This is a genomic window from Acinetobacter tandoii, assembly GCF_008867985.1.
GTDB lineage: Bacteria > Pseudomonadota > Gammaproteobacteria > Pseudomonadales > Moraxellaceae > Acinetobacter > Acinetobacter tandoii.
On sequence record NZ_VXLD01000008.1, the window covers coordinates 1 to 57,671 of the forward strand.

Below are 57,671 nucleotides of genomic sequence, written 5' to 3' on the forward strand. Positions count from 1 at the left end.
CATAAGTAAAAAAGCCCAAATCCTTAAAATTTGGGCTTTTATTCAGTGCTATTAGCGTGCGGTAATATGACCTGTCACATGTGGTTTTTTATTTTTACTATTTTGAATCATAAAATCGATATCCTTACCTACCTGTGCAGTGAGGAACTCAACTTTGGAAGGCAAATACATCGGTAATTTAAACCAAACATCAGCCTCATAGCTGTCGGGTAAAGTTAAATTGGCTAAGGCTTTTGCTTTGCTCCACATACCATGTGCAATCGCTTGTTTAAAACCGAATGCTTTTGCCGTGATGGCATGAATGTGAATTAAATTAAAATCACCAGAAGTTAAGGCATAACGACGACCCGTATTTTCTGAAACTGTCCACTCTGCCTGAAGCGTATAATTTGGGCGAGTTTCTTCTTTTGCTTTAGTAGCCGCTTTTGTTTCAGTTTTTTGACGTGCAAGATAAGTCGTCACCCCTTGCATCACGACTTCATTGCCCACTTTTGCGGTGGTAATAAAATCAAACTGCACGCCTTTATCATGCGGCTTTAATTCACCAAACTGGCAAGATAGACTTAAGCTTTCATTTACACCAATTTTACGGCTTTGAGAAACTTGGTTACGAATATGTACCAAACCTAAAATTGCAAAAGGAAATGCCTCTTGCGTCATCATATGCATTTGTAAACTTTGCGACAAAACAGCCAAATAAATCGCTGGAATATAGCCATTATTTTTAAATCCGCACACGGCGTTATAGGCTTTCAAATGCTTTGGATCAACCTTAAAAGAATCCACCACATATTCAACTTGCGGAAGGACTTTTTCGCCTTTAGGCTTTTTGAAGATGAGTCCCTGCACGACTTTCGGATAAGCCAAATAAGGTTTCGGAAGTTGAGAAAAATGGCGAGTATTCATGTTGAACCTATGTGAAGTTTTTATTTCAATATTTTTTGAAAGCTTCTTCTCTTTCAGGGAGAAGGTTGGGATGGAGGAAGAATTCCATTCCCTTTATTGGTTTTCCCTCTCCCTAAAGAAGAGGGAAAATTCTAAACTTTTATGATTAAGCACCTAATAAACTTTGTCCGCAAACACGAACAACGTTACCGTTTAAGCCCGTCGAAGCCGTTGAAGCAAATAAGGCAATGGTTTCTGCAACATCAACAGGTAAACCGCCTTGACTCATCGAGTTCATACGACGGCCTGCTTCACGGATAGCAAAAGGAATTGCTGCGGTCATTTGTGTTTCAATAAAGCCTGGTGCAACAGCATTAATGGTTATACCATTTTTTAAGATCGGTGCAGTAAATTTCACCACCCCAATAACACCTGCTTTAGATGCAGCGTAGTTCGTTTGACCTAAATTCCCAGCAATCCCTGAAATTGAAGATACACAGATAATACGACCATTGGCATTTAAACTATCATGTTCTAGTAAATAATCATTGACACGTTCAATCGCAGACAAATTGATGTTGATAACCAAATCCCAAAGTTCTGGCTTCATATTGGCCAAAGTCTTGTCACGGGTAATACCTGCATTGTGCACAATAATATCAACACCGCCCTGTGCTACAGCAGCTTCTTTAATTTTCTGACCTGCATCTGCTGCGGTAATATCAATCGCTAAAGTCGAACCACCAATTTCACTCGCAACACGATCCAAGTCAGCTTGCTGTTGTGGTACGTCTAAACAAATGACATGTGCGCCATCACGTGATAACACATGTGCAATTGCTTCACCAATACCACGGCTCGCACCTGTGACTACAGCAGTTTTACCTGCAAGTGGTTTCACCCAATCTACATCAATTACATCTGCTTTAGATACACGAATGACTTGTCCTGAAACATAAGCTGAACGTGGAGATAAAGCAAAACGTAACGTAGACTCTAAATTAGCTTCTGCACCTTCATCTACATAGACCAATTGTGCTGCAATACCTTTTTTGAATTCTTTGCCTACTGATTTAACAAAACCTTCTAAAGCGCGTTGAGCAATGGCTTGCTTTACTGTTTTAGCCGTTTCAGGTGTTGTACCAACGACAATGACACGACCCGAAGCCAAAATCTGGCGTGCGACAGGGTTGAAGAAATTATAAAGCTCTTTGAGCTGTTCAGAATTTTGAATACCAGACGCATCAAAAACGACGGCTTTGAACTTCGATTCACGATCACCATCGTTAAACGCATTTAGCTTTAAACCTTGAGTTGCAGCAACTTGTTGTAATTCTGCATTGTTGCCTGCATAGCTGTTTGCGTGAATATTCGCCAAAACCTGAGAAATTGCACCAGATAATGTGCCTGCTGGTGCTGCACCAACCAAAACTGCACCTTTAATTACAGGCGTCGCAGAGTCAAAACGATCTAAAAAAGTGGGTGCTGGCAAACCTAAATTTTTAATGACAAATTTACCAATTGGAGATTTTGCGAATGCTTGGTATTGGTCAGTCATGTTTATTATCTCTCAAAACGAATTAAATTTATTTGATGGCTTTTAAACTACTGTTTAACTTCAATATCATGTCAAAGACGTAGATTTCAATAGACCCATCAGTTTCCGTTGAATCATACTTGAGTTAATCTAGTGATGACTTGACCTGAATGTATTCTGCAATGTCATTGTAGTCAATTCGAGCTATGCTGTATTGTGTTAATGTACACCTCAAGAATACTGTAACATGCTTGGAAAAGCCTTATGAGCAAAACAACTCAAGATAATCCAGCAGTCGATCATTCTGTGGCAGAAACTGTGTCAAATACATCAAAAGCACGTACTCGTACACGCAAAACAACTGACACAGCTTCTACGTCTGCAACCCCAACGACTAAAACAACACGTACACGTGCAACTTCTTCGCCTCGCAAAAAAGCAGCACCTAGTACATCTAAAACTGAATCTACAACTCAAACTTCTGTCCAACAGGAAAAAATTATGAGTCAAAACACTCCTCGCCGCGTTGCAATTATTGGTGGTAACCGTATTCCATTCGCTCGTTCGAATGGTGCTTATTTCACAGCATCAAACATGGATATGTTTACCGCAGCATTAAATGGTCTTGTTGAGCGTTATAATCTTCAAGGTCAGCGCCTAGGTGAAGTTGTCGCGGGCGCAGTGTTAAAACATAGCCGTGACTTTAATATGACTCGTGAGTGTGTGCTAGATACTGCTTTAGCACCTGAAACTCCTGCTTATGATTTGCAACAAGCATGTGGAACAGGCTTGCAAGCAGCTTTCCAAGTTGCGAATAAAATCGCTTTGGGACAAATTGAAGTGGGTATCGCTGGTGGCGTAGATACCACTTCAGATGCGCCAATTGCTTTTGGTGATGGTTTACGTAAAGCCCTCCTTGAGCTCAATATCGCAAAAACAGGTAAAGACCGTTTAAAAGCATTAACCAAAATTAACCTGAAAGATTTGATGGATGCCCCTAAAAATGGTGAACCACGTACTGGTCTATCAATGGGTGATCATCAAGCGATTACTGCATTAGAATGGGGTATTGCGCGTGAAGCACAAGACGAACTTGCTGCCTCTTCACATCAAAAAATGGCGAAAGCTTATGAAGAAGGTTTCTTTGATGATCTCATCACGCCATTCTTAGGTTTAGAACGTGACAACAACTTACGTGCTGATTCTACAGTTGAGAAACTGGCTAAACTTAAGCCTGCTTTTGGTAAAGGTGATGCACGCACCATGACTGCGGGTAACTCTACCCCATTAACCGATGGCGCATCTTGTGTGTTACTTGCCTCTGAAGAATGGGCAAAAGCAAATGGTCATGAAGTACTGGCTTATTTAACCTTTACTGAAACTGCTGCGGTAGACTTTATTGGCAAGAATGGACCAAAAGAAGGCTTATTAATGGCCCCTGCTTACGCAGTTCCTCGCATGCTTGAACGTGCTGGTATTACGCTGCAAGATTTTGACTATTACGAAATTCATGAAGCCTTTGCTTCACAAGTTCTTTCAACTTTAAAAGCTTGGGAAGATCCACAATTCTGTAAAGATCGCTTAGGCTTAGCTGCACCATTAGGTTCAATTGACCGTAGCAAACTTAATGTTAAAGGTTCTTCTTTGGCAGCAGGTCATCCGTTTGCTGCAACAGGTGGACGCATTTTAGCAACGGCTGCAAAACTTCTTAACCAAAAAGGCTCTGGTCGCGTACTCATCTCGATTTGTGCGGCGGGTGGTCAAGGTGTAACGGCAATTGTTGAAAAATAATTGACTTACCCCCTCTAAAAAAGCACTTCTACGGAGGTGCTTTTTTTCCCTCTGAGACTTCAATTAACTCTCAACTTCAGGATCTATTTGTAGCAAACTCAATGATCTTTAGATTGTCTAAGGTATGAAACCATCCAAAAGACAAAACGTACTAATAATATACAGGTGATCACTGCGACAATGATCAAGGCTGAATATTCGTCATGTTGGACTACCGCTTGCCAGAACAGATGCAACCAATGCGAAACTTGCAAACCAACACTTACAATAACAAATGCCCAAATAAAACAAGCCAATAGATTGATTGCCATATAACGTAAAACTGGGTATTGCTTAATCCCAATGATCATAGGAATAACTGTTCTTAAGCCCCAAGCAAAACGCATCAATAAAATACTTAAGGTTGGATAGTTTTCAATTAATACACTGGCTTTTTGAAATCTCAGTTTTAATTTTGGGTGCTGATCAATAAAGTCATATCCATAGCGTTTCCCAATTTGGTAATACAACTGATCACCAATAACCCCCCCAATCATTGCAGAAACAATCAACAGCCAAAAATTGAGAACATGCTGATGTACGGCATAAGCACCGAGCATGAGTATCGTTTCACCTTCGAAAAAAGAACCAATGACGACGGCAAAATAACCGTAATGTTGTAATAAGTAAGTCCAATCCATCTGCATACTCTTTTTATCGTTATTAGGATCTCTTTATTTAAAAATTAAAGCCGAGATACGACTCGAACTTTTAAAGATTATAGGATAGATCATTTAAACAACTAAAACCGCATTTGAGATATGATTACCAAGCTATTTAATCTAGCTAAGATCTGACTTCAAATGCATCAACTATTATCCATCGTCAAACAATTGAAATAATACAATTTTTTTATTTTTGCAATGAGTTTACTGTTAAGCGATTCAGCATCCATACATAAAAAAGCCACTTATTTGTGGCTTTTTTACTTCTTATGACTGCTGAACAGGAGAATACCCTAATCGCATTTCAATATGGTCATAACACCATTGGAAAATAAAGGTATATACCAAAATACACATGGTCAAACTCAGATCCAATAATATGGCTTGCCAGATGGTCATGTCCATTGCATACGCCACCATTGGAATAGTGGCTAACATCAAACCACCTTCAAATCCAATCGCATGCATAATACGAACACCAACAGTACGTTGCAATTTACGACGTTGCTCAAATTTTTCAAAAAAATGATTAAAAATCATGTTCCAAAATACGGAAGTGATTGCCATAGCTATTCCTAGGCTTCCCGTCACTTCCATGGGCATGTTAAAAATAAAACTTAATGCGATGGCAATGATGACCAACAGGATGATCTCATAGCTTAACGCATGAACAATCCTTCTCTTGGAAATCAACATTTAAAAATACTCTTTGTCTTAGATGTTTGCTATTTTATGTTTATGATATTGATTAATCGAGTTAGATTCTTTCATTTTTATTGAAAGGTTCACCATGAAGCTTTTTTTAGTAACTTAAGCAAAATACACGCCAATGAATATAAACCAAGATCAGCTGATTATTTTTCAAACCGTCATTGAAACTGGTTCTTTTTCAGCAGCCGCAAGAAAGCTAGGAAAAGTCCCTTCTGCTATTAGTATGTCTATTGCAAATCTTGAAATTGATCTAGATCTTACGCTTTTCAGCCGTCAAGGCCGTGAGCCGATTGCAACCGCTCAAGCCATGACTTTATATGAGAAAACTCAACAGCTTCTCATTGAAATGAATCAATGGAAACAACATGCCTTTGCCTTAGCTGGAGGCCTAGAGTCGAATTTAAATATTGTGGTGGTTTCTGAATTACTCCATACGCATTGGACGGACTACATTCTGCTACTCGAGCAACGTTTTCCTGAACTTCAAATCAACATTTTTTCGGCACCTCAAGAAGATGCATTGCAAATGCTGCTCGATCAATCTGCACAATTAGCATTAATGTTTGAGCGTGAACAATTACAAAGTGGTGAACAATTTGTAGAGCTCAAACGAGAAACGCTTATTGCAGTCGCATCGAAACAACATCCTCTCGCTCAACATGAAAAAATAAGCTATGAACAATTATTACAAAGTCGGCAAATTGTTGTGGCCAGTCGTGACCGAAGTTTAAAGCCTGAATTACTTTTTTCTAAAAATTATTGGCGTACAGATAATCATCACTCCTCATGTGCCATGATTTTGCAAAATTTAGGCTGGGGTGTACTCCCGTATGAAATGCTCAATGAAAATCCAGCATTACAACAACAATTAAAAATCCTGAATTTCCAAGATTTCTCACCCAAATTTGAATATTCGGTTGATTTAGTCTGGAGCCGTGAAAGTCAGCTTGGTGCGGCAGCTCGGTTTTTGATTGAACATATTCGAAACAACAAAAAAAATACGAATTAAATGTGCTCGAAGCCCTGATTTTGCTTGGGCTAAGCAAAGTTTGTGGTATAACTAAATGACGGATATAACTTTTAAGAAATAGATTTCAATGACACAAAATGCGTTAAACCAATTAAAAAAGATGACAACCATCGTTGCTGATAGTAGTGACTTAGCGGCAATTGAAAAATTTCGTCCGCTCGATGCAACGACCAATCCTTCTTTAATCACAGCAGCAGCCAATCAACCAGAAAATAAAGTTTTAATTGAAGCTGCGTATGATCAAGCAAAGCAAGAAGGCTATACTTCTGATGAATTGATTGAACGTACCATTGATATTCTGACTGTAAAATTTGGGGTAGAAATTCTTAAACTGATTGAAGGCCGTGTTTCAACCGAAGTGGATGCTTCATTATCTTATGACACCGAAGCAACCATCGCCAAAGCCAAATCGCTTTTAGCACTTTATAAAGCTTATGGTATCGATCAAAACAGAATTCTGATTAAAATTGCTTCAACTTGGGAGGGCATTCAAGCTGCTCGAGCACTTGAAGCTGAAGGTATTCACTGTAACCTCACCCTTCTGTTTGGTTTACATCAAGCTCAAGCTTGCGCTGATGCTAAAGTGACTTTAATTTCTCCATTTGTAGGTCGTATTCTGGACTGGTACAAAAAAGCTGAAAATGTAGAAAGCTATCCTATTGATAAAGATCCGGGTGTGGTCTCTGTGAAACAAATTTATCAATACTACAAGCAGCACCAGATTAAGACTGAAATTATGGGAGCAAGCTTCCGTAGCATCGATCAAGTCCTTGGTTTAGCAGGTTGTGATTTGTTAACAATATCTCCTAATTTATTGGCTGAATTAGAACTTGATACCCGTGAAGTACAACTTCAGCTCGACCCAAACCAAATTACAAGCAGTTCCGAACAAGCAGTCATTCTTGATAAAGCGACGTTTAAAGACCATTTAGAACATGATCTAATGGCCTTCCAATTGCTACAAGGCGGTATTGATGGCTTTATTAAAGCACGTGAACAACTTAATACCTTATTACGACAATCATTCGGTTTGGATGCTGAAATTCAAGCTTAAAAATTCTGCACCATAAGTGCGCAAACTTTAAGCTCATTTTGTTACAATAGCAAAATGAGCTTTTTATAATGAGTATATTGTGTTTGGCATTACGGATCTCAGTACCTATATTATTGGAACAATTTTAATTGTTATTCTTCCAGGTCCAAATTCGTTATATGTCATGTCCATTGCATCACGTTTTGGAACACGTATAGGCTATCTTGCAGCTTTAGGCGTTTTTACTGGCGATCTCATTCTGATACTTTGTACCATCTTTGGTGCTGCTTCTTTATTACATAGTTTCCCATGGCTGTTTATTATTCTAAAAGTAGTTGGTGCAGCTTATTTATCCTATTTGGGTAGCCGACTTATCATTGCAAGTATACGAACTTGGAAAGGAACTACTGCTCAGGCTTTAGAGGGTTCCAATACTCAGCTCACCTATAAAGAGGCTCAGCCCTATCGTACCGCTTTGACCATTAGTATTCTGAATCCTAAAGCGATTTTGTTTTATCTGTCTTTCTTCGTTCAATTTGTCGATCCGAACTATGCATACCCAGCGATTAGCTTTACCCTGATGTCTGTTATTTTACAGATCATTAGTATGCTTTATTTAAGTATTCTGATTTTCTCTGGCGTACGTTTTGCAGCATTTTTCAACCAGCGTTATCGCCTCACTTCAGTTGCTGTAGCAATCGTTGGATTTGCTTTTTTAGGCTTTGGCATGAAATTGGCATTTTCAACACTGTAGTTGAAGAAATTTCAATAATGATCTTTAAAACGTGAAATATCGTTTAATTTTAAGATATTTACTTTTCCCCAATATAGCTTAAGCGTATGATGCAAGACCTATATTTAAACTTTTGGTCAAAATAGAATAAGTACGGATACATGCAAAAACTCATTCAAGATTTTTCTATTCCCGCAGTCTTCGCTGGTTTCATTACGTTTTTAATTGGGATCAGTGTATCTGCGGTGTTGGTCATTCAAGCAGCTCAAATTTTAGGTGCAAGTACCGAACAAATTACCTCATGGTTTTGGGCTTTAGGGCTTGGTATTGGCCTAGTAGGCATGTTTCTATCATGGAAACTAAAATACCCAGTGTCTACCGCTTGGTCTACCGCAGGCCTAGCCCTCATCATTGCTACAGGCAGTGGTTATAGTTTAAATGAAGCCATCGGTGCTTTTCTGGTTTGTGGTTTAATTACTGCGGTTTTAGGTTATTTAGGCATTTTTGAAAAAATTCTAACGCTTATTCCACAAAGTCTAACCAGCGCAATGTTAGCTGGTGTCTTATTAAAATTTGGCATCGAACTTTTTGCTAGCCTTAAAACTGATTGGGAATTTATTCTATCCTTATTAGCAGTTTATATCGTTGCAAAAAAACTGACTCCACGCTACAGCATTGTATTAACCGTGATTGCAGCTATAGCCTTATGCCCTGTATTTTTGGACTTTCATACCCCTACTGTTACATGGAGTATGGCTCAACCTGTCTGGATGACACCTGACTTTACTTGGTCTGCGATTTTAGGTCTTGCACTTCCACTATTTGTCATTAACATGGCTTCGCAATATTTACCCGGCATTGCCATGATTAAAAGTTATGGCTATCAACCTCATGTCAATCAATTAATTGGTGGCACAGGACTCATTCAAACGCTACTGGCACCTTTTGGTTGTTATAGTGTCAATATTGCAGCCATTAGTGCCGCAGTTAGCTTAGACGATCAAGTACATCCAGACCCAAGCAAACGCTATATTGCGGGTATTAGTTGTGGATTTTTTTATGTTTTGATGGGGCTATTTGCTGCAACCCTCACTAGCCTTTTAATGTCTTTTCCACATATTTTTATTGTGGCCTTAGCTGGAATTGCACTATTTGGAACCATTAGCCACAACATAGCACTGGCTTTTCATGATGTTTCTGATCGTGAAGCTGCATTGATGACTTTTTTATTTAGTGCTTCAGGCGTTCAGTTTTTTGGCATTGGTTCTGCATTTTGGGGGCTACTATTTGGTTTTGCCGTTGCATTTATTATGAAATTGAACATCAAAAAATAAGCTCTGTCTAATAAAAAAAGCATACATATTTTGTATGCTTTTTTTATATTATTTCGTATCAATGCCCAATTGAGTTTGAGAAAACATTCATAACAATTACTCCACCCACAATCATGCCGATTCCAATTAAAGCAGGTAAATCCAAAGTTTGTTTAAATACAAAAAAACCGACTAAAGCCGTCAATACAATACCAACACCACCCCAAATTGCGTAAGCAATTCCCAAAGGAATAGTTTTGATTACTTGCGATAACAAATAAAAAGAAACGACATAAAACACGACGACCAATAAACTAGGTCCTAATTTTGTAAAACCCTCAGATTTCACTAAAAATGCCGAACCCGTGACTTCAGAAACAATTGCCAAAGCCAACATGGCATAAGCTAACAGTAGGACATTCATGCTTGTGTTACTTCACCAAATTTTCTGGATGCAGATTAACAGTTCATAGATACGGATTATAGAGTTTTTCTACGATGAGGCATCCAAATTACTGAATTGTTCTATAAAAGAAATGGTTTGATCAAAAGTTTGCTGACTGGCTTTTAACCCCATAAAAAATTGATACTCATGAACTAATGGCTCTTTACTTTCAGGATAAAACACAGCAGTTACAGGTATTTCATGCTGCTTTAATGCAGCAACGAAAGGAACAGATTGAGTCTCTGTTAAAAAGTCCTTATGACCTCCACTAATAAATACTGGAGGATAATTTGCAGTTAGATGCTTTATTGGCGATATTTCATTTAAGAAAGCGCCATCGTCCTTACGCTCCCCTGTGTATGCCTTAACGAGGCTATAAATACCCCATTCTATAATTTTATGCTCATCAGGTGCTGTCGTCACAAAAGATGCTATATCGTAAATACCGCAATGCAGAATTAATCCTTTCAACTGTTGCGGTTGGATTGCAGGTACAAAATTTGATTCTCGGGCAAATTGAGGATTTGTAAGCAACGCTGCGTAGTGACTTGCTAAATTAGCACCTGCTGAATCACCTGCCATATAAAGTTGATTGGCATCAATATGATAGCCCTCAGCATGCTTACTAATAAACTTAAGTGCCCGATTTATTTGCAATAACTGATTAGGATAAATCACTTGAGGGGCAAATTGGTACTCGACTGATACAATATTAAAACCTTGTGCAGCAAGCAACTTAAAGTATCCACGAGCATTTTCTTTTGAACCAGAAATCCATCCCCCACCATGAATCCAGATAATTGTCGGTCTTAAACCCAGTTCTTCAATATTTTCAGGTTGATATAGATCGAGTCCTAATTTTGGATCTTTTAGATACTCAATATTTGAATAGATCAACACATTTTTAGGTGCATGTTTATCCAACATTCTTTTCTGTATTTCTGTGGCCGTATTAAAACTTCGTGCAATAACTTTGCTACTTTTTTGAGTATTTTGGCATGCCGTTAACAACACCAAAATACAGCTTAAAATTATAAAAATTGTCTTTTTATACATGAGCAATTCCACAGTTTTTAAATATTTTCATAATGATGTGTTTTAAAGAATCTTTTTCAGCAAGCGTATTTTAGCGAAAAAATAATACTCGATCATAAAAAATGAAAAAAACCATTCCATTTTGATTAAGCCTTTCCTGATAAATCTGATAAAAACACTCAACTTACTAGCTTTTAGAAAGCCTTGAGAAAGATTAAAAATCTCTAATTAATTGAATGAATTTACGCTGTTTTTTCATTTTATAAATTGATCACAATCCGACTATGTGCTATCTATAAATAAGTAGCAATAATGATAAACAACAGGAGTAAATCCGATGTCTTACCAACATATTTTAGTTCCAGTAGACGGCTCTGCAATTTCATTTTCCGCAGTTAAACAAGCCGCGATTATTGCGAAAGCATTTGGCAGCGAATTGACTTTGATTAGCCTTGTTGCAGAAGATCCTTTTACAGAAGTCGACTTTTATTATTCTTCTGCCATTATGAAAGAATACTTTGTACAAGCTTATGCCAATGCTGAAAAAGCCCTAAAAGAAGCCATTGTTTTTGCTCAAGCAGAAGGTGTTGAGCCAACAACACAAATCATTAAAGGACAAGTTTCTGCTGAAGGTGTAGTGCAAGCTGCTGAAGAGAAAAAATCTGATTTAATTGTGATGGGTTCACATGGTCGTAAAGGCTTCCAAAAGTTTTTACTTGGTAGTTTTGCACAAGATGTACTTCGTGGTACGCATCTGCCTGTTTTAATTGTAAAAGAATAAGCCAATAAATCGAGCACCTACTTTTAGGTGGGTGCTTATAGAAGTATCTTTTAAGGATACTTTTAAATTTTACAAATGCAGAAAGCTAAGTTTTTTATAATCATAATCGAAGGTGTGCCCCATGACTTATCAACATATTTTAGTACCTGTCGATGAATCTCCAATCTCATATACGGCTGTTGAGCAAGCACTTTCTTTAGCAAAACTCCTGAATTGTCGCGTAACGGTCATGTGTGTCGTGGCTGTCGACCCCTTTGTCGGCGTCGACTTTTACAAAGTTGCTCCAGCAATTACCGATTATTTCATGCAAGCAGAAGAAAATGCCCAAAAGCGTTTGGCAGACATTAAACAATCCTTCATTCGAGATGAGATAGAAGTTGACACTAAAGTAATTCGTGGCGTTTCCGCCGCAGAAGGCATTATTCAAATTGCAGATGAAGTTAGTGCTGACTTAATTATTATGGGCTCACATGGTCGTACTGGTTTCAAAAAGATGATGCTAGGTAGTGTTGCACAGGCTGTACTTACCCAATCCCCTATTCCAGTTCTTGTTGTAAAAGTCTAAAGTACAAAAAATCCCTCTGCATCGAGGGATTTTTTAAATGATTTAAATAAATGCAATAAAAAGGCTATTTTCCATTGCTGAAAAATAGCCTGAACCAGCTTAAACACTAGAATTTTTTATCAGATGCTCAGCATACTGTTTAAAGTTTCCACCACATTTTTAGATTTCACTTGTGGCTTTAAGGCTTCTAAAGATGCCAGTACATCTGAACGTTGGGGTTCGGCTAAAGTATACCAACGAGATAAAACCTGTAATAAACGTGAACCTAAAATTGGATTTTTTTCGTCTAAATACTTAGCTAAATCTACAAAATGGTCAACACCAAAGCTCCAAGTATTTACAGGGTTGCTATTTAACCCACCACTCACAGCACGAATTCGGTTTGGTACTCCCAAATCATAATCTGGATGATTAATCAAAGTTTGAATACTTTCCGCAGTTGCATTCGGATTTGATGCTTGCACTGTAAACCACTGATCAAGAGAAAGTGCTTCATCTTTGAAGCGCGTATAAAAGTCTTGGAGCGCAGTTGAAGCTTGTGGTGCATCATTCCAGACTAAAACACGTAAAGCCCCTAAACGCTCAGACATATTGGTCGTACTGGTATATTGACGGTAAGCCAAATCAAATACTTCCGTATCACCTTGTCGTGCCAACATCATCAACATGATGTTTTTCAATGCACGCACACCCATTGCTTGTGAAAAATCTTTTTGCAAGTCAGGGTCTAAAGCCAAATATGTTTCTTTACAAAATTGACCTAATTCACGTGCCAAGGTATTTAACAATGCATTACGCTTTTCTTGAATTACCTCAGGATTATAGTTTTCATCAATACGACTGCCCAAGTAACCTTCGCTTGGTACATCAAACAAACGAGAAGCCAGTAAAGGATCTTTTTCGACAAGTGCTGGCAACGTATTTTTAATGGCTTGAACATAAATTGCTGCATCGTGATCATTCAATAAAACACGCTCTAACAAAGTTTGTGTTGCCTGCCATTGGTTAAAGCCATTGGTTTCATACTGAATCAGGAACGCCAATTCTTCATCTGAATAGTTAAATTCAAGATTGACAGGTGCAGAGAAATTACGAAGCAAAGACACGACAGGTTCAGCTGTTACATCTGTAAAGACAATGCTCGCTTGTTCTTGATCGAACAAATACACACCATCTTTCACGCTATTTTCAAATAATGCATCAGATTGCAGGGTATATTGTTCACCTGTTTCCGCATTGAATAATGCCAGTGCCACAGGAATTGGAACTGCTTTTAAGTTCGGGTATTTCGCATGGGCTTTAAGGCTTTGCTTAAAACTCAAACGATAGGTTTGTGCCACAGTATCATACTCACCTGTCGCTTCAAGTTTTGGCGTGCCTGGTTGATTGTACCAAGTCAGGAAATTTGACAAATCAACACCTGAACCCGCAGTTAAAGCAGCAACCCAATCTTCAACTGTTACAGCTTGACCATCGTGACGGCGGAAATATTCATCTGTGCCTTTACGGAATTTTTCTTTTCCTAATAAGGTCGCCATCATGCGGTTAATTTCAGCCCCTTTCTCATATACAGTAGCTGTGTAAAAGTTATTAATTTCTACAAAATGGTCAGGACGCGGTGGATGAGACAATGGGCCCGAATCTTCTGGAAATTGATGTGCTTTGAGTACCGCCACATCATCAATCCGTTGCACAGCTGCCGATTGCAAATCTTCCGAAAAAGATTGATCACGAAAAACTGTTAAGCCTTCTTTTAGACATAATTGGAACCAGTCACGGCAAGTAATACGGTTACCTGTCCAGTTATGGAAATATTCATGTGCAATCACCGATTGCACACGCATAATTGCAGCGTCTGTTGTGTATTCTTCATCAGCCAGTACACATGAAGTATTAAAGATGTTTAAACCTTTATTTTCCATTGCGCCCATGTTGAAAGCACTGGTGGCAACAATCATGTAATTGTCTAGATCATATGGACGACCATAGTGTTCTTCATCCCAACGCATGGAATGTTTTAAAGCTTCCATCGCAATATGACATTTTGGAATATCTTTTTCTTCAGCATAAATTTCCAAAGCGACATCACGTCCTTCAGAGGTGGTGTATCGATCTTTTAAAACAGCCAAATCACCAATCACACAAGCAAAAAGATAGCTTGGTTTTTTGGTTGGATCTTGCCAAATCGCAAAATGGCGGTCTTCGCCAACCGAACCTGTTTCAAGCAAATTACCATTGGCCAGAAGCACTGGATATTTTATATCGGCCTCTACACGCGTCGTAAATACACCTAAAACATCAGGACGGTCTGGATAGAATGTAATTTTACGGAAACCTTCTGGCTCATTTTGCGTTACATACAAATCTGATGCTGCTTGGTATAAACCTTCAAGCTGCGTATTAGATTCGGGATGAATGATCACAGATGTTTCTAAAATGACTTCATTTGGTGCATTATGGATAACAAGCTGCTCACTATCTAAAGTGTAATCGCTCGCATTTAAAACCTGACCATTTAAGCTTATAGACTTCAACTCTAAATCACGCCCCAATAAGACCAAATCACCGTCAGTCAGGCGTTTCATGACCAAATTGGCATCCACTTGAGTATGTTCTGCATACACCTGAATATCTAAATTGATCGAATCAACCAGAAATACAGGTTTTTGATAGTCTTTTAAATATACAGTTTGATCTGCTTCTACCACTGGGTTTGCCGCAATGTTCATATCATTTCCTATTTGTCTTTTTAGCATTGACTTTTGCATTGCGTAAAATCATTCATCACAGTACAAGTATCTTTGCCCTTGTTTATCATTCAATATGGGTGTTTATTTTCTGCATTTCAATCATGATTGCGCATAATTTTAAGGAGATGTATTTTATTTATACGCTTTATTCCTCCTCTATGAGTATGTCGGCTAAAAATGAAAATACAACACCTGATTTATGGCATCATCTTGTCAAGTTTTGCATCCATTGCAATTGCCGCGCCAACTATTGAATACATGGAATGTTTAAGCTCAGATCAACAACATCATTTTGTTCTCGTTGCTCCAGCCCAAAATGCGCAAACAATAAAACTGATGTATTTTCCTTATTTAAAGCCCATTTCTTTGCATTATATAAAAACTGAAAATATTGAAATGGCAGAAGATCGTCCTTATGAACAACACCTTTTTTTCAACGAACGTAATTTCCAACGTAATACAGGGCAATATGAAATTATTCTGCAAGGTGCACGCATTTATGCAGTGATTTATAGTGCGAAGCAGTCTGGTGCTATAACAACTTATCAAAATTATCTAGCCGATGAACAAAAACAGAAAGTGAATCAGACACTCATAGCCCATAAATTACAGTGTATTTAGCGCATACCTCTCTATTTCAGTTACACACCGTTTCGTATCACTTGTGCGAGTGACATTTTTATGAATTATCTTTCAAACTGACTACAATTTGTGCACGTTTTTTGCTTGTAAATAGATGTGCAAAGCGCACTATAAAATGAGCAAAATAAAAACGAGGTGCAAAATGTATATCAAAGAACTTTTGATTCGTACGGAAAATATCAAAATCATGCAAACCTTGCACGCGGCAGGGATTGATCACAAAGTGATTGCTACATTTATGTGTTGTGAAGGTATTGCAATACAAGCACAAGAGGTTAGCACCGTTTTAAATCAATATGATGCTTTAGGAAGCAAAAAAATTCCTTCCAAAAAAGTGAAAGCTTTAATTTATGCTAAACAACTCGGAGAAGATGACGAAACACTGCCTTGCCCTGCAGCCTATTAAATTCTTTCTAACTGCTACCGAATAAAGAGCTACTCGAAGCAGTAGCTCTTTTTATTTGCAAAACATCAGCAAAGCTTTGCACAAATGCTTAACAGTTCAACTCTGAACAACACCTAAACGGTGTATAATCTTAAGCACTGATTCAATTATTCGATGACTAACCATGCTGCTCCAAATTCTGCAAAAACAACTGGATGAAAGCACAACTTGTCCGCTTTGTCAGGCAGCAATGTATTGGATAGAAGCCGAACAATATGATCAAGATGTGCAATTCCATGAATGTAGTCACTGTGCGCATCGGGTATTTCAGTCGGATAAATTCACTTGTCACTGTGACAGTTGTGCTTCAAAACGTAAAAAATTACTTCAAGAAACGCGACTGCAAGAACAACGTAAACTCAAGAAAAAAGAGATTGTAGAGCTAGAACTGCGTCAACTTAGCTTTCTACACAAACTGTTTTTACTCAGTATTCTGGATAATCAGATTCAGGAATATTCAGCACATGATGAATTTATTCACTGGGAAAAAATTAAATATCAACCCATTACCCCCAATTATTATTTTCAAAGTACATTGCTCAAGCAACTGTTAAAAGACCAAATTTTAATTGCAAAAGATTTTGCAGAAGAAGCGCATGAATATTATGTCAATGTTCGTCTAGAAGGTTATACAGAACCAAGCTTATTCAGTATTACCCAACAACTCAGACATTGGTTTTACGAAAATTTAAAACTCGGCATCCCATTTAAAGATGCTGAAGAAGTTAAAAACACCCTGTATTTGATCTTATATCAAGAAATCGTTCAGTTCATGCAATATTACTGTAAATCTTGGGGAGTTCAGATTGCAGGAAATCAGAGCTTTCAAACCTTTTGTTATCGTTTAATGGATACCCTCGCGGTGGGTCAGATTTATTATCTCATCCAAACTGCTTTGGAATATCTATATGAACAAAAAGCACTAAAGCCACGCAATGAGAACTTCATCAATACCAATTTACTCAAAAAAACTGTTCAGCAGTATCGGGAACGATCTCTCACAGAAAAATGGGAAACATCTACACTTCCTCGTTTACCCACCATGCCACTCAGTAAAATGAGTGAAATCCTTTTTTTTAAATTTCTCGGTTATGATGAACGGATTTTCTTTCAACCTGTCTGGCGTTCGTGGAAGAAAATTGAACCGCGTTTAAATTTCTATTCAGTCAAACGCTGTATGTATTGTGGTTCAAACGACTTAGCCGTTGACTACGATGCCGAAGAATACGTATCTTTATTTTGTCGACATTGTAAGCATCAGGACCACTATTTCACACGGTGAATGGTGAACATCATGTCTACACTTTCAAACCAGCCAATATTTGACCTTCAGGATAATCTAGTGGATCAAACTGCACCATTACTACAGAAAATTGTTGAAGCGCATACCCAACTCCGTGCAACTCAACCTCTAGTGCAATGTATTACCAATAGTGTCGCTGCCAATTATGTAGCCAACGTACTACTTGCCTGTGGTGGTTCGCCCGCTATGATTGATAACCCATTCGAAGCAGAAAGCTTCACACATATTAGTAGTGCGCTCAGCATTAATCTGGGGACACCCACAACAGAACAAATGCAAGCAATGCAAATTTCTGCCAATACAGCACAGCAAGCTTCCGTTCCTTGGGTACTTGACCCTGTGGGTTATGGCAACATTTTATCTTGGCGCTCAGAAATGACCAATGAGCTGTTGCAATATCAACCCTCTGTAATCCGAGGAAATGCTTCGGAAATGAGTGGATTAGCAGGTAATCAAGTAACAAGTAAAGGGGTAGATAGCACGCTAGATAGTGCAGAAGTTTATATACAAGCTTGGACTTTGTTAGACCATGCTGAGTGTATAGCGATTTCAGGTGAATCTGACTTTATTCTCTCTAAAGAATTAAACAGCGTCATTCAAGTCAATGGCGGTTGCTTTCTACAACCAAGGGTGACTGCAACAGGTTGTGCGCTTGGTGCTTTAATTGCAGCTTATTGTGCTGTAACCGATGTTACAAGTGCCACTTTGTCCGCACATGTACATTTTGCTGTCGCAGGACAATTAGCATACCAAACAGCACAAACTGTAGGTTCATTTAATGTGGCTTTCTTAGATGCACTTGATAGCCTTACAGCTGATCAAATCAGTGAGTATGCAAATTTTAGCATCATTCACAGGTAAAAAACAGATGTGAGCATAAGTAGAATATGCTCACATCTATTAACTCGCTGCGCGTTCTATCGCATTTAAAATTGCAGCTTCGGTTAACATTTTAGTATTCAATTTACTGACACACATCATCCCCATCCCATCAAAAAAATCTGGTGTGTGCTGCATGAAGAAATCAATATGCTGATTCGCCTGATCATGCATATGAATCGACTCATCTAAAGTCGTTTCTGGAATCACTCTTGGATGCACATAAATATCTTCACGACGTTTTTGTACATCTGGTTTACGTACCGCAACCAATTTAAGTACGTCCAGATAATCCTGTGGCGTATCTACATCTGTTCTCGGGTAAAAATTTTGTGCACACGATGCAAGCAAGGCATAGGCTTTCGGCTGCATCATCGTCACGACAAACCATAATGGAATCAGCGGATGTTTAATGCTGTGCTGTACAGCGACTTTAATCACTGAATTCACAGTTTTATTGCCACGTTGATAATTCGGTAAGAATGACCCACGTGAATTCACCACAAAAATATTCTTATCTCGAATAGTCAGTTTTAATATCAGAATACTGTTATACCCAATTAAACGAACACCATCAAAATACTCTACAACTTGTACAGATATCGCATCTGTATCATGCATAAAATCATGCAATTCTTGCTTACAGGTATCTGGAAAAATAATACGATCAAATGCTAAAAGTTGTTCTAGATATTGGTTCTGATGTTCAGGTAATAGCTTCTTATAATCTGTTATTGTTTCGGAAATATTCATAACTCCGTCCGAGTTGAATAGACCTAATCATTCTAATACGAGATGATTCTGTCCGACATCCCCTAAACTAGGTACTTAAGGCTCATATGCTTTATTAAAGGGTGATTATTCATATTTTAAATCAATAGATTACAGAATTGTGTATTCAGCAAAATCAATAAGATGCAAGTAAAATACAACTTTAACCCAATGAGTCTAAATCTTTTAAATTTTAATAAAATAACCCATAAAAAATTTAAGCATTTTTATCAATCATTTTTTAGTTTTAGATCATTTTCACTGATTGTTTGAATATCTGATGACATCGTAAGTTATAAAAACGAACCATTAGCACCTTTAAGTCACCCTTCCCTAAAGGTGCTAATGGTTCAATTATCACCTTTAACCCATTCAGTGATAATTTATATCTCTAGTCTAATCATTAACTTGCACAAATGTTTACTGTATTTGAAGGAATTTATTTAAATTTCAGCATAAGAATGAAGTATATTTATATTTTAAAGAAGATTCTTCTGTGGAGTAAGTTTTGAGCAGCACAGAATACATGCTAGATAAAATTGATCGAAAGATTTTATCTGCTTTAAGACAAAATGGCAGATTGACCGTCGCACAACTGGCAGACGAAGTCGGACTTTCCTCCTCTCCGTGTTGGACACGCTTAAAACGTTTAGAGACTCTAAAAATTATTGATGGCTATACAGCCAACATCAATCCGAAGGCAATTGGCATTAATGAATTATTTTTCATCGAAATCACCTTAGAACGACATGATGATGAAATTTTGGAGCAATTCAGCCAAACCTTAGCAGATATTCCTGAAGTGATTGAAGCGCATTTAGTGACGGGTGATTATGATTATTTAGTCAAAGTAGCAGTGAAAAATGCTGAACACTATGAACGGTTTTTAAGAAAAAAACTCTATTCAATTAAAGGTATACGTCATACGCGCTCTACTTTTGCCTTACGCCCGCTTAAGTCTGCCACCACATCTGATTTAATGTTGATTGAATAATCGAAAACTCTTTTACTGCAATTTATGTAGATCTATGTTTTAATAGGCGCAGTATGAGATGAGCCTTATATGAGTATAGAAATATCTATACGACTAGCCCTGCGAAAGCAGGGCTTTTTATTGTCTATTTGAAACGATAAATTCATAGTAAATGTATATAACGACTATAAAGAAAAAATGAATTGAGCAGCATCATGGTGTTATTGACGTCAACAACTGATTAGGCAAAATTAAAATCAATCTTTTATTGGGAATATGTTACTCACACTAGACTTCAACATAATCAATGTTCATTATTTATTCACATAATAACTATATTTTTGGAGTGCGCTTCAATGGGGTTTAAACTCATACCAACCATAATTTCAGTATCACTTACCCTTATTATTTGGTTTTTCATCCCAGTTCCGCACGATGTCTCAGCGAACGCTTGGCTTCTATTTGCTATGTTCATCGGGGTGATTGCTGCCATTATTGGTAAAGCCATGCCAATTGGGGCAATTTCAATTATTGCTATTGCACTTGTTGCGATTACCCGAGTAACCAACGATAACCCAAGTGATGCCATCAAGGACGCATTAAGTGGTTTTGCCAATCCACTGATCTGGTTAATTGGTATCTCCATCATGATCTCAAAAGGATTACAAAAAACAGGCTTAGGTGCTCGACTTGGATATTACTTTATTGCAGTTTGGGGCAAAAGAACCATCGGTATTGGCTACAGTCTCGCGTTATCTGAACTCATCCTTGCCCCAGTGACCCCAAGTAATACTGCTCGTGGTGGCGGAATTATCCATCCCATTGTACGCTCTATTGCAACGAGTTTTGACTCCGACCCTGAAAAAGGTACAGAAGGAAAAATTGGTAAATATTTAGCTTTGGTGAATTACCACTCCAACCCGATTACCTCGGCGATGTTTATTACGGCTACTGCACCAAATCCTTTAGTAGTTGAACTGGTCGCAAAAGCCACCAATAGTCAGATTCATCTGAGTTGGACCACATGGGCTTTGGCGATGGTATTACCCGGTATTGTGGCTTTGGCGTTAATGCCAATTGCACTTTACTTTATGTACCCACCTGAAATTAAGAAAACACCGAATGCTGCTCAGTTTGCCAAAGAGCGTTTAAAGGAAATGGGACCCATTACCTTACAAGAAATGATTATGCTGGCTGTGTTTGGAATTTTACTGTTACTTTGGGCGGGTATTCCTGCAATGCTGTTGGGGGATATGTGGACATTAGATCCAACTACAACTGCATTTATTGGTTTATCTCTTTTATTACTGACTGGCGTTTTAACGTGGGATGATGTCTTAACTCAAAAAAGTGCATGGGACACTGTAACTTGGTTTGCTGCATTGGTGATGATGGCAACCTTTTTAAATAAGCTCGGCTTAATCGCTTGGTTTTCAGGTGTTTTACAAACGAGCATTGGGCAGCTTGGCTTAACCTGGGTTCCAGCTTCCATGCTTTTACTATTTGCTTATATGTACGCCCATTACATTTTTGCCAGTACTACTGCACATATTACCGCTATGTTTTCAGCATTCTACATTGCAGGTATCGCATTAGGTGCTCCTCCAATGTTCTTTGCACTGATTATGGCAGCAGCATCAAGCATTATGATGACACTGACCCATTATGCGACGGGTACATCCCCTATTATTTATGGTTCGGGTTATACAACACTTGGTGAATGGTGGAAAGCAGGTTTTGCCATGAGCATTATTAATATGGTTATTTTTATAGTCTTAGGTGGAATTTGGTGGAAGATGTTGGGTTATTGGTAAGATAATTCAGTATTAAAAGCCCCATCAAGGGGCTTTTTAACGTCTGTATTTTCAAGAGACTAAGCTACAACTCTATTTATTGGATTTACACTAATCAGGTTCATTAATCAGGCTTAATATCATAAACCCAATTTCGCGCCTGTTTGTCTGTGGCCGTTTCACAGACATAGTAGTCATGATCCCATGAGTCTTGGTGGAAAATTTCCATTTTTCGGTAAGTGACTTGTTTGCCATTTTCGACACATACAAAGCTGTCACCTTGGTCTTTTACGGCAGAACCGTTAAGAAATCCACCAATACAGAGGAAGCGGGATTGTTTAGGCATTTGCTTAGATCTACTTTTAATCTTACTAAATAATGAGGTAATTAAACGATTTATTAGCTAAACTGTATATATTTTTATTGCATTCTCTTTATCTAAAAAAACAACTTACCTAATATCAATATTACTTCGATTCTAGTCGTAGGCTACGGTTTCTTAATGACTGTATCACTCACATTCTGGTATTTGAAAGTCATTTTTAGATGCAATTTCTTTGAAAATCTTGAAGGTTTCAACAGGATTTTGTCTACATGCCGACTTAAACCATTTTAATGACTCAGCTTGGTTCTTTTCAACACCTAACCCACCATAATAGAGTGAAGCTAAGCCAATTTTAGACTTATAATCCCCTCTACCTGCCGCCTTTAAAAACCAATTATATGCTTTAACATAATCAGGGTTTTGAATATTGCTTTTAAGATATATCATTGCAATCCTTGATTGATATTTCAATACTCCTTTTTCTGCTAGCAATAGTGTTGGTTGCTCAGCCAAAATCATATTATCTAAATCGATATAATAATAGTCTGCTAAACTCTCGATATCTTTTTGTTGCCCTTTTTCAGCTAAATCTATGAGAATTTCTTCAACTTTTTTTTCATTTCTTGGTACTTCTTTTAAATAATACATTCTCAACAAATTACGCTGAGAGTCTTCAACTTTTCGGTCAGCTGCAATCGAAAACCATTTGGCAGCCTCAGGATAATTAACAGCAACACCTTCACCTTTATAATAGATTAGTCCTAAATTATGATTTGCAGAACGATGCCCTAATGCCGATGCCCGTTTATATAATTCAATAGCTCCCTTTAAATCTTTTTCAACTCCATACATACCATTTTGCTTTAGTACAGCCAAATCATAGAGCCCTTGCTTGTTATTGTTTTTTGCCTTTTCTAACGTACCAGCCAGATCAAAAGATATTTGTTCTTCCGCATGTATAACTGTTATAAAGCTAATAACCATCATAGCAATGCTAAGTATATTTTTCACAGACTTCATTTTTCTTCATTTAAAAATTAGGTAGAGTAGACCGATTAGCCTCAATATATAAGTGACTATATAAAATAATGACTGATTCTAAATAAAATTACTTAGTATTTATTTTAAAAAATAAGGGCTGATTAATCAGCCCTTATTTTTAACTCATTAAAACTTAATTATCAATTAATTAAGTTAACTGAGCAGCAGCAATTTTCTTAGTATCTACCTTATCCGCAGCATTTGTATATTCGCCCATTTGGTCGAAATTCAAATATTTGTAGATGTCAGCAGACATACTGTCAATTTGAGCTGCATATTGTTGGTATTCTTCTGGAGTTGGTAATTTACCAAGTACAGCAGCAACAGATGCAAGCTCAGCAGACGCCAAGTAAACGTTAGAACCTTGACCTAAACGGTTAGGGAAGTTACGTGTAGAAGTCGATACAACCGTTGTGTTCGGCGCAACACGTGCTTGGTTACCCATACATAATGAACAACCAGGCATTTCAGTACGTGCACCAGCACGGCCATAAGTGTTATAGAAACCTTCTTCCATTAACTGATGTTCGTCCATACGTGTTGGTGGAGCCAACCATAAACGAGTTGTTAATGAACCGCTTGGTACTTTCTCAAGTAACTGACCAGCAGCACGGAAGTGACCAATGTTCGTCATACAAGAACCGATGAATACTTCATCAATTTTGTCGCCTTGAACGTCAGAAAGAAGTTTTGCATCATCTGGATCGTTCGGGCAGCAAAGGATAGGTTCTTTGATGTCAGCAAGGTCGATTTCATACACTTTCGTATATTCAGCATCAGCATCAGCTTTAAGAAGTGATGGGTTAGCCAACCATTTTTCCATGTTTTCAACACGGCGAGCCATCGTACGAGCATCACCATAACCCTGTGAAATCATCCACTTAAGCATTGTGATGTTAGAACGTAGGTACTCAGCAACTTTCTCTTCAGAAAGTGTGATTGCACAACCAGCAGCAGAACGTTCAGCAGAAGCGTCAGAAAGTTCGAATGCTTGTTCAACTGTCAAATCAGTTTCCATTTCTGACAAGTCGATTTCTAAGATACGACCAGAGAAGATATTTTTCTTACCTTTTTTCTCAACAGTAAGATCGCCTTCCTTGATTGCATAGTAAGGAATTGCATGTACAAGGTCACGTAAAGTGATACCAGGCTGCATTTTACCTTTGAACTTCACAAGAACTGACTCTGGCATGTCAAGTGGCATAACACCAGTTGCTGCAGCGAACGCTACAAGACCAGAACCCGCTGGGAATGAAATACCAATTGGGAAACGAGTATGCGAGTCACCACCAGTACCTACTGTATCTGGAAGTAACATACGGTTTAACCAAGAGTGGATAATACCGTCACCTGGACGTAAAGAAACACCACCACGGTTCATGATGAAGTCAGGAAGCGTATGTTGCATTTGTACGTCAACTGGCTTTGGATAAGCAGCAGTGTGACAGAAAGACTGCATAACTAGGTCAGCAGAGAAGCCCAAGCAAGCTAAGTCTTTTAACTCGTCACGAGTCATAGGACCAGTTGTATCTTGAGAACCCACTGTAGTCATCTTAGGTTCACAGTAAGTACCAGGAATTACACCTTGACCTTCTGGAAGACCACATGCACGACCAACCATCTTCTGAGCTAAAGTGAAACCTTTACCAGTTGCAGCAGGTTGTACAGGAGTACGGAATAAAGTAGATGGAGCAAGACCTAAAGCTTCACGCGCTTTAGCAGTCAAACCACGACCCACGATCAAGTTAATACGGCCGCCAGCACGTACCTCGTCTAGAAGAACTGGAGTTTTAAGTTCAGATTCAGCAATTTGTTCGCCGTTTTTGAACGCAGTTACTTTAGCCGCTGAGTGATCAATCTTAAGAACGATTTCGTCACCCATGTTCATGTTTGCAACGTCAATCTCTACAGGTAACGCACCAGCGTCTTCCATAGTGTTGAAGAAAATCGGAGCGATTTTAGAACCTAAGCAGTAACCACCGTCTTTTTTGTTCGGAATGTGCGCGATTTCGTCACCGAAGAACCAAAGTACAGAGTTAGTTGCAGACTTACGAGAAGAACCTGTACCAACAACGTCACCCACGTAAGCAACTTGGTTGCCTTTCGCGATGAGTTCTTTAATTTGGTTAAGTGGGCCAACTTCACCTGCAACTTCTGGGTTGATACCATCACGTACGTTTTTCAACATCGCATTCGCATGTAATGGGATATCTGGACGGCTCCAAGCGTCTTGAGCTGGAGACAAGTCATCAGTGTTTGTTTCACCAGTTACTTTGAATACTGTAAGTTTGATTTCTTCAGGAACATCTTTACGGCTAGTGAACCATTCAGCATCAGCCCAAGATTGAAGAACTGCTTTCGCATTTTCGTTACCCGCTTTCGCTTTGTCAGCAACGTCATGGAATGCATCAAATACAAGAAGAGTTTTCTTTAATGCTTCAGCAGCTAAGCTAGCCAATTCTGCATTGTCTAAAAGCTCAACTAGAGGTGCTACGTTATAACCACCAAGCATAGTACCTAGTAAGTAAACCGCACGTTCTTTAGAAACTAATGGAGAAGTCGCTTCGCCCTTAGCCAAAGCAGCCAAGAAAGCAGCTTTAACGTATGCAGCTTGGTCAACACCCGCTGGAACACGGTTTTCTAGTAAATCAACTAAAAATGCTTCTTCGCCAGCTGGTGGGTTTTTTAATAATTCAACTAATTCAGCTGTTTGAGCATCATCAAGTGGCTTCGGTGGGACTCCGAGTGCGGCACGTTCTGCAACGTGTTGGCGGTAAGCTTCTAGCACGGTGTTATTCCTCTTTTTTAAAAAATTATTTACGCATTCCTGCTTTAAACAAAGCTACGCAAATAATATGGACTGCTTGATTTTACTAAAATTCCAGTTAAAAGTTAATGCGCTACAAGTGTTTCTTCGTGATGCCCATTATTTTCTAACTAAATGATGCTCATATCAATTGCATATAAAAACAGCAATATAGTCAGATCATTTGGGCTTTTTTCACATTAACTTTGAACTGCCATTCAAAAACAAAAAAGGCAACCTATGTTGCCTTTTTTTACTACAGATAAATATTCAACCTTAGTGGACAGTCGTGCCCTTTAAATATTCAGCCAATCCTGATTCATCACCTTCAAATTTGATCTGAATTTCATCTTCATGCAACATCATGTGTTGCGCACTGGCAAAAGAGATTTTTACAGCATAGAGCTTCAGATCCGTGTCTATTGAGTGTTGTATATAAACTCTATCGCCAAGACTCAGCACATAATGACTCCCAGATATGATCATACAATGTGTTTCGTCCTGTAAAAGTAAATCAGCTTGATTTAAATATCCAGCTACTTCCATATCTCACTCCTTCTGCTTGTTATTATTCTGTCTTTATTATTCTTTAAAAATGGACTGTTTTCTATATCTACAACCAATGAATCATATATTTTAAATATGCTTAGGCTATTTCAATTACATGAAATATCAAACATTATTCCACTTTAAAACCTAGTAAATAAAAGCCTTGTGTATCTTTCCACAAGGCTTTTATTTAAATTTTAAAATGATGAAATTTTAACTATCATAAACAAGTTAGAACTGCTTATACTCTGGCAATTTATCGTGTGGTGTGATCAAACATTTCTCAGTAATTTGCGTCTTAATTTGCTCACGTGCTGCATCTTTATCTTGTTTAATTTGCACTTCAGGCATTGCGTACACTTGTTCAATAATGTCCAGAATGAATTTTTTGGTAAATTCATCATCAATTTTGTTGGCGTGCTCAATCGCCTTATTTTTTTCAATAGCACTTTGGCGATCAAGCATAATTGAACGCGCAGCATTCCCCATACTGGTACAGTAGCCGTGCCATTGTTCTTCAGGAGTTAATGGCTTCTTTTCAGAACATCCTGCTAATGCTGCCACAATAGCTAAAAAATAAATTTTTTTCATGCATACTCTCCAATTTTGCGCACTATGATAGTCAAACTTTTTGAAATGATGAACCATTACTGGCTTTGAATATTAAAAAAGCCCTAATTAGGGCTTTTTTACTCGATCAATTAACCGCAATTTGCTTGAACTACTTTATTATCTTTAGGATTAATAGTTACAGTTACCCGGTCCTCGCGATAATCCATCGTCACAGGTTGACCTGGCTGAACTAAACGCACAGTTTGAGCATTGGTTTTTTGTTTAATTTGCGCCTCAGTCAAGCCAATCTGCCCAACTAAAGTTGCTGCTTGTTCTGGTACACATTTTGCCTGATTCTGACGGAAAAATTGCCATTCCTCTACAATCTGCCCATTCGGTAAATGACAATACCCAACCTCACCATTGGCTTCTTTTCTAATTTCCAATTTACCATCCTGTTCAACACAAAAAGTACTTGCTGGATTTGCCATTCCAATGTTCGTTTTTTCAGTTTCTGTCTTTTGCACTGTACTACAACCCGACAGAATCACCATGATCAACCCAAACATCATATTTTTTTTCATAAAGGATATTTCTTTAAATAAAAGATTAACATAGCAAAGATATTGAAAATAAACTGTGCGAGTTTTGCAAAATATCAATTAAAAAAAGCCCATCAATCGAAGGACTTTTTACTTAAGACTTGTTTTATATGTCAACTTTAATTCACTGAATGAATATCAAGTTCCTCATTTTTCGCTAAAACTACTGAAGCTAAAATTGGGACACCCAAAATAAAAGGTACCGCAAAAATCCAAAAAATCACGGTATAGTGCGGATTAAAGAGAAATTTAATAGCTATTGCCGCCAAGATTAAAACTGAAAATAAAATCGCTGCAAAACGCAGTACAAATTTGATTGGCATGGTGATTATCGCTCAAAATTAGCAAGTCCAATTACTATACACCTACTTTTCATATGGTTTAATTGGTTTTAGGTATCTAGTGGCTGTTATCTATAGGTTTTCTTGATCTAGACAAATTACCTCAAGTACGATGGAAATACTTTTTCGAAGCTCATTAAAATATAAAGATGGTAGTGGAAGCTATATTTTAAAAAATAATACCTTAAAGATACTCTTTCGAGGTTCAGTTCTTAAATTTAACGCATTAAGCCAATTAGATAAATCTGAATTTGGAGATCCTGAGCTCTAAAATGATCCACATAGCAAATGAAACAGCCTATAAAGCAATAAACCTAGGATTTAATATATTCAAAAATTAAAAATTATGTGGAAATATAAGAAAGGCATACATAAAATGCCCACGTAATTTTTTCATCAACATCATTATGCAATTTTTTCCAATTGATGCCTTATATCTTTTTCTAGTCCTAGTTTTGTGTATCGGGCTTGCCGCTATTCTCTTAAAAAGAGCTCAATTTTTACCGAGTGAAATCATTCAGCGTGCTTCTCCACTGGACGGTTTACGTGGGATTCTTGCTCTTTCTGTACTTGCTCATCATTTCTACATCACTTATGTATGGAAAACTGTGGGTGAATGGAAAAAACCTGAATTTATTTTAATCAATAATTTCGGAGGAACTGCCGTTTCGCTCTTCTTCCTCATTACTGGTTATCTTTTTATTAATAAAATGATGCAAGTGGATATCAATTGGAAGCAACTTTATCTATCTCGAATAAAGCGGATCTACCCTCTTTATATAGCAGCTTTCATCTTCATTTTTGTTATTACTTTACTTAATGTTGAGATCAATAGTACTAATTTTGGGGCTTTATTGAAATGGGTCAGTGACTGGCTTCTTTTCAAGGGTGGAAGCTTTGAAGGATTTGAAAGTGGTCTCATCATAGCAGGTGTAAGTTGGACATTGGCGTATGAATGGAAGTTTTACTTTAGTCTTCCAATTATTTATTGTGTTTATCACAAAAAAATTCCCTTAACTTTATCCATTATCATTATTGCGGCCTTATTTTTCTATATTTTAAAGGAAAAGTCTCACTATTATTATGCCCTATTTGTTCTTTCTATCCCCGCAATTAAACTGAAGCAACAATTTAAAAAATTTATGTGTGAGTCCCCTCATTCAACCAATGTAATTGTAATAACATTAAGTTTGTTTTCTTTATTCTTTACAGATCCTTATACATTTTCACAAATGATTCCTCTAGCGATCATTTTTGGATTTATTGCAAATGGTTATAATTTCTTTGGTGTACTCTATCACAATGGTTTACGGATACTTGGAGAAGTTAGCTATAGTATCTATCTTATTCATGGTGCCGTTTTGTACTTTTTCTTTTCTATTCTAAATGTTATAGACTTCAATAATATTTCTTTGCACTCCTATTATCTTTTATTTCCAATTATCTTCAGTTTTGTTGTGTTGTTATCAATTTTTACATACAAATTTATTGAGAGTCCCTTCCTAAGAAAAAAAGCAACACGATCTAAAGTTGATCATTCATTAGTTATAAATAAGTAGATAACAATGGTCACTTTTCGAGTGATCATTTTATTGAGAAATAATTTTGATAGACTCCATTCAAACATACTTTTATTGTCATAATTCAGCGAAGTTATAATATATTTTTTGCATAAATCATAAGTTACCAAAATCGCATATAAGATATTTTCACATCGTAGATTCCAATACTGAACTGGAAGTATTTATAATCTTTTGAAAATAGATAACTAATCTCCCCCATTTTAATACTATATTAAAATGGGAAATTTTTTTAATAATAAATCTACTCTACATAAAAAAGCTCGATCCTAAATCGAGCATTATTTTATCTATAAGATTTAAAAATTTTTCCCACGTAACTTTCTTAACAATGATTTGAAAAAGAAAGGGAGGATAGATGTTTTTTTTGCGTGGCTGAATAAATCTAAAAACGATTTCTGATCTAACAGCATTTGCTTTACAAGCTCATACTTATTCATTCTGTCTTCAATAAGTTTAATGATGATTGGATCTACCTGCGCTGTTTTACTATCTATAAGTCTTTGGGATAATACTGGAAGCATAATGTTCACTTCTCTTATCTGCATTTTTTTACGAAGTTCAGAATCGGCTTTAGCTTTATTATCATACTTTCCGGACTCGGATATACCCACACCTAAACGATACTTCACAAGGGGTTTATTTATATAAACCAGTCCTTTCAGTATTGAACTACGATATGCAAGCACTAAATCCTCATAAGCTTTAAGCTCAGTAATCTCACCAAATTTTTCAAATAAGCTTTTATGCCAAGCATGTGAAGCGCCACAAATTAAAGCTGAACTAACAGCACATTTTTCTACAGCTCTACCATGCTTTTCTACTGGTGGAAGACTAACCTTGCCAAGTTCACCAGAGGGTGACATTTCCAGAACATCTGAGTAAATCGATGTAGGCTGATTCGTTGACTTGCAATAAGCAGTGACAATTTCAGTAACCCTATTCGGCTCAGAAATATCATCTCCTGCTGCTGCAACTAATAACTCTCCAGCAGCTAATTTGTTCGCTAGGTTAATGTGCGGAATTAATCCAATGTTATGCTCATTTTTATTAAGTTTTACCTTATGCGGCCCCGAATATTGCTCTGCAACTTCAGTCATTATCTTAAAAGTATCATCACTTGAACAATCATCAGAAAAAATAATTTCTAATGGTGAATAGTCTTGCGCTAGGATGCTTTCACAAGCTTGTTTAATATATTCGGCTTGATTATAAGCAAATAAAAAAACTGTTACCGAGGGTGCTTTTCTCACAAACTCTTGATTAGTGCTATTCATGAGAACCCTTTTAATACATCAATAATATAAGAAACTGATTCCTCACTTAGATGAGGACCAATTGGCAAGCTCAATATTTCATTAGAAACGTTTTCAGTTAGTAGAAGCTTACCCTTCAAATGTGATAATTCAGTCTCATAAGCACACTGAGCATGTGGTGGGATAGGGTAATGAATCAGACTTTGAATACCATGTGCTTGTAAATAGTCTTGTAACTTGTCTCTCTGTTTAGATCTAATTACAAATAAGTGCCACGCAGAATTTGCCTCAGGGATAATCTTAGGAAGTATAAAATTTGTACCTGAAAGTCCTAAAAAATACATTTCGGCAATTTTTTGTCGACGCGCATTCCATTGATTCAAATGTTTTAATTTCACACCTAAAATAGCCGCTTGAATTGGATCTAGGCGACTGTTATACCCTTTCTCAATATTTATATATTTTTGTGCAGAGCCATAATTTCGAAGAGTACGTAATTGGTCAGCAAGAACTTTATCATTAGTTGTAATTGCACCACCATCACCTAAAGCACCCAAATTCTTACCTGGATAAAAACTCCATGCTACAGCATGACCATGACCACCAATTTTTTTCCCCTTATAGGTAGAACCATGTGCTTGAGCAGCATCTTCTAAAACTTTTAAACCATATTTTTCAGCAATTTCTAAAATTGGATCTAAATCAACAGGCTGCCCATATAAGTGCACAGGAATAATGACTTTTGTTTTATCTGTAATTGCTGATTCAATTAATTCAGGATTAATGTTGTAAGTTAACTCGTTGAATTCTACTGGAACTGGTATAGCACCACACTGACTAACTGCTAATAAAGTTGCAATATAAGTGTTAGATGGAACAATTACCTCATCCCCCTGAGTTACACCCAGTGCTCTTAATGAGAGCGTCAATGCATCAAGGCCATTAGCGACACCAATACAATAGTTTGCTCCACAATATTCTGCAAAATCTTTCTCAAACTGCTCGACTTCAGGGCCTAAAACATAATAGCCACTATTTGTCACTCTTAAAATTGCTTCATCAATTTCTGCTTTTAATTCTAAATATGCAGCTTTTAAATCTAAAAATGGAATATTCATGTTTCGTCACTAGGCTTTGAAATTTTAAGAATTTTTGCAGGATTTCCTACAACAGTAGCATATTCAGGCACATCTTTAGTTACGACAGCGCCTGCCCCAACAACGGCATAAGCTCCTATTACAATTCCTGGCAAAATTGTGGCACCACCACCAATTGAGACATTATTGTGAACTAGTGTATCTAACTGCTCATAATGTTTATTACCGCTAATTGGATATCTATCATTTGTAAAAGTCACATTAGGACCAATAAAAACGTCATTACCAATCGTTAGACCATCCCATAATTGAACGCCCGATTTTACTGTAACGTTATCGCCAATTACCACTCGATTTTCAATTAAACAATGAGAGCAAATATTACAATTTCGACCAATTATGGCTTGCGGTAGTATTACAGCAAATTGCCAAATTCTTGTCCCGTCACCAATTGCTTTACTCTGAACATCAGATAAAGGATGAATAAAGTAGTTCATTATTGGCACTCTTTTATAAATTCTTCGTAATTACGAATATAATCACTTTCATCGTAGAGCTCACTTGCCAGCACCATAAGCACGCAATTCTCTGAAAAAGCGAACATTTCACGCCAAATTAAGCCTTCCAAATATAAACCTTGATTTGGTGAGTCTAATAATACGGTGGTTTTTTCTTTCCCATTGTCGATTAAAATTTGACACGATCCATTCACACAAACTAAAACTTGTTTTAAGTTTCTATGAGCATGAAATCCTCTTTTAACATCCGTCTTCGTGTCAAAAATGTAATAGACTCGTTGAATATCAAAAGGGATGCTTATATTTCTTTCAAGTGAAATCAATGACCCTCTATCATCTCCTTTCACATTAAAATCAATGAGCTGAACGGCTCGAGAAAAATTTTTCATATATAATTCATAATTAAATAATGTAGCCAATTATACAATTTACCTGTTTACTGTCTAATAAAACATACTCTAAATAGTTCAAAATTTTAGCATTAATTCAAATTTAAGGCATAAATTAATTTTCAACTAGTTATCACCTAGCACTAGCTTTGTGTTATACATAACCTTTTTCCCATTTGGGCTTTCTATGAAAACCTCTTCTTCTAACGACACCGAATCAACCGTTTTGGGTTGGAAATTTATTGTTATTGTTGGAATTATCACAACCATCTTTTTTTCTTTTCTATATTTAGCGATGTCAAGCGATCCAGACTATATGCCTAACCGCGAACCAAAAGTCGCCCAAAAACCAACAAACACTGCAGAACATTCAACAACCGGATCTCAACATCCAACTCATAACGGCGGAGATAGTTCCCAATAAATACGATAACAATAGACCTGTTAAGTGTCATTTCAGACTAAATCTACAAGTTAAACCTTTGTATTTTTAATCTGAAATTACTTAACAGTCTACGATCAGCATTCCTTAACACTGGTTAAATTCCAAACAACACAATCATAAATAATATGCTACAAAAGAATATGATTTCCGTGACTTAGAAACGCCAGTTATAGAAGAAATCTACAGCACGATCGACTGACTGACTTGCTTCCAAATACAATTTTTGATTGATTTGATAGCGTAACGTTAATTTGTTGACTGGCGTAAACACACCAACTCCATAACGAATATACAGATCTGGTGTGATATATCCCGTTACACTCACTTGAGTATCATCCCCCGTACCTTGAGCATCTAATGCTAGTCCACTTAAACCAAAGGATTGCCCCAATTGATTGGTAAAGGCACGTGTTCCCCCTAAGCCCATACTAATTCCTGCTGCCGCGATGGTGTTATTTACATCTGACTTAAATGTTTCAGTCTGATTAATATTATTTGCACCCTCATCGATACGCCCTGTAATCAATGCATTCATGGCTTCTTGTTCAGTCAAACTACCATCATTGTAAACTTGAATATTTGGATTACTTGCGGTACCCGTAACACGTACTCCAACGATGGTTCCTTGTATGATTTTATTGGTATCGACATCCAAAGTTGGATTTGACAAAGGGCCATTGAAACGTGCAATTGCACGATTTAAATCAAGACTTTGTCCATAGGCCTCGATTTTAACTTTCTGACTTACGCCTATCGCACCATTCGCACGCATGGCTGTTTCAAGGCCGCGTTGTGATAAATATAAGCGCCCAGCCAATGGAATCCGACTATTAAAACCTTGGAATACAACTTGTTTGCCTAAATTAATCATCACATCTGCTTTAATATCCCAAGGACGTGCTGACTTTAAAATTGCCAACTGATCTTGACCTTCTTGTACAATTCGAACATCAGAAGAGACATCTACCACTGGGGCAGAAGATTCAGGCATCGAAATTAAAGCACGTGGTACGTCAACCTCACCTTTTAATACTAATTTTTTCTGAAAAGGCATAACATCCAGACTAAAATCAGGTGTAACAAGTGCAGTGATCAGTGGAGCTTGGCGAATTAATAGATTATCGCCTTTTAAATGTAATTGAATACGTGGCTCATTTTTCCAGTCTACATTTCCTGTAAGTAAACCGACCCCCTGACCACTGTTAAATGCTCCATTAATAATGGCATGGTCATCACGAATGGAAGAGTAGAGTTGTACATTAGTCAAATTAACTGGTAGCGAAATCATACTGATTACGCCATCTTTCAAACGCATTTCACCCGTTAAGCGTGGTGCCATAAGTTCACCACCCACTTTCCCCGCAAAAGAAAGCGTTCCACTTAATGTACGTATATCTTTTATAAATGGCTTGAAGACTTTCAATTGCACTTCATTAAACGCAATCTCACCTTGTATAGGTTTATTCGGTTTGAAAGGATCAATAATTACATTGGTATAACCCGTACCAATTTCTGGAGCTTTTACATCTAAACGAAGCTGCAAGCCTTGTGTAACACTTTTTGCATTCACCGAAATTTCATCATATCTCAATGAAGATGCCGTATCTTGAGGATCCTCAGCAGCAATCCCTATAATGCCTTGACGCGATACCATTCGCGCATCGATTTTAGGTTTACTACCTTGTGCCCAAGCTGCTTTCGCATAACCATTAGCCTTTCCTGTAATTGCTAAACCTTCTGGCATAAATGCAGCAAAGTCATTTAAGTCAAGGTTCTTAGTCAGAAAAGAAATATTACCTTTGGCTTTACTAATTCGAATGGGTTGATCGAAACACAACTCACTTTGCTGACTTGCCCAACAATGTGCTCCTACAAATAATTCTGTCGTATTTTGATTGAACACCACCGAAGCATTCTGACGTTGTACCAAACGTACGCGAACCGAGTCAAAGTCACCCTTTTGAATCTGACCTAACCATGAGTTATTACCATTAAACCCACCAGCAAGCTGTACATAAAAATTACTAAATCGGTTATTGCCTTGGACCTTTAATACATGTGCTTTTCTCGTACCAGCAAGTGAAACCACACCATGTTGGATTTCTCTATTGCCACTTCGTAAATTTGTCATTTCAGCTTTAAGCAATGTTGGGGTAATTTCGGAAGTTGGTAACTGACCTTGTACGCGCAATTTTTGCATACTCAGAATATTACCCACTCTAAAATCATCAACTGCAAGATTTGCCGTTGCCTGTAAACGCGGTTGCGACTGTATATTAAAATAACCGTAAGCTCTACCTCTTAAGCCACCATACAGTTCGTATAATGCAGGTGCATTAATTTTAAGTCTTAAATTTTGCGCATTGCCTGTGGCTTGAATTTGGTTATTTGCATAAGACATATACAAATTATTGGCTTCAAAGTGCTGTGGTAAAAAACCTTTTTGCGTGTTATTTAAAACCAAAGCCAAATTACCAGTACCACGTACAGGCTTATTATTAATATAGCCTGCTACATTCAACTTCTGAATATTGATACGTTTGAGTGCATCAGACCAAAAGCCTTCTGTTTGAACAATACCTGATATTTCACCACGAACCGTAGAGACGAAATACTGTGGTTTAAAGCGGACCAATGAAGCATTGATATTCCAACCTATCCCCTTGCTTAAATCGACTTTACCTTGTGCAAGAATTTTACCAGCAATACCATCATGTTGAAGTTGATCGATTTTAAGTAGCTGAGGTGTACCAGAAATTTTAACTTTTAACAGTCCGCTACTTTCTTGGATTTTGCTCGATTTTAATGCACCATCGTAATTTACTGCAAAGCTTTTAAAGCCACCACCTACTTTAGCATCATGAAAAAGTACAGCTACTGTACTTTTACCTGTGAGTTGTACTGTTTCTTGTTGAGCCTGTTGTGGTAAATGCCCAATCAGGTTAATTCCTTTAAGCTCAATAATATGTTGATTCGGTTTTGCATATCCGCTCGCCTGTATTTGACCATTAACTAAATCGACTGGTGCAGCAGTAACAACAGTTTGTGGGTTGAAATCTTGAGCCTTAAGCTTAGCATCCCATTTTAATTGCGTTTTCTCTGTAGGCAAAATGACATTCGCCTGCCCACTTAAACTCCCTTTATTGGCAACATAACTAAAACTTGGCACTTTTAATATATTTTGCTTAATATTGAGTTGCGCCTTATATTGACCTGCTGGAAGTAAGGCAGATTCATGCTGACTAATCACCGAAGAAACCACCACATTTTGCTGACCTTCAATTAAGCGAAGCTGAACATCGCCTGAATCACTCTTTAGCCACCCAATATAAGGCATCGCACGATCAATATTTCTCCACGCAACGTCAAGTAACATTGGTTGATGCTGTTTCGGTTTCGCTTCATTCTGATTTAATTTTAAATTCCAAGTTTCATATTGATCAAAATCAACCAAACCTGTCAGATGTAACCCTTTTTCTAAACGACCAGTCGAAGCAATTTTTGCATCAAGGCTTGGCGGTAAGAAATCTTTAACTACTTGCGGAATCAACTTATCTTTTGGGTTAATTTTATTTAAACGTCCCTGTACATCCCAATGTACATGCTTTTCCCAACTGACCAGACCCTTGGCATCAACTGTTCCATTCATCACTTGACCATTAAACTGGTCAATGTTCAATTGATGTACCAAGTCCGTGTGCATAGCAGCAGTATATTTACCTTTTGGAAGATTTTGTCCTGTTAAATCAGTTGATAATCCGAGATTGAGGCGTTGTATATCCCCTTGATAACGAAGAACACCTGCTTGGGTAAATAATTTTTGATCGGTCAGTAATGGCCAGTGATAATTTTCGAACTTTAATTGTCCAAACATAGGAACATGACTACGAACGGGATGTACAACCCCCCAACCAGACAGCAAATCAGGTGTGTTAGTCGCAAATCCAGCTGTAACCGTATCCAAACTTCCTTTCGCAACAAGCTGAATATCACGAACATTTAGACTATGATTTAACGCTGGAATATTCACTATTGCTTTTGCATGTAATGGATATTTACCCTGAAAATCCATATTTCCAGTCGCATTTTTAATGGCTACATAGCCCATATCCGCACTAGAGTCTTCAAACTCTAATTTCGTGTTGGACCATAATGCTTCATTTAATTGAATATCTTTAAAGTTCACTGATGCTGCATGTGTTTTAATCAATAAATGATCAACATCTGCATGATCTAAACGAAGGGTAAATGGCAATTTAATTTCTTTAAACTGAAAAGGCTCATTACTGGGTGCCGTTTTGGTGATGACCTGCAAATTACGGACATCGGCACTATATAAATGAACTTCTTTATGAACCAAAGCCCTCCACCCTAAAGTCACTTCGGCACGATCAATCTTCACATCTACCGCAGACAAGGTCACCAAAATATTTTTTAAAACAATGCCTTTTAAAAGATTACCACCTTCATATTCATAATGAATAATATGTTGCCGTTCCAACACGCGATTCAGGAGAAACTTACTTCCTTTGTCGGTCGAAAACATGATGGCAAAAGCAGATACAAGCAAAATTACCAAAAGGAGTAGCGTTAAAAGGACACTCCTCATAACACGACGCTTTTTAGGCAGTGGTGATTCGGGCAATTCTTGTTTTTGCTGTTCTACTTCAGCCATAACCTTCTCAAGTATAAAATTAAGTTTAAATTTTAAAGTGGTGAACCAATAAAGAAATGCACGCGAATTGGATGATCTTCATCCGAAATACCCGATGCAACATCTATGCGTAAAGGCCCAATAGGAGATGCCCAGCGAATGCCTAGACCAACGCTATATTCTGTATCATTACTAAAGTTTTTATCATACGCATTACCAAAGTCACTAAATAATGCTGCACGCCATCCGTCTTTAAATTGATAGTTATATTCGAGTGAACCAACTGCTAAAGCTTGCCCCCCAATTTTATAACCATCCACTTCTGGTGTTAAACTCTTATAGTCAAAACCACGAATAGATTGATCTCCACCCGCAAAATACCGAAGATTATAAGGAATTTTATTAAAGTCTTCAGTCACGATATAGCCCAAGTCACTACGGCCTATAAACTGGTGGTCATTATTTTCACCCAAGGAATAAATGAATCGCCAGCCTGCATTTAATATTGCCATATTTGCATCAGATAAAAGTGCCTCACTTCCGACTTCTACTTTATAAATTTGTCGAAAGCCTTTTGTTGGATTTACACGTTTATCTGAATCTACACGTGAAGCTTCATAACCTACCAGCAACGATTGTTGCTCCGTATCCGAGCTCGCTAAAAATGCATCAGGAATATCACTTTCATCAATTACCCCATTTTGGCTTAGACGGTCTAATCGATAACGCAAACCAAATGTATGCTGCCAATTGCCCACGGAACGCTTAATAATACGGTCCGCCCCGACAACCGCAGATTCGATGGTTAAACTATTCCCCTGAGCAACACCATCTCGCTCTTCACGCTCATATCCTCCGACTAAACTAATATAATCGTTTAATGGATGGTTATATGGAATGTTATAGCGGGTATCCACCGCTTGTCGAATTTGTGATAACTCTAAGTTCGCATCAAATGAGTGACCTCTTGAGTTCACAATAGCTCGACGATAAGTCGTTCTTAATCTTGCACCTGTATCCGAACCCCAGCCTAAACCAACTTCAGCATTATTTAAACGGTCTGCATTTAAAGTAACAATTACTGGTACTTTTTTCTCATCACGTGCTTGTATTTTCAGTCGTTCATCTTCTTCTAAACGAGATTCTTGAGCGGCTCTCTGCTGTTTAATATCAGGACCAAGTTCCTTATCATTTGCACCAGCAAATTGATCTTCGTTGACCACAGATTGCGTTACTTCCTTCGCAGAATTTACGTCTTTTTGGTCTTGAACTTGCAAATCGCTACTTGCAATTTTTTCTTGGTCAACTAAGGCTTGCAAATCTGGTGGAAGCTCTAAAGGCAACTCAACGGGGTCAGGACGTACCGCATCAACCAAAGTATAGTTAAAATAGCGTGAATTGGTTAAATTGTTTGCTAAAGTATTCACACGCCACAATGCATAATCCGCACCATCCTCCCATGGCACCATCATCTTTAAGATATCCATATCCAGCGGGAATGGTTTAGCGGGATCACTCATGCGAAATTCTACGTCAGCAAGCTTATAACGTTCACCCGTTTCAAACCGCAAATTAATGTCAGCCAAGTCTTGAGGCTGAGCAACTTTCACATCATGCAAACGCCAATAGGCGTCAAAATAACCGTTGTTTGTAGAAGCATCGACAATCCGTTTTTTTGTATTTTCATACTGCCCGTGATTGAATACATCTCCAATATCTAAGTCTGGTAACACGCTAATGACTTGGAACTGCGGACTATTGGCACCGCCACCACTAAATTCAATGTTCTGACTATTAACCAAAACGGGCATATTCGGTTTAATGCTAACTTTGACACGACTTTCGCTGGTTTTGTGGAACTGAAATTCAGCATGATAAAATCCTACGGCCTGAGCAGCTAAATTGGCTAAACTTCTTAACTGAGGTAAAGCTGCATTAAAATCACCATAAGATTCCTGCGTAAAGCTAGACAGTTTCGCACCCACGTTATTTTTTAAATTTAAAAGTGCTTGTTGATACTCTTTTTCAGGCAAATCTGGATTAGTATTTTTTGCATCCACTATGACAATTTCAGCTTTAATCCGCGGCACTTTCGTCGAAGTCAGCTCATTTTTAGACGGCCTAAATTTATAATACCAACGTTTTAAAAAGCCCTTTTCTTCTACTGCAGGTTCCGTGACTAAGCCTAATTCTGGCAATGTTTTACCCGACTCATTTGCCTCTACGACAATTTGGCTGTCCGCCTGAATACGATTCATTAATTGGTCGACATTTACTGGCGCCTGATTAATTTCGGTCAGTTCCTGCGGAGTCGGATTACGTATTACTACTTCTTGAGTCTGACCTGCACGATATCTTTCTGCCTCAGCCTTTGCTTCGTTCGCTACTTTATAAATTTCATTTGCCATACCCTGATCGACGGGTGTTTCAGGCAGCTCTTCTAAATCTTCAAAGGCAATTGGCTTAAAAGCATCGATTTGACCATTCTGTTGGATTTGATCTTGGAGCATTACATAACTATCAGGTACTGAATCCTTATTTTGATAGTTTTCAACTTTTTCTAGTTGCTCCGCTTGGCTTAAATTCTGCGTCTGTGCTTCTGCTTGAATTTGTGCATTCAGCTCATCTTTAGCCGCCTGCTCAATATGGGACGTGGCTGCATTTTTAGGTTGTACCACACTCATCTCTTGAGCGAAGCCATGTTGGGCAAAAAACATTAAAAAAGCGCTCAAACACAAACTTTTATTGGTATGATTCAACTCCAAGATAGAGTTCATACTTAGGGTTAAAGTCGACTTTTTAAAATTGGTTTTTACAAGCATAGAATACTCTAAACTCATGATGGGTCTAATCAACAGCCCTTCGTATTTGTAATGAAAAGTTTAAAATTTATACTGGCTAAAGAACTCAATTTTATTGATTTTTTCACCACAGCATAGGATTAAAATATCATACATGATTTTCATGGCTATTTTACCAGATGCTCACATTTCTTAATAAAACTTTATGAAGTTCACATTGTCATGGAAAAAAAAGAACATCTTTTAAGCACTCGTCGTTTTTTACCGATGTTTATGACTCAGTTTTTAGGCGCATTAAACGACAATGTTTATAAACAAGCCTTGTTGTTGGTGATTACCTATGGATGGATTAATCAGCAAAGTGCCAATGTAAGTACACTCAATAACCTTGCAGCACTATTGTTTATTCTCCCTTACTTCATTTTTTCAGCAACAGCGGGACAAATTGCTGACAAATATGAACGTGCGCGCTTGGTGCGCGGTATTAAAATTCTTGAAATCATTATTATGTTGATTGGTAGTGCAGGTTTTTTGCTTGGACATTTATGGCTATTGCTACTCGCGCTGTTCCTGATGGGCACGCACTCTACCTTTTTTGGCCCTATTAAATATGCAATCTTGCCCGAAATATTAAAACCAAATGAATTGATGTCGGGGAATGCCTTATTTCAATCGGGTACTTCAATGGCTATCTTAATTGGTATGATTTTGGGCGGTGCTGTTATTTCTGCTTCAGATGGTAATTTACTCTGGATTAGCTTGACGATCGTTACGATTGCGATTCTGGGTTACCTCTCTAGCCGTTTTATTCTTAAGCAAAATGTCACCACACCTGATTTAGAAATTGATTGGAACTTTTTCAGAACCAGTTTTCAAACATTAAAGTATGCAAAGAGCATTCCGCTCATTTATTTAGTGCTATTGGGGAACTCTTGGTATTGGTTTTACGGAGCAACCTATTTAACTCAAATCCCACAACTAACGCAGCAAAATTTACATGCATCTGAAAATGTCGTCAGTCTTCTATTGACCTTTTTCTCTGTAGGAATCGGGATTGGTTCATTGTTATGTCGCAGAATTGGTGGCACAGAAGTTAATTTAAAAATGGTTCCAATTGGTGCCATTGGCTTAACGGTATTTGCCTTATATTTGGCTGCCAGTCTCGCTTTTGTTCCCGTACGCACAGGGGAACTCCTACATCTTGCCGATGTATTCCAGCAAGGTTGGAGTTATTACCATGTCATGTTGGCGGTTACTCTACTTGGAATTAGTGGCGGTTTTTACATTGTTCCACTGTATGCCATGATGCAAGCGTATTCACCTCGATCACACCGTGCACGTGTTGTTGCTGCAAACAACATATTAAATGCGGTGTTTATGGTCAGCTCGGCTATTTTTTCTATTATCATTTTAAGTATTTTAAAAATTGATATTAAAATACTGTTCTGTATTACCGCTGTACTTAGTGCAATATTTAGCGTTTGGCTATTGGTTCGTTTAAAACCACTAGTCAACACAGCTCAAGTCTCTTTAGAGGATTAACCCTATGCGTCACTATACGGGCATTGATAAGCTCATTAACTCTTTTGACCAAGCACTTCGCAGTCTCGTGCCAGGGACGACAGCAGCTCAGCGAGAAAATCCTGCTGTTCCAGAAGAAACGCAATTGGCTGTAAGTGAAGCACGTCATGTGGCAGGACTCATGCGTGTCAACCATAGTGGTGAAGTATGTGCTCAAGCGTTATATCATGGGCAAGCTCTCACGGCTAAACTGCCGAATGTCCGCCTTGAAATGGAAAAAGCGGCTCTTGAAGAGCAAGATCATTTAGCATGGTGTGAAGACCGCTTAAAAGAACTCGATAGCCACACCAGTTTACTCAATCCTATCTGGTATAGCTTGTCTTTTGGTATGGGGGCACTCGCTGGTATTGCTGGTGACAAATACAGTCTAGGTTTTGTGGCTGAAACTGAACGCCAAGTCAGTCTGCATTTACAACATCATATTAGTCAACTGCCTGCTCAAGATAACCGTTCACGTAAAATTTTAGAACAAATGAATGAAGATGAGCTGCATCATCGTGATACAGCGCTCAATGCTGGTGGTGTAGATTTGCCTATGCCTGTTCGCATGACCATGACCGCCATTTCAAAACTCATGACTAAAACCAGTTATTTTATTTAACTGACTCAATATATTTTGCAGTAAAAAGCAGTGCCAAATGACACTGCTTTTTACATTTTCAAATTTCGTTATTGAATTAGAACCCTGTTTCCACTTTGTTGCAAGTTACCTGTATATTTAGGTTCTAGTGAAGGGTTAGCTGGATAACTTCGACCATTAAATTTTAGAATGACTTGTCCCGAACCACGTGAATAAACCGACAAATCTGACCAACCTTGCGTCTTACTATTTAAAACCACAATGGGTACATCAGCTACGGTCATTTTACTGTGGGGCTGAAATTTATCACGACTCATGCCCTGATAAACCAATACTGTACATCCGCCTGAGCCACACCAATTTGTACCTTTCAACATCACAATCGCATCTTGAATACTATCTTGATTCAAATCATAGAATGCATACTGATATAAAGGCTGTTCCTGAAGAGACAAATAGACGGCTTGTTTGAGCGCATGCAGCATCGTTTCATCACCAGCCAAATCCGTTGTTGAAATTGGTGGTGTCGTTTGTGTATTTTCCATAGGAGTATTTGAGCTACATCCCACGACTAGACCACTCAGCAGTGTACATAGAAAAAAATGAATTTTCATAACAGCAAATCTCTTACAGCTGATTCAATGTTCATTTTAAAATAGTCAATGAAACAGCCTCGTTTTTATATGTTAATAACTTCTAGACATTTAATTGTAGGGAACTCATGTTTTGAATCCTCAAAACTTGGATGTGACCAAACATCCGCCATCGGAATTTTCACATCGAGTGCTAAAGGCATTTTTTTAGGGTTAAATTGCATCTGCTCTAATGACATTCCCCATGCAATCAGATCAACATCCAATGATATTTGATGAGATGGACGAACACGACCTGTATCTGCTTCCCATTGCTTTAATTGTGCAATAATTTGCTCAGGGGTTAATTTTGAATGTAATAGGCAAGCTGCATTCCAATAGTCTGCCCCTACACCATCACGGCATGGAATCACATAAATTTTAGAAAACTCAACCACACCAAGCCCACATATCTGATGATAGGCATAACGAAAATTGTGTTGGGAATTAAGATTACTCGCCAGTGCTAAGGCGTAAATCGTTTCGGTGGCGTTCAATACGAATTCCTACAGAATTGGCTTCTGCAATAATGGCAGGCTTACGAATCGTAATTTTAATCGATTCTATCGCAGGATAGGTAGAAAAAAGCGCATTAAGTACCAATTTTGCAGCATGTTCAATTAATTTAGGCTGAGCTTTTTGGATCACTTCTGCAGAAATGCTACAAATTTCAGCATAATTTAATGTGTCTTCAAGTTCATCCGAACTGGCTGCTGCTTCTAAATCAGCATGAATGGTCAAATCTAACATTAAAGGTTGAATGATCTGTCGCTCCCAATTAAAGCAACCTACCACGGTATTCACCTTTAAGCCTTCAATGACTATCGCATCCATAAAACATGATCCTTAAATCTCAAACTATTCATGGCTTAATGGCTTTGCCTTTTAGCCATGAATAGATAATAGAAATTTGAATATTAATTTTTCAACATCAAACTTGGATCGATAGTTTGCACCATTTGCAAACGTTGGTCTGCATAAATATCAGTATAAGGTGCAAGGACGCGCATAAATCGATCAAAATACAGCATTTGTTTGAACAATAAGGCAAAATCACGTGGGAAGCGGATACCATGGCGCTCACCAACAGCAACCATATCCATCATAATGTCATTTAAGTCCGCTGGGTTAGAACTCAAAATTTCTTGAGGATCTGCCAACAAAACTCCACTAAATAGTCGTTCCAAATCTACAGCTAAAACCTGAGTATCAATAGCGACATCAGTCATCCCCATTTTGAGCATGTTCTCTGCCATGAGCTTATAGTCTGTCCGTTGCAATGCATCCATAAATGCCATACAAGCGGTCCAAACTTCAGGTTTCAACTGCCCCACAATACCAAAGTCGATAAAACCAATACGTCCATCTTCGAGTAGCATTAAATTGCCTGCATGCAAATCTGCATGGAAGCTATTACACATCATTAGACTACCAAACCAAGTATTCATTGCTGTAATCAGAACTTGCGATGGATCTTTAGAATATTTTTTTACCACTTCAAAATCAGTCAGAGGTACACCGAATAAACGTTGCATCGTCAACACGCGACGGGTTGAAAACTGATGATAAACTTTGGGTGCAGTTGCAGCTTTATTATTCGTCACATTCAAATAATTGACAAAATCATCAATATTTTGGGCTTCTTCAATAAAATCAACTTCACGAACCATACGGGTTTTAATTTCATCGACAATGTCTGCCAATGAAGCAAATTTAACTTTGGGTACTGCTTTTTCCAAAATTTTGGTGGCCCAGTGCAAGACATTCAAATCGGTATAGAGAATTGTTTCTACACCTGGTTTTTGAACTTTGAGTACGACATCTTCACCCGTAACCAACTTTGCAGCATGTACTTGTGCAATTGAAGCAGATGCCAGCGGCTTTTCCTCAATTGAAGCAAAGATTTCATCTAAATTTCGACCAGCAAATTCAGAGGCTAAAACATGTTGAACATAGCTAAACGGTAAAGATGGCGTCTGGTCTAAGCAACCTTGAAATTCTTCTACAAACTCACGAGGAAATAACGATGGTGTACTTGCAATAAATTGCCCAAGCTTGATATAGGTCGAACCTAAATCTTCAAAAGTTTCACGCATTAATTTGGCATTACTTGGCTTTTCAGTTGCATATTTAAAGCCAGCCTTTGCCGCAACAACTGCGGTTTCCCCCATACGGGCAACGGAACGCAGTCCATCAAGCCAGATATTATTTTTCATCATATTTAAATGTGGTTAAAAATTCATAGTCGTGAGTTTAACAAAAAATTAAGACTCTAAGGTCGATCTTGCCTGACAGTCTGAACAATTTTGGTCTCTCTCAAATGCCAAGATTCGCTGTTTCATAGTTAAACCATCCCAAAGTAACAGTTTCTGAAGTAATGGCATACGGTTTAAACCTAAGTACAATAAAGCATGATGCGCTTGCAAACTGGCCATCACATTCGGCGTGGTCGAAAGCACCCCCGAATCGGCACAGCGTAGACCTTCATTACTGTGCTGTTCTTTAGGGAATAGGCAGTTATAACAAGCTGAATCCCCTTCAATCATGAATAATTGCCCTTGAAAACCAATGGCTGATGCACTAATCAAGGCGACATTCAACTGTTTACAAGTTTGGTTGACCAAATATCGTGTGGTGAAATTATCGCAACCATCAAGCACTAAATCTTGTTCACTGACCAATGATATGGCATTGGTTTCATCAAGTTTGGCGACATGATGTTCAACCCGAATATGTGGATTTATTTGAACTAAGCGCTTTGCCAGAATCTCTGATTTATAAAAACCAATGTCCGATTGAGTAAATGCAATTTGTCGCTGTAAATTACTGATCTCAATATGATCTGCATCAATTAGGGTTATTTTACCAACCCCTGCACGTGCCAATAACTCTGCAACTGTACAGCCAATTCCACCACATCCTACAATCAGAACATTCGCTAATTTTAGTTTTTCTTGTCCATCTAAATCCCAACCTTCTAACAAAATCTGTCGGCTATACAAATGCATTTCTTCGTCTGTTAATTCCAGATCATTCTCAGGTACTAAATTCACTGCTCTTCCGTTGAAGGGGTTATGACTGCTGGTCAATTATAATGGATAACTTGGCGTTGCCGACTAAATTTTATTACACTTGATAAGTGACTTAGTGCACTAATTCAGCATTATTAAGTTAAAATATGAACAGTTACCACGTCTAATTTCGGACGAAGTTATTTATTTCAGGTATGCTGAAATAAAACGTATAAATGTAAAAAAACCCGCACGTTATGAAATTATATTATTCTGCTTTTTTCGTCTGTACTCTAGCAGCAGCATCTGTTTATATTTATGCTGCGCAACAAGACTCAACTTCATTTAATGTCAGCATCACCATTAAAGAGATGTGTAATGTCACAACAGGAAATGGAACAGACTTAGATTTTGGTACAGTCAGTCGTGCATCGAATCCCAATATGAAAAGTACTCACCTTGCTGTAACTTGTACACAAGGTACGCCTTATAATATCGCTCTACAAAGTCAACGAAAGATGACTTCCACTGAAGTCAATAATGTCAGTATTCCCTACAACCTCTATCAAGATGCCAATAGAACTACTCTTTGGGGAGCTGAAGCTCAAAATGCTTATCGCAATATAGGTACAGGTAGAACACAAACCCTGCCAGTGTGGGGCACAATAAATCAATCCGATACAGATGTACCTGCTGGGGTTTATAGTGATAAAGTCACTGCTGTGATTACCTATTAATAAGTTAATGTGACCGTGATGGTATCTTGATATTCTCCTGGCGGAACACTCAAGGTACTAGGTGGAACTTTACCATAAATTTGAATCGTTTGCGTCCCATTCGTCCCTGTCCCCTGTGAAGTATTCATACTATTCCAAGACTGCTTATAACTCACATCTTGGTAAAGATCATAGGCAATGTAGTCTGCACCATTTCGCATACGGCGAGTTTTACCATCATAATTCAGCCCTTGATCCAACCCTACCTTCCATGTTGTATTGAGTGGGCAAGATAAACTGACAATTGTACTACTCATAACCCCTTTAGATAAATCATCAATATGCCCAAAATTTAAGTCTGAGGCTGCCATAAGGTTGCAACTATTTTCATAGTTGGCAGTTACGCTTAGGCTATTTGATGTTTGATTTGAAGATTGCTTTGCCATCACATCTTCTGTAGTTGGCTGTTTCTCTTCGCTAAAGCCGTACAATAAGGTGACCGCAACATCATTATTATTTCTAAAACTACCTGCGGTGACATTTTGACCCGAATATACTCGTCCATATAAAGGCAAATCGAATACTTTGGTATTTTGATTGACTGATATGGTTTTATAAATACACTGTAGCGTTGATAAATCAGCTTTAGTATCAATACGTTTCGTTAAAGCAGCATCATAAAACAGGTCATAAGATAAATAACTCTGTGGCCAAGTGGAATAATTAACCATCAAACGTCTGTTATTGAGTAAACCCAATCCACCTGCTGTTGCATATGGGCACAATGCAACATTCACCGTTTGTTTATGGCCATATTGATTACACGTTACTTGCCAGTTGGTGTAATTACTTTTACCGTTACTCGAAACGGAACCAAAATTCAAGGCTGGACCTGACAGCCAACAACTTCCCGTAGCTGCATGTACAGAAGAACTCAACAAAGTCGTACTAAAAATGATAATGACTGCAAATAGGCTATATAAACTCAACGCTCGAATTATTGTTTTCTGAGAGAAAAGACTTACTGACATTGTACGCTCCCCATATCCAGAAAGCCGTATTGTTGACTAAAATCTGGTAGAACCACATTACATACTTGTCCATCTTGCTCTACATAAAGTTGTTGCGATGATGGATTTTCGAGATAGATCATTCCGTCACGTCCCACAATCGTGTGTTCTGTTGACTCCAAATTCGGCAAAGTATCTTGTACCCAAACACGACTACCCATTTTTATTGGAATACCTTGCGGATCTGTTACGCTCAATTGAATTGCACGCATTTTATAAATAGGAAATTGAATCACCACACCGCTAGCGTTATATGGCACTGCATCTATACGTGTAGTTTCAATTTTATATTCCAATGGCAAGTCTAAGGTATCAATCGAAATATCATTATGTTGATAGGGATTTAATGTATCGATGAGCATTAAACCCTTTCGATTAGTTTTACCAACCACTCGATTTTCTAAGCGAACTGGAATGTCAGAAACCCCTTCGGTCGAAACCACAGCAAAAGAGTTAAGCGATTGTCTCATTGGGAACACTGACTTTTCCATCATCACCAAACTGCCTCGGGCAGAACCGACCACTGTAGTATAGCCTTCCGAATGAGTTTTAGCGCTTTGTAAACCGACATCCCATTCACCCGTCTGCGTTTCACGCTGAATCTGCCCTTGTACGCTATAGTTGTTGTTATCACTAAACTCAAGATTTGTTTGCCAACCCCAATCATCTTCGTTCTGTATTGCTGTTTTACGAATATTGGCAGAAAACTTATTTCGGTCGGCATCCTGCTGAGCATTTAAGGTCGCATTGACCTGACGATCCAAAGGTATATTTAAAGAGAGAAAGAAGGTGTTTTCTTGTTCATTTAAATTTCGAGTCATATTTAAAGTTAAATATTTCTTTGAAGGAAAGTAGTAAGACCAGTTAAAAACCAAATATTCATTTTCAGAATTCTGATTTTTTTGTGCTACATAACTTCCACCAAATTGACCATAATCTGTATTTACACCTAAGAAAACATGATCAGACTGCTTAATATAACCATAACCTAGAGCACTAGCTAAATCACCAAAATCACCATCACTTTTTTGATGTTGTAGAGAAAAATTCACATAAGGATTGTTCCACTCATAACCTACAGCATAAGATTGCCCTAAGTTTTGATTGAGATCGCTATAGCTATAAGCCCCATTGATTAGGCCCCAAGTATTTGGCAAACGGTGGATGACACCAAATCCTGCCAAAGCGACATCACGTGAATATTCAGCATGACTCTCAATAGTCGTATTATTACTTAAACCATGCCTTAATGTTGCATTTACTACAGGATCATCTGAATAGCTAAATGATTTAACTGCATAATCGAGCTTATGGACCCCCAAATTAATTTCCCAATCAATCAAACCTTTTTGCAACAATTGTGAAGTACCAAATAATGAGAAATTTACAACTCGCTGCTGACCATTTAAATCGGTTATGAGAAGCTGTGCATTACCTGCCCCAGTAATAGAGGGTGATGCTTGTATATCGAATTGCCCAGGAAGCACATCACTGGTACTTTGTTGTATACCATTAATTAATAAATCAACTGTCGAAGGTACAAGCACTGAACCTTTAAAGGACTCCAGTGGTGATGTGACTTGATATGGTTGTAAACTGAAATTTTTAGCTATTTTGATTCCCGAAATACGTGTTGAACGCGTCCACTCTAAAGCACGAGATTGACTATCACCGAATGTCAAAGTAATTGCTTGATCAGCAAAATCTTTTTGCCAATAGGTATCTAAAATTTGGCTTGAAAGTTCATTCGTCGTTTTGGTTTTTGTATAAGCATGGTTGGCAGAAATACTGAATGTATTCCCTGTCCCTATACCAAATAACCGCAATTCATTCCATCCACTTAAAGACCAGACATCTTCTGTAGCTTGAGAATAAAGATCATAATTAAACAATAGACCTGGCTTAATCTGTGCAGGATTAACTTTGGCAGGCGGAATTTGCTCGTAGCCCAAAGTGGTACGTGCTTTTAAAACTTCAACAGGTACAGTGAGTTCAATGTTCTGCTCTGCTGAATTATATTGATAACTAAGCCCTTTAATTTGGGATAAAGCAACGAAACCTGTGTAACCTAAAGCATCCACAGCGTGAATGCTTAACTGTAATTCTTGTAGTGTTTCTCGAGAAATTAATAAATCTTGTGGTGTCTGAATAAAATGCCCATAGACTGGACTAGATGCCTGATTCAATACCACACTTAAATACAGTTCTTGCTGATCAACAACATCAGAACTAGGGTGAATCATCTCATTTGCCAGAGTGACTTGTGCATGTAATGAAGATGTGCATAACAGAGCTCGACATAGAGCAAAACGGTAAACAAACTTGTTCATCACCAATTATGGAATAGGTAATGTCTGAGCTAAACCATCGGCATTTATTCGCGCTTCAAACTTCCCGTTAGGCTGCATTTGTGCATGAGATGGAATATCCCACTGCATGGTTTGACCATTCAGAACATATCCTACTAACCCCTGAATTAACGGTACTTTTTCACCATTTGGGTTGATATAACTTAATTCACTTAAGCGAATATGGCTTTTACCATTATTCTGGACACTAAGCTTTTGATTATTATAATTAAAGATGACTTTATCAAGTGAGGTTAAGCCACTTTTAGATGGTATTATTTCCATCGGTTGAACAAATACAGGAATAGAATATTGTAATAAAAGTTGCAAACCAGTTTGTTGATTGCCATGACTTGAGTTCGGAAGTTCATCAATCAATAATCGATAAGTCTGCTCTTGCACTGTATTCTGCACATTCATGCTTAATACACGAATCAATTGACGGTCACCTGCTTTTATTTCAGTTATTGAAGGACTGGCGACCAAATCTCTTGAAGCATTCAGTTGATCTTTGCCTGCTTCTTGTGTCCAACTGAGCACTCGTGTTTGTGCACGAATCGGTTGATCACTAGTGTTCGTTAACCAAATCTCTTTGGCTTTTTCACCGGTGGAAAATGTCACTGAAATAGGTGAAACTTGCAAACTCGCAGCCGAAAGATTGAATGAACAAAGTGAAACAATAGCTGCACAAATACTTGGAATAAATTTGTTCATATATTGCGTCACTCTATTTATTCTACTTCAAACTTAGTAAGTTACTGTCGCAACCACTGTATCTACATAGTTACCCGCTTCAACGTTCGTATCGCCTGCCAATTTAGCATAGACAGGAATTGCTTGGTCTTTACCACTACCTGTTTTACCTAATAAATTGATTGCATCCCATTCTGTTTTACGTGCTGCATCTTGATACAATTTGTACGGAACTTTACTGGTTGATCCAGTATTTGTATTCTGCATTGCACCTGTACCAGCTAAGGCAATTTTATAAGGTGTATTTAATGTACAAGTCACATTCAATTGACCCGTAGCAGTACTATCCGTACTGCTTGAGCGATCAACAGCAGCAAATACCACATCATCTTTAGAGGTAAATTTACAAGATTCATTAACCGTAATCTTTACTTGAAACTGAGTTGTATCCGTTCCTGCAGCATGTGCAGCAATAGAAGAAAATGCAAAAGTAGCAATAACTGAAGAAAGAATGATTTTTTTCATAAACAACCCCAAAAAAGTGACTTATGACACAGTTACACAAGAATGTTTGGCATTATATCGTTCATTTATTGTCTGTAAAGGCTTTTTACAAATTTTAATCACATGAAAAATATTTTTAAATTACTTGAAAAATAGAGTAAATGATTAAAAAAACGCCCCGTAGGGCGCAAGAGCAAAATTAGTTGAGTTTAAAAGGTATTAACATGCGTGCTGTATTTGCTGTAACGCAATCTCTTGTTGTTTTAAAAGATTCCGTTGGATTTTACCACTCGATGTTTTAGGTAGACTTTGTACAAATTCAATTTCTTTAGGATAAGCATGTTTTGATAAGCGAGAACGAACATATTGCTGTAATTTTTGATTCAAATCTTCACTCGGCTGATATTGCGGCTTCAAGACAACAAATGCTTTCACAATTTCAGTACGTTCTGGGTCTGGTTTACCAATGACAGCAGACTCCAGCACTTCCTCACACTCTAATAATGTACTTTCCACATCAAAAGGCCCCACACGATAGCCTGACGTTGTAATGACATCATCATCACGTCCAATAAAATCTATACCGCCATACTCATTCAGTTGAACCATATCACCCGTCAAATAATAGTTACCGACAAAGGATTTACGATTCTGCCCATCATAGCCCTTAAACCAGAATAAAGCGGATTTAGAACAGTCGATTGCCAAAGTCCCTACTTCTCCCTGTTTTACTTCCTGATGCTGTGCATTCAGGACTGCGAAGCGATGCCCAGGGATGGCAAAGCCCGCAGAACCCACTTTTTTCGGATGTGCTAATGCATGATGATTCGCAATGACCATTCCAAGCTCTGTTTGGCCATATTGATCATAAATATTGACGTCTAAATCATGGTTAAACCAATGAATCACTTCTGGCGTCAGTGGTTCACCAGCACTACTTACTACACGTAAATGTTGTTTAATTGACGCATTAAATTTCTCTTTGAATCCAAAGAACATTCGAAAAGCAGTCGGTGAACCTGTCAAATTAGAAACCTTATGTTTTTGAATCACTTGAATGGCTTGATCTACATTAAATGCACGCTCATCCATAATAATGCTATGACCTAAACTGAGCGGACCAGTAATGCCATAATACAAACCATAAGCCCAACCTGGATCTGCCAGATTCCAAAAAGAATCTTCGTCACGTAAATCTACAGCATGAGTCATATATCCCTTAAATGCTAAAATCGCACGTAATGGTACTGGAACCGATTTCGCCAAACCTGTCGTACCTGATGTAAACATCATCAAAAAGTCATCATCAAAATCCCGCATTACCGCAGGACATTCTGCATCTTTCGCATTAAGTTCTTGCCAGAAATCTGCATCGGTTTTAAGACTGTGTTTATCATGATGTACAGTCAAAATTTGAGCAATATGAATATGATTCAGCTTAGACCGTTGTTCAGAATTGGTCACAATCAGTTTTGTTTTAGCAACCTCAATACGATGCTCAATGGCCTTAGACTCAAATGCAGTAAATAAAGGCTGATAAATTGCACCAATACGCCAAGTTGCTAGAACAGTAATCAGTAATTCAGGGGTACGTGGCAAAAGCCCTGCAATACAATCACCTGCCTGAATTCCAGATTGCAAAAAATAGTTTGCCAATTTACCTGAAGCTTCATTTAACTGCTCAAAGCTCCAACGCTCTGATTCACCCTGTTTACCTTCCCAGATTAAAGCCGTTTTATGTTGTCCTAAATAACGTGCACAACATTCAACATAAGCATTTATGGCTTGTGGAGTTCCGACTAAATGATCTTGAATTGCTTTTTCAAGACTAAATTCTTGATGGGCTTCTACTAACGTCTTCATGACTTGAACCTCTTCCTGATACAAAGCATCTCGCCTTGTTGCTTAGCTTTTATTGTTTTCCACAATCTATTCTAAAATAGGGTGATCTGTACTTAGCTAATCATGCCTTGATGGATGCATCAATTTCCAAATCCATCAATCTGATTGCTGTTTTATGCACATCAAGAACAAGACATCTTTGATGTGCATAATGGCTTAAATATGAGTAATTTCTCGGGCAATCAACAGTCTTTGTATATCGGATGCACCTTCATAAATTTGGCTAACACGCACATCTCGATAAATACGTTCCACTGGAAAATCATTTACATAGCCATAGCCGCCATAAATTTGAATCGCGTCGGAACAGACTCTTTCTGCCATAGTAGATGCAAACAATTTGGCCATTGAGGCTTCTTTTAAACAGGGCTGTCCAGCATCTTTTAAACTTGCAGCATGCAAAATCAGTTGTCGTGCTGCTTCAATTTGTGTGGCCATGTCGGCTAAACGGAAAGCCACAGCTTGATGCTGTACTAACTCTACTCCAAAAGCCTTACGTTCATTGGCATATTCAATAGCCGAATCTAAAGCCGCGCGAGCCATACCAACTGACTGCGCCGCAATACCAATACGACCCGACTCTAAGTTGGATAATGCTATCTTGTAACCTTGCCCCTCTTCACCCAATATATTTTCCGCAGGAATTCGGCAATCCTCAAACACAATAGTGGCTGTGTCTGAACAATGCTGCCCCATTTTTTCCTCAATTCGCGACACGATATAACCTGGGGTATCCGTTGGCACGAGGAAGCAAGAAATGCCTTTTTTCCCTGCGGACTTATCCGTCACAGCAAAAACTATTGCTAACTGTGCGTGTTTGCCTGTGGTAATAAACTGCTTTGTTCCATTCAAAACCCATGTATCACCATCACGCTCTGCACGGCATTGCAATGCCCCAGCATCAGAGCCTGCCTGTGGCTCAGTTAAGCAAAAACAGCCTAACCACTCTCCTGTTGCCAATTTTGCTAGGTATTTCTGCTTTTGTTGTTCTGTACCATATTTGTAGGTAATACCACATGGCAATGAATTTTGAACACTGACAATTGTGGAAATTGCACCATCACCTGCTGCAATTTCTTCAAGCGCCAAGACCAGTGATACATAATCCAGACCTGCACCACCCCATTCTGGCGGTATGGTCATACCCAACGCACCGAGTTCACCTAACTGCTTTAACTCTTCGGCAGGAAATTGCCCAGTTCTATCACGCTCAGCCGCTGTCGGTTTCAGTTGTGTCTGTGAAAAATCGCGCAACATCTCCTGAACCATTTTTTGTTCATCATTTAAAATCATGTAAATACTCTTATCAATTTTCTATTCTTTCTTTTGCACATCCCAATTGTACAAACTTATTATCTATACACGTATTTAGCTTTATTTTGGTGCCATACGAATCGCACCATCTAGACGAATCACTTCACCATTCAAATACGTATTTTCAACAATGTGCCCAACCAGACTTGCAAATTCTTCAGGTTTGGCTAAACGTGGTGGAAACGGCACCATTTGTCCCAAAGCATCTTGTACATTTTGCGGCATACCTTTAAGCATAGGCGTTTCCATAATGCCAGGTGCAATGGTCATTACACGTATCGCATTCCGTGCCAGTTCACGTGCAAGCGGTAAAGTCATAGCCACAATTGCACCTTTTGATGCCGAATAAGCTGCTTGACCAATTTGACCATCGTATGCGGCAACGGAGGCTGTATTAATAATCACACCTCGATCTTCTTCGTCGTTTTGTAATTCATACTTCGCCATCAATTCCGCAGCAAAACGAATCATATTAAAGCTACCTGTGACATTCACTTCTAGGACTTTTTGAAACATCGCCAAGTCATGTAAACCATCACGCCCTAATATTTTTGCTGACGGCGCAATGCCAGCGCAGTTCACCAAGCCATTCAGTTGACCAAAGTCCTGCTCCACATTTAAAAAGAAAGACTTCACGGTTTGCTCATTGGTGACATCTAAAGGATAGAACTTTGCATTTTCCCCTAAATGTTGTTTTAAGGCATAGCCTAGTTCTTGATTCATATCGACAAAAGCAACACGAGCACCTGCATGAACCAGATATTTAACTGTGGCCGCACCTAAACCTGAAGCACCACCTGTAACGACAAAAACTTTATTTTGAATTTTCATTTCCCTGTCCTATCTTTTTGAAAGTTCATACTCGACTTTAGCTGCAGAGTAAACACTGTCAAGCTTGAGTACAATTTCCAAATATTGCATTCTTAATGATGGATTTGGACAGTGGAATGTCTGGAGATTTGGATTTTTACATGCGTGAACCACAATTAAATTTCGATAAAGGCAGTATTTCGATGAGTCTAGTACAGGAAGCTGTACTTTCTGCGCATCATCAAGGACACAATATTCAGGAAATATTACACAGTGCAGGGATTCACGCAGAATTAATGCAATCCAATAAGGCTCGTGTATCTACTTCACAATACGCACAACTTTGGATTGAACTGGCTAATCGTATGAACGATGAGTTTTTTGGTATGGATCACCATGCTTTACGGCGTGGCAGTTATCAATTTATTTCTAAAGCTGTTATTCAGAGTGAAACCATTGAAAAAGCACTGAAAGATATATTAAAGTTTTTTAATTTAGTGTTGGATGATTTCCAAAGTGAATTAATTCTTGAACAGCATGTTGCACGTATTATTATTCATGATAAAAAGCAGCCAAAGCGCATGTTTAGTTATGCAACCTACCTGATGTTAATTCATACTTTAATGTGTTGGTTAGCCAGTCAACGTATTCCCCTCAACTCAATCCAACTCAAGTGTGAAAAACCTTTAACAGATGAAGATTATCGCATTCGATTCTGTTCCAATATTGCCTATTCTACTCAGCAAAATGTCGTCGAGTTTGATCGAGACTATTTAAAGATCAAAATTAAACAAGATAAAAAATCGTGGTATGAGTTTATTTCACAAACGCCACACAATCTCTTGGTCCGCTTTAAAAATCCACATGCACTCAGTACCCAAGTACGTAAATATCTACTTCAAGCCCCACCCGCAGAATGGATTGAACTAAATGTACTGGCACAACAACTTAATATGTCAGAGGCAACCGTACGCCGCCGACTGAATAGTGAAGGTTGTAATTATCAACAATTAAAAAATGATATTCGTCGTGATACAGCAATAGAACTTTTAACTAAAACTGATAAACCCCTGCATGAAATTAGTGATGAACTGAATTTTCATGACCCAAGTGCTTTTCATCGTGCCTTTAAAAAATGGACTGGACTGAGCCCTGGTGCTTATCGTCAATCCAAAGAATAAGCACGCTCACAACGAAATGATAAAGCCATAACTTTTTTATTACTGCTCAGTCATCTAGATTGAATTGCAAATTTCGCCATATTAGTATATTTTTCACTCAATTCTAAAGCATAACTTTATGCTTATTTTCGGCTGTCCTCCTCCTGTTTTATCACCTTAACTTAAAGGTAAACATTATGTTTAAGATGATTGATGTACTAGATCAAAATCTCGTGCAAAATTTTACCCATTCTCTAAACTCCCCAACTGAATTA

General features: G+C 38.0%; 53 protein-coding genes (1 of these 53 running past the window's edge). 20 read left to right on the forward strand and 33 right to left on the reverse strand.

The window, feature by feature from the left end; genetic code table 11:
• Positions 1–51: 51 nt before the first annotated feature.
• Together F4W09_RS12030 and F4W09_RS12035 are read right to left on the reverse strand one after the other, a co-directional pair.
• Positions 52–906, reverse strand: a complete 855-nt coding sequence (locus F4W09_RS12030; RefSeq protein ID WP_044740420.1) for a MaoC family dehydratase — start codon at positions 904–906, stop codon at positions 52–54.
• A 145-nt stretch (positions 907–1,051) separates the two neighbouring features.
• A complete protein-coding gene (locus F4W09_RS12035) occupies positions 1,052–2,443 on the reverse strand; it encodes a 3-oxoacyl-ACP reductase (RefSeq protein ID WP_151504941.1) in 1,392 nt (463 codons plus the stop codon).
• A 243-nt stretch (positions 2,444–2,686) separates the two neighbouring features.
• Between F4W09_RS12035 and F4W09_RS12040 the strand changes: the two genes are divergently transcribed.
• Complete coding sequence (locus F4W09_RS12040; RefSeq protein WP_151504942.1) at positions 2,687–4,213, forward strand: acetyl-CoA C-acetyltransferase; 1,527 nt, start codon at positions 2,687–2,689, stop codon at positions 4,211–4,213.
• Between the two features lie 98 nt (positions 4,214–4,311).
• Here the strand turns inward: F4W09_RS12040 and F4W09_RS12045 are convergent, their stop codons facing one another.
• Both F4W09_RS12045 and aceI read right to left on the reverse strand, forming a co-directional pair.
• A complete protein-coding gene (locus tag F4W09_RS12045; protein WP_151504943.1) occupies positions 4,312–4,893 on the reverse strand; it encodes a DedA family protein in 582 nt (193 codons plus the stop codon).
• Positions 4,894–5,184: 291 nt separating this feature from the next.
• Entirely contained in the window at positions 5,185–5,613 is a 429-nt protein-coding gene (gene aceI, locus F4W09_RS12050; RefSeq protein ID WP_044740417.1) for a chlorhexidine efflux PACE transporter AceI, read from the reverse strand.
• A 133-nt stretch (positions 5,614–5,746) separates the two neighbouring features.
• On the opposite strand from aceI, the gene aceR reads away from it, so the two are divergent.
• From aceR to F4W09_RS12070, 4 genes are all read left to right on the forward strand, one after another.
• Entirely contained in the window at positions 5,747–6,637 is an 891-nt protein-coding gene (gene aceR, locus F4W09_RS12055; protein ID WP_151504944.1) for an HTH-type transcriptional regulator AceR, read from the forward strand.
• An 88-nt stretch (positions 6,638–6,725) separates the two neighbouring features.
• Positions 6,726–7,712 (forward strand): transaldolase, encoded by a 987-nt coding sequence (tal, locus tag F4W09_RS12060; protein WP_151504945.1) that lies wholly within the window; start codon positions 6,726–6,728, stop codon positions 7,710–7,712.
• A 79-nt stretch (positions 7,713–7,791) separates the two neighbouring features.
• Complete coding sequence (leuE, locus tag F4W09_RS12065; protein ID WP_016166347.1) at positions 7,792–8,445, forward strand: leucine efflux protein LeuE; 654 nt, start codon at positions 7,792–7,794, stop codon at positions 8,443–8,445.
• A 140-nt stretch (positions 8,446–8,585) separates the two neighbouring features.
• Positions 8,586–9,758 carry a benzoate/H(+) symporter BenE family transporter gene (locus F4W09_RS12070; protein ID WP_151504946.1) on the forward strand — a complete coding sequence of 391 codons (1,173 nt, stop codon included), beginning with the start codon at positions 8,586–8,588 and terminating at the stop codon, positions 9,756–9,758.
• A gap of 58 nt (positions 9,759–9,816) precedes the next feature.
• On the opposite strand, the gene F4W09_RS12075 is transcribed toward F4W09_RS12070, so the two are convergent.
• Both F4W09_RS12075 and F4W09_RS12080 read right to left on the reverse strand, forming a co-directional pair.
• Positions 9,817–10,161 (reverse strand): DMT family transporter, encoded by a 345-nt coding sequence (locus F4W09_RS12075; protein WP_016166349.1) that lies wholly within the window; start codon positions 10,159–10,161, stop codon positions 9,817–9,819.
• A 69-nt stretch (positions 10,162–10,230) separates the two neighbouring features.
• Positions 10,231–11,238: an alpha/beta hydrolase gene (locus tag F4W09_RS12080; RefSeq protein WP_016166350.1), complete on the reverse strand. Its 1,008-nt coding sequence runs from the start codon at positions 11,236–11,238 to the stop codon at positions 10,231–10,233.
• Positions 11,239–11,554: 316 nt separating this feature from the next.
• Between F4W09_RS12080 and F4W09_RS12085 the strand changes: the two genes are divergently transcribed.
• Both F4W09_RS12085 and F4W09_RS12090 read left to right on the forward strand, forming a co-directional pair.
• Positions 11,555–11,998 (forward strand): universal stress protein, encoded by a 444-nt coding sequence (locus tag F4W09_RS12085; protein WP_016166351.1) that lies wholly within the window; start codon positions 11,555–11,557, stop codon positions 11,996–11,998.
• 121 nt (positions 11,999–12,119) lie between these two features.
• Complete coding sequence (locus tag F4W09_RS12090; protein ID WP_016166352.1) at positions 12,120–12,563, forward strand: universal stress protein; 444 nt, start codon at positions 12,120–12,122, stop codon at positions 12,561–12,563.
• Between the two features lie 119 nt (positions 12,564–12,682).
• On the opposite strand, the gene pepN is transcribed toward F4W09_RS12090, so the two are convergent.
• Complete coding sequence (gene pepN / locus F4W09_RS12095; protein ID WP_044740412.1) at positions 12,683–15,292, reverse strand: aminopeptidase N; 2,610 nt, start codon at positions 15,290–15,292, stop codon at positions 12,683–12,685.
• Positions 15,293–15,490: 198 nt separating this feature from the next.
• On the opposite strand from pepN, the gene F4W09_RS12100 reads away from it, so the two are divergent.
• The 4 genes from F4W09_RS12100 to thiM all read left to right on the forward strand — a co-directional run bounded on the left by F4W09_RS12100 (position 15,491) and on the right by thiM (position 18,564).
• Positions 15,491–15,934, forward strand: a complete 444-nt coding sequence (locus F4W09_RS12100; protein ID WP_151504947.1) for a hypothetical protein — start codon at positions 15,491–15,493, stop codon at positions 15,932–15,934.
• 163 nt (positions 15,935–16,097) lie between these two features.
• Positions 16,098–16,361 carry a hypothetical protein gene (locus F4W09_RS12105; RefSeq protein ID WP_151504948.1) on the forward strand — a complete coding sequence of 88 codons (264 nt, stop codon included), beginning with the start codon at positions 16,098–16,100 and terminating at the stop codon, positions 16,359–16,361.
• A gap of 163 nt (positions 16,362–16,524) precedes the next feature.
• The gene (locus F4W09_RS12110; RefSeq protein WP_151504949.1) at positions 16,525–17,682 is read left to right on the forward strand and encodes a hypothetical protein; all 1,158 of its coding nucleotides are present in this window, start codon (positions 16,525–16,527) and stop codon (positions 17,680–17,682) included.
• A 12-nt stretch (positions 17,683–17,694) separates the two neighbouring features.
• Positions 17,695–18,564 (forward strand): hydroxyethylthiazole kinase, encoded by an 870-nt coding sequence (gene thiM / locus F4W09_RS12115; protein ID WP_151504950.1) that lies wholly within the window; start codon positions 17,695–17,697, stop codon positions 18,562–18,564.
• 39 nt (positions 18,565–18,603) lie between these two features.
• Here the strand turns inward: thiM and F4W09_RS12120 are convergent, their stop codons facing one another.
• Positions 18,604–19,335, reverse strand: coding sequence for a hypothetical protein (locus tag F4W09_RS12120; protein WP_151504951.1), 732 nt, complete (start codon positions 19,333–19,335; stop codon positions 18,604–18,606).
• Between the two features lie 526 nt (positions 19,336–19,861).
• Between F4W09_RS12120 and F4W09_RS12125 the strand changes: the two genes are divergently transcribed.
• Both F4W09_RS12125 and F4W09_RS12130 read left to right on the forward strand, forming a co-directional pair.
• Positions 19,862–20,347, forward strand: coding sequence for an Lrp/AsnC family transcriptional regulator (locus F4W09_RS12125; RefSeq protein ID WP_151504952.1), 486 nt, complete (start codon positions 19,862–19,864; stop codon positions 20,345–20,347).
• A 335-nt stretch (positions 20,348–20,682) separates the two neighbouring features.
• Positions 20,683–22,140: a DASS family sodium-coupled anion symporter gene (locus F4W09_RS12130; RefSeq protein WP_151504953.1), complete on the forward strand. Its 1,458-nt coding sequence runs from the start codon at positions 20,683–20,685 to the stop codon at positions 22,138–22,140.
• Positions 22,141–22,243: 103 nt separating this feature from the next.
• Here F4W09_RS12130 and F4W09_RS12135 read toward each other — a convergent pair whose 3' ends face one another.
• The 7 genes from F4W09_RS12135 to F4W09_RS12165 form a co-directional block, all read right to left on the reverse strand.
• Positions 22,244–22,465, reverse strand: coding sequence for a hypothetical protein (locus F4W09_RS12135; protein WP_016166361.1), 222 nt, complete (start codon positions 22,463–22,465; stop codon positions 22,244–22,246).
• A gap of 165 nt (positions 22,466–22,630) precedes the next feature.
• Positions 22,631–23,464, reverse strand: coding sequence for a tetratricopeptide repeat protein (locus F4W09_RS12140; RefSeq protein WP_051195102.1), 834 nt, complete (start codon positions 23,462–23,464; stop codon positions 22,631–22,633).
• Between the two features lie 169 nt (positions 23,465–23,633).
• The gene (locus F4W09_RS12145) at positions 23,634–26,273 is read right to left on the reverse strand and encodes a bifunctional aconitate hydratase 2/2-methylisocitrate dehydratase (RefSeq protein WP_151504954.1); all 2,640 of its coding nucleotides are present in this window, start codon (positions 26,271–26,273) and stop codon (positions 23,634–23,636) included.
• A gap of 294 nt (positions 26,274–26,567) precedes the next feature.
• Entirely contained in the window at positions 26,568–26,837 is a 270-nt protein-coding gene (locus F4W09_RS12150) for a hypothetical protein (RefSeq protein ID WP_044740403.1), read from the reverse strand.
• A gap of 234 nt (positions 26,838–27,071) precedes the next feature.
• Positions 27,072–27,431 (reverse strand): hypothetical protein, encoded by a 360-nt coding sequence (locus F4W09_RS12155; RefSeq protein ID WP_044740402.1) that lies wholly within the window; start codon positions 27,429–27,431, stop codon positions 27,072–27,074.
• A 110-nt stretch (positions 27,432–27,541) separates the two neighbouring features.
• Positions 27,542–27,976: an I78 family peptidase inhibitor gene (locus F4W09_RS12160; RefSeq protein ID WP_044740401.1), complete on the reverse strand. Its 435-nt coding sequence runs from the start codon at positions 27,974–27,976 to the stop codon at positions 27,542–27,544.
• Positions 27,977–28,113: 137 nt separating this feature from the next.
• On the reverse strand, positions 28,114–28,317 hold the full coding sequence (locus tag F4W09_RS12165) for a hypothetical protein (protein ID WP_016166367.1): 204 nt from the start codon (positions 28,315–28,317) through the stop codon (positions 28,114–28,116).
• A 425-nt stretch (positions 28,318–28,742) separates the two neighbouring features.
• On the opposite strand from F4W09_RS12165, the gene F4W09_RS12170 reads away from it, so the two are divergent.
• The gene (locus tag F4W09_RS12170; protein WP_151504955.1) at positions 28,743–29,894 is read left to right on the forward strand and encodes an acyltransferase family protein; all 1,152 of its coding nucleotides are present in this window, start codon (positions 28,743–28,745) and stop codon (positions 29,892–29,894) included.
• A 320-nt stretch (positions 29,895–30,214) separates the two neighbouring features.
• Here F4W09_RS12170 and F4W09_RS12175 read toward each other — a convergent pair whose 3' ends face one another.
• From F4W09_RS12175 to F4W09_RS17435, 4 genes are read right to left on the reverse strand one after another with little or no spacing between them, the layout of a single operon-like run.
• A complete protein-coding gene (locus tag F4W09_RS12175; protein WP_151504956.1) occupies positions 30,215–31,192 on the reverse strand; it encodes a glycosyltransferase in 978 nt (325 codons plus the stop codon).
• Positions 31,189–32,289, reverse strand: coding sequence for a DegT/DnrJ/EryC1/StrS family aminotransferase (locus tag F4W09_RS12180; RefSeq protein WP_151504957.1), 1,101 nt, complete (start codon positions 32,287–32,289; stop codon positions 31,189–31,191). Before F4W09_RS12180 ends, F4W09_RS12175 begins: the two co-directional genes overlap by 4 nt.
• Positions 32,286–32,765, reverse strand: a complete 480-nt coding sequence (locus F4W09_RS17430; RefSeq protein ID WP_016166371.1) for an acyltransferase — start codon at positions 32,763–32,765, stop codon at positions 32,286–32,288. Before F4W09_RS17430 ends, F4W09_RS12180 begins: the two co-directional genes overlap by 4 nt.
• Positions 32,765–33,175, reverse strand: a complete 411-nt coding sequence (locus F4W09_RS17435; RefSeq protein WP_044740399.1) for a sugar 3,4-ketoisomerase — start codon at positions 33,173–33,175, stop codon at positions 32,765–32,767. Before F4W09_RS17435 ends, F4W09_RS17430 begins: the two co-directional genes overlap by 1 nt.
• Positions 33,176–33,362: 187 nt before the next feature.
• On the opposite strand from F4W09_RS17435, the gene F4W09_RS12195 reads away from it, so the two are divergent.
• Positions 33,363–33,599, forward strand: coding sequence for a hypothetical protein (locus F4W09_RS12195; protein WP_016166373.1), 237 nt, complete (start codon positions 33,363–33,365; stop codon positions 33,597–33,599).
• 175 nt (positions 33,600–33,774) lie between these two features.
• On the opposite strand, the gene F4W09_RS12200 is transcribed toward F4W09_RS12195, so the two are convergent.
• A complete protein-coding gene (locus F4W09_RS12200; RefSeq protein ID WP_151504958.1) occupies positions 33,775–38,295 on the reverse strand; it encodes a translocation/assembly module TamB domain-containing protein in 4,521 nt (1,506 codons plus the stop codon).
• A 32-nt stretch (positions 38,296–38,327) separates the two neighbouring features.
• Positions 38,328–41,096 carry an autotransporter assembly complex protein TamA gene (locus tag F4W09_RS12205; protein WP_151505003.1) on the reverse strand — a complete coding sequence of 923 codons (2,769 nt, stop codon included), beginning with the start codon at positions 41,094–41,096 and terminating at the stop codon, positions 38,328–38,330.
• Positions 41,097–41,297: 201 nt separating this feature from the next.
• Between F4W09_RS12205 and F4W09_RS12210 the strand changes: the two genes are divergently transcribed.
• Both F4W09_RS12210 and coq7 read left to right on the forward strand, forming a co-directional pair.
• A complete protein-coding gene (locus tag F4W09_RS12210; protein ID WP_151504959.1) occupies positions 41,298–42,617 on the forward strand; it encodes an MFS transporter in 1,320 nt (439 codons plus the stop codon).
• 4 nt (positions 42,618–42,621) lie between these two features.
• Positions 42,622–43,257: a 2-polyprenyl-3-methyl-6-methoxy-1,4-benzoquinone monooxygenase gene (gene coq7, locus F4W09_RS12215; RefSeq protein WP_044740395.1), complete on the forward strand. Its 636-nt coding sequence runs from the start codon at positions 42,622–42,624 to the stop codon at positions 43,255–43,257.
• 68 nt (positions 43,258–43,325) lie between these two features.
• Here the strand turns inward: coq7 and F4W09_RS12220 are convergent, their stop codons facing one another.
• From F4W09_RS12220 to F4W09_RS12240, 5 genes are all read right to left on the reverse strand, one after another.
• Entirely contained in the window at positions 43,326–43,850 is a 525-nt protein-coding gene (locus F4W09_RS12220; protein ID WP_151504960.1) for a COG3650 family protein, read from the reverse strand.
• A gap of 65 nt (positions 43,851–43,915) precedes the next feature.
• On the reverse strand, positions 43,916–44,365 hold the full coding sequence (locus F4W09_RS12225) for a 2-amino-4-hydroxy-6-hydroxymethyldihydropteridine diphosphokinase (RefSeq protein WP_104442023.1): 450 nt from the start codon (positions 44,363–44,365) through the stop codon (positions 43,916–43,918).
• Positions 44,322–44,702, reverse strand: a complete 381-nt coding sequence (gene folB, locus F4W09_RS12230) for a dihydroneopterin aldolase (protein WP_044740393.1) — start codon at positions 44,700–44,702, stop codon at positions 44,322–44,324. Before folB ends, F4W09_RS12225 begins: the two co-directional genes overlap by 44 nt.
• 83 nt (positions 44,703–44,785) lie before the next feature.
• Positions 44,786–46,084 (reverse strand): ABC1 kinase family protein, encoded by a 1,299-nt coding sequence (locus tag F4W09_RS12235; protein ID WP_151505004.1) that lies wholly within the window; start codon positions 46,082–46,084, stop codon positions 44,786–44,788.
• A 48-nt stretch (positions 46,085–46,132) separates the two neighbouring features.
• Positions 46,133–46,876, reverse strand: a complete 744-nt coding sequence (locus tag F4W09_RS12240; RefSeq protein ID WP_151505005.1) for a HesA/MoeB/ThiF family protein — start codon at positions 46,874–46,876, stop codon at positions 46,133–46,135.
• Positions 46,877–47,136: 260 nt separating this feature from the next.
• Between F4W09_RS12240 and F4W09_RS12245 the strand changes: the two genes are divergently transcribed.
• Positions 47,137–47,616, forward strand: coding sequence for a Csu type fimbrial protein (locus F4W09_RS12245; RefSeq protein ID WP_151504961.1), 480 nt, complete (start codon positions 47,137–47,139; stop codon positions 47,614–47,616).
• Here the strand turns inward: F4W09_RS12245 and F4W09_RS12250 are convergent.
• The 7 genes from F4W09_RS12250 to F4W09_RS12280 form a co-directional block, all read right to left on the reverse strand.
• Complete coding sequence (locus F4W09_RS12250) at positions 47,613–48,626, reverse strand: Csu type fimbrial protein (RefSeq protein WP_151504962.1); 1,014 nt, start codon at positions 48,624–48,626, stop codon at positions 47,613–47,615. The two genes, F4W09_RS12245 and F4W09_RS12250, sit on opposite strands and share 4 nt — an antisense overlap.
• Positions 48,617–50,995 carry a fimbria/pilus outer membrane usher protein gene (locus F4W09_RS12255; protein ID WP_151504963.1) on the reverse strand — a complete coding sequence of 793 codons (2,379 nt, stop codon included), beginning with the start codon at positions 50,993–50,995 and terminating at the stop codon, positions 48,617–48,619. The genes F4W09_RS12250 and F4W09_RS12255 overlap by 10 nt, the downstream gene beginning before the upstream one ends.
• A 6-nt stretch (positions 50,996–51,001) precedes the next feature.
• A complete protein-coding gene (locus F4W09_RS12260; RefSeq protein ID WP_151504964.1) occupies positions 51,002–51,727 on the reverse strand; it encodes a fimbrial biogenesis chaperone in 726 nt (241 codons plus the stop codon).
• Positions 51,728–51,760: 33 nt separating this feature from the next.
• On the reverse strand, positions 51,761–52,231 hold the full coding sequence (locus F4W09_RS12265; RefSeq protein WP_044740387.1) for a Csu type fimbrial protein: 471 nt from the start codon (positions 52,229–52,231) through the stop codon (positions 51,761–51,763).
• 198 nt (positions 52,232–52,429) lie between these two features.
• A complete protein-coding gene (locus F4W09_RS12270; protein ID WP_151504965.1) occupies positions 52,430–54,073 on the reverse strand; it encodes an AMP-binding protein in 1,644 nt (547 codons plus the stop codon).
• Between the two features lie 195 nt (positions 54,074–54,268).
• Positions 54,269–55,405 (reverse strand): acyl-CoA dehydrogenase, encoded by a 1,137-nt coding sequence (locus F4W09_RS12275; RefSeq protein ID WP_044740385.1) that lies wholly within the window; start codon positions 55,403–55,405, stop codon positions 54,269–54,271.
• An 81-nt stretch (positions 55,406–55,486) separates the two neighbouring features.
• Complete coding sequence (locus F4W09_RS12280) at positions 55,487–56,257, reverse strand: 3-hydroxyacyl-CoA dehydrogenase (RefSeq protein ID WP_044740384.1); 771 nt, start codon at positions 56,255–56,257, stop codon at positions 55,487–55,489.
• Between the two features lie 140 nt (positions 56,258–56,397).
• Between F4W09_RS12280 and F4W09_RS12285 the strand changes: the two genes are divergently transcribed.
• Together F4W09_RS12285 and F4W09_RS12290 are read left to right on the forward strand one after the other, a co-directional pair.
• Entirely contained in the window at positions 56,398–57,417 is a 1,020-nt protein-coding gene (locus F4W09_RS12285; RefSeq protein WP_151504966.1) for an AraC family transcriptional regulator, read from the forward strand.
• Positions 57,418–57,593: 176 nt separating this feature from the next.
• A protein-coding gene (locus F4W09_RS12290) for a hypothetical protein (RefSeq protein WP_016166392.1) crosses the window boundary here: on the forward strand, positions 57,594–57,671 show its beginning. It continues 273 nt past the right edge of the window; the window shows 78 of its 351 coding nt (coding positions 1–78); the start codon lies at positions 57,594–57,596; its stop codon lies off the right edge, out of view.

Bases quoted from the DNA above. Each gene is read 5' to 3' on its own strand.
- F4W09_RS12030 (WP_044740420.1), bottom strand. From the start codon at position 906: ATGAATACTCGCCATTTTTCTCAACTTCCGAAACCTTATTTGGCTTAT.
- F4W09_RS12035 (WP_151504941.1), bottom strand. From the start codon at position 2,443: ATGACTGACCAATACCAAGCATTCGCAAAATCTCCAATTGGTAAATTT.
- F4W09_RS12040 (WP_151504942.1), top strand. From the start codon at position 2,687: ATGAGCAAAACAACTCAAGATAATCCAGCAGTCGATCATTCTGTGGCA.
- F4W09_RS12045 (WP_151504943.1), bottom strand. From the start codon at position 4,893: ATGGATTGGACTTACTTATTACAACATTACGGTTATTTTGCCGTCGTC.
- aceI (WP_044740417.1), bottom strand. From the start codon at position 5,613: ATGTTGATTTCCAAGAGAAGGATTGTTCATGCGTTAAGCTATGAGATC.
- aceR (WP_151504944.1), top strand. From the start codon at position 5,747: ATGAATATAAACCAAGATCAGCTGATTATTTTTCAAACCGTCATTGAA.
- tal (WP_151504945.1), top strand. From the start codon at position 6,726: ATGACACAAAATGCGTTAAACCAATTAAAAAAGATGACAACCATCGTT.
- F4W09_RS12070 (WP_151504946.1), top strand. From the start codon at position 8,586: ATGCAAAAACTCATTCAAGATTTTTCTATTCCCGCAGTCTTCGCTGGT.
- F4W09_RS12075 (WP_016166349.1), bottom strand. From the start codon at position 10,161: ATGAATGTCCTACTGTTAGCTTATGCCATGTTGGCTTTGGCAATTGTT.
- F4W09_RS12080 (WP_016166350.1), bottom strand. From the start codon at position 11,238: ATGTATAAAAAGACAATTTTTATAATTTTAAGCTGTATTTTGGTGTTG.
- F4W09_RS12085 (WP_016166351.1), top strand. From the start codon at position 11,555: ATGTCTTACCAACATATTTTAGTTCCAGTAGACGGCTCTGCAATTTCA.
- F4W09_RS12090 (WP_016166352.1), top strand. From the start codon at position 12,120: ATGACTTATCAACATATTTTAGTACCTGTCGATGAATCTCCAATCTCA.
- pepN (WP_044740412.1), bottom strand. From the start codon at position 15,292: ATGAACATTGCGGCAAACCCAGTGGTAGAAGCAGATCAAACTGTATAT.
- F4W09_RS12100 (WP_151504947.1), top strand. From the start codon at position 15,491: ATGAAAATACAACACCTGATTTATGGCATCATCTTGTCAAGTTTTGCA.
- F4W09_RS12105 (WP_151504948.1), top strand. From the start codon at position 16,098: ATGTATATCAAAGAACTTTTGATTCGTACGGAAAATATCAAAATCATG.
- F4W09_RS12110 (WP_151504949.1), top strand. From the start codon at position 16,525: ATGCTGCTCCAAATTCTGCAAAAACAACTGGATGAAAGCACAACTTGT.
- thiM (WP_151504950.1), top strand. From the start codon at position 17,695: ATGTCTACACTTTCAAACCAGCCAATATTTGACCTTCAGGATAATCTA.
- F4W09_RS12120 (WP_151504951.1), bottom strand. From the start codon at position 19,335: ATGAATATTTCCGAAACAATAACAGATTATAAGAAGCTATTACCTGAA.
- F4W09_RS12130 (WP_151504953.1), top strand. From the start codon at position 20,683: ATGGGGTTTAAACTCATACCAACCATAATTTCAGTATCACTTACCCTT.
- F4W09_RS12135 (WP_016166361.1), bottom strand. From the start codon at position 22,465: ATGCCTAAACAATCCCGCTTCCTCTGTATTGGTGGATTTCTTAACGGT.
- F4W09_RS12140 (WP_051195102.1), bottom strand. From the start codon at position 23,464: ATGAAGTCTGTGAAAAATATACTTAGCATTGCTATGATGGTTATTAGC.
- F4W09_RS12150 (WP_044740403.1), bottom strand. From the start codon at position 26,837: ATGGAAGTAGCTGGATATTTAAATCAAGCTGATTTACTTTTACAGGAC.
- F4W09_RS12155 (WP_044740402.1), bottom strand. From the start codon at position 27,431: ATGAAAAAAATTTATTTTTTAGCTATTGTGGCAGCATTAGCAGGATGT.
- F4W09_RS12160 (WP_044740401.1), bottom strand. From the start codon at position 27,976: ATGAAAAAAAATATGATGTTTGGGTTGATCATGGTGATTCTGTCGGGT.
- F4W09_RS12165 (WP_016166367.1), bottom strand. From the start codon at position 28,317: ATGCCAATCAAATTTGTACTGCGTTTTGCAGCGATTTTATTTTCAGTT.
- F4W09_RS12170 (WP_151504955.1), top strand. From the start codon at position 28,743: ATGCAATTTTTTCCAATTGATGCCTTATATCTTTTTCTAGTCCTAGTT.
- F4W09_RS12175 (WP_151504956.1), bottom strand. From the start codon at position 31,192: ATGAATAGCACTAATCAAGAGTTTGTGAGAAAAGCACCCTCGGTAACA.
- F4W09_RS12180 (WP_151504957.1), bottom strand. From the start codon at position 32,289: ATGAATATTCCATTTTTAGATTTAAAAGCTGCATATTTAGAATTAAAA.
- F4W09_RS17430 (WP_016166371.1), bottom strand. From the start codon at position 32,765: ATGAACTACTTTATTCATCCTTTATCTGATGTTCAGAGTAAAGCAATT.
- F4W09_RS17435 (WP_044740399.1), bottom strand. From the start codon at position 33,175: ATGAAAAATTTTTCTCGAGCCGTTCAGCTCATTGATTTTAATGTGAAA.
- F4W09_RS12195 (WP_016166373.1), top strand. From the start codon at position 33,363: ATGAAAACCTCTTCTTCTAACGACACCGAATCAACCGTTTTGGGTTGG.
- F4W09_RS12200 (WP_151504958.1), bottom strand. From the start codon at position 38,295: ATGGCTGAAGTAGAACAGCAAAAACAAGAATTGCCCGAATCACCACTG.
- F4W09_RS12205 (WP_151505003.1), bottom strand. From the start codon at position 41,096: ATGCTTGTAAAAACCAATTTTAAAAAGTCGACTTTAACCCTAAGTATG.
- F4W09_RS12210 (WP_151504959.1), top strand. From the start codon at position 41,298: ATGGAAAAAAAAGAACATCTTTTAAGCACTCGTCGTTTTTTACCGATG.
- coq7 (WP_044740395.1), top strand. From the start codon at position 42,622: ATGCGTCACTATACGGGCATTGATAAGCTCATTAACTCTTTTGACCAA.
- F4W09_RS12220 (WP_151504960.1), bottom strand. From the start codon at position 43,850: ATGAAAATTCATTTTTTTCTATGTACACTGCTGAGTGGTCTAGTCGTG.
- folB (WP_044740393.1), bottom strand. From the start codon at position 44,702: ATGGATGCGATAGTCATTGAAGGCTTAAAGGTGAATACCGTGGTAGGT.
- F4W09_RS12235 (WP_151505004.1), bottom strand. From the start codon at position 46,084: ATGAAAAATAATATCTGGCTTGATGGACTGCGTTCCGTTGCCCGTATG.
- F4W09_RS12240 (WP_151505005.1), bottom strand. From the start codon at position 46,876: ATGCATTTGTATAGCCGACAGATTTTGTTAGAAGGTTGGGATTTAGAT.
- F4W09_RS12245 (WP_151504961.1), top strand. From the start codon at position 47,137: ATGAAATTATATTATTCTGCTTTTTTCGTCTGTACTCTAGCAGCAGCA.
- F4W09_RS12250 (WP_151504962.1), bottom strand. From the start codon at position 48,626: ATGTCAGTAAGTCTTTTCTCTCAGAAAACAATAATTCGAGCGTTGAGT.
- F4W09_RS12255 (WP_151504963.1), bottom strand. From the start codon at position 50,995: ATGAACAAGTTTGTTTACCGTTTTGCTCTATGTCGAGCTCTGTTATGC.
- F4W09_RS12260 (WP_151504964.1), bottom strand. From the start codon at position 51,727: ATGAACAAATTTATTCCAAGTATTTGTGCAGCTATTGTTTCACTTTGT.
- F4W09_RS12265 (WP_044740387.1), bottom strand. From the start codon at position 52,231: ATGAAAAAAATCATTCTTTCTTCAGTTATTGCTACTTTTGCATTTTCT.
- F4W09_RS12270 (WP_151504965.1), bottom strand. From the start codon at position 54,073: ATGAAGACGTTAGTAGAAGCCCATCAAGAATTTAGTCTTGAAAAAGCA.
- F4W09_RS12275 (WP_044740385.1), bottom strand. From the start codon at position 55,405: ATGATTTTAAATGATGAACAAAAAATGGTTCAGGAGATGTTGCGCGAT.
- F4W09_RS12280 (WP_044740384.1), bottom strand. From the start codon at position 56,257: ATGAAAATTCAAAATAAAGTTTTTGTCGTTACAGGTGGTGCTTCAGGT.
- F4W09_RS12285 (WP_151504966.1), top strand. From the start codon at position 56,398: ATGCGTGAACCACAATTAAATTTCGATAAAGGCAGTATTTCGATGAGT.